The organism is Amycolatopsis sp. NPDC049691 (assembly GCF_040675005.1).
In the GTDB taxonomy this organism is placed as follows: domain Bacteria; phylum Actinomycetota; class Actinomycetes; order Mycobacteriales; family Pseudonocardiaceae; genus Amycolatopsis.
This window is the reverse complement of the sequence record NZ_JBFANX010000012.1, coordinates 168,152-223,486: the sequence shown is the minus strand read 5'-3', so window position 1 is coordinate 223,486 and position 55,335 is coordinate 168,152. Positions and strand designations below refer to the sequence as shown.

58 protein-coding genes (2 of these 58 only partly in view) are annotated in these 55,335 nt (G+C 71.8%); 27 read left to right on the top strand and 31 right to left on the bottom strand.

Annotated features, from left to right (window positions below; translation table 11 throughout):
• On the top strand, positions 1-134 hold the 3' end of the coding sequence (locus AB0J40_RS27055; RefSeq protein WP_364457703.1) for a TetR/AcrR family transcriptional regulator. It extends 439 nt beyond the left edge of the window; 134 of the gene's 573 nt are visible here — the last part of the coding sequence; the start codon falls outside the window, past its left edge; the stop codon is at positions 132-134.
• A gap of 75 nt (positions 135-209) precedes the next feature.
• Here the strand turns inward: AB0J40_RS27055 and mce are convergent, their stop codons facing one another.
• A complete protein-coding gene (mce, locus tag AB0J40_RS27050) occupies positions 210-665 on the bottom strand; it encodes a methylmalonyl-CoA epimerase (RefSeq protein ID WP_364457701.1) in 456 nt (151 codons plus the stop codon).
• 137 nt (positions 666-802) lie between these two features.
• Between mce and AB0J40_RS27045 the strand changes: the two genes are divergently transcribed.
• The 3 genes from AB0J40_RS27045 to AB0J40_RS27035 all read left to right on the top strand — a co-directional run bounded on the left by AB0J40_RS27045 (position 803) and on the right by AB0J40_RS27035 (position 4,035).
• A complete protein-coding gene (locus AB0J40_RS27045; protein WP_364457699.1) occupies positions 803-1,990 on the top strand; it encodes an acetyl-CoA C-acetyltransferase in 1,188 nt (395 codons plus the stop codon).
• Entirely contained in the window at positions 1,991-2,956 is a 966-nt protein-coding gene (gene meaB / locus AB0J40_RS27040; RefSeq protein WP_364457697.1) for a methylmalonyl Co-A mutase-associated GTPase MeaB, read from the top strand.
• Between the two features lie 353 nt (positions 2,957-3,309).
• A complete protein-coding gene (locus AB0J40_RS27035) occupies positions 3,310-4,035 on the top strand; it encodes a peptidylprolyl isomerase (RefSeq protein ID WP_364457695.1) in 726 nt (241 codons plus the stop codon).
• Positions 4,036-4,331: 296 nt separating this feature from the next.
• Here AB0J40_RS27035 and AB0J40_RS27030 read toward each other — a convergent pair whose 3' ends face one another.
• Positions 4,332-5,702: a PLP-dependent aminotransferase family protein gene (locus AB0J40_RS27030; protein ID WP_364457693.1), complete on the bottom strand. Its 1,371-nt coding sequence runs from the start codon at positions 5,700-5,702 to the stop codon at positions 4,332-4,334.
• Positions 5,703-5,748: 46 nt separating this feature from the next.
• On the opposite strand from AB0J40_RS27030, the gene AB0J40_RS27025 reads away from it, so the two are divergent.
• Both AB0J40_RS27025 and AB0J40_RS27020 read left to right on the top strand, forming a co-directional pair.
• Complete coding sequence (locus AB0J40_RS27025) at positions 5,749-6,210, top strand: carboxymuconolactone decarboxylase family protein (protein ID WP_364457691.1); 462 nt, start codon at positions 5,749-5,751, stop codon at positions 6,208-6,210.
• Positions 6,207-6,944, top strand: coding sequence for an isocitrate lyase/phosphoenolpyruvate mutase family protein (locus tag AB0J40_RS27020; protein ID WP_364457689.1), 738 nt, complete (start codon positions 6,207-6,209; stop codon positions 6,942-6,944). Before AB0J40_RS27025 ends, AB0J40_RS27020 begins: the two co-directional genes overlap by 4 nt.
• Before the next feature lie 125 nt (positions 6,945-7,069).
• Here AB0J40_RS27020 and AB0J40_RS27015 read toward each other — a convergent pair whose 3' ends face one another.
• The 12 genes from AB0J40_RS27015 to AB0J40_RS26960 form a co-directional block, all read right to left on the bottom strand.
• A complete protein-coding gene (locus tag AB0J40_RS27015) occupies positions 7,070-8,680 on the bottom strand; it encodes a cation acetate symporter (protein ID WP_364457687.1) in 1,611 nt (536 codons plus the stop codon).
• Positions 8,677-9,033, bottom strand: coding sequence for a DUF485 domain-containing protein (locus AB0J40_RS27010; protein WP_364457685.1), 357 nt, complete (start codon positions 9,031-9,033; stop codon positions 8,677-8,679). The genes AB0J40_RS27015 and AB0J40_RS27010 overlap by 4 nt, the downstream gene beginning before the upstream one ends.
• Before the next feature lie 72 nt (positions 9,034-9,105).
• Positions 9,106-10,830 carry a cation acetate symporter gene (locus AB0J40_RS27005; protein ID WP_364457683.1) on the bottom strand — a complete coding sequence of 575 codons (1,725 nt, stop codon included), beginning with the start codon at positions 10,828-10,830 and terminating at the stop codon, positions 9,106-9,108.
• Entirely contained in the window at positions 10,830-11,177 is a 348-nt protein-coding gene (locus AB0J40_RS27000) for a hypothetical protein (RefSeq protein WP_364457681.1), read from the bottom strand. The genes AB0J40_RS27005 and AB0J40_RS27000 overlap by 1 nt, the downstream gene beginning before the upstream one ends.
• Before the next feature lie 55 nt (positions 11,178-11,232).
• The gene (locus AB0J40_RS26995) at positions 11,233-11,985 is read right to left on the bottom strand and encodes a LytTR family DNA-binding domain-containing protein (RefSeq protein WP_364457679.1); all 753 of its coding nucleotides are present in this window, start codon (positions 11,983-11,985) and stop codon (positions 11,233-11,235) included.
• Positions 11,982-13,028 carry a histidine kinase gene (locus tag AB0J40_RS26990; RefSeq protein WP_364457819.1) on the bottom strand — a complete coding sequence of 349 codons (1,047 nt, stop codon included), beginning with the start codon at positions 13,026-13,028 and terminating at the stop codon, positions 11,982-11,984. Before AB0J40_RS26990 ends, AB0J40_RS26995 begins: the two co-directional genes overlap by 4 nt.
• Before the next feature lie 51 nt (positions 13,029-13,079).
• Positions 13,080-13,775, bottom strand: a complete 696-nt coding sequence (locus AB0J40_RS26985; RefSeq protein WP_364457677.1) for a hypothetical protein — start codon at positions 13,773-13,775, stop codon at positions 13,080-13,082.
• Positions 13,776-13,974: 199 nt separating this feature from the next.
• Positions 13,975-14,970 (bottom strand): ABC transporter substrate-binding protein, encoded by a 996-nt coding sequence (locus AB0J40_RS26980; protein WP_364457675.1) that lies wholly within the window; start codon positions 14,968-14,970, stop codon positions 13,975-13,977.
• A gap of 40 nt (positions 14,971-15,010) precedes the next feature.
• The gene (locus AB0J40_RS26975) at positions 15,011-16,063 is read right to left on the bottom strand and encodes an ABC transporter permease (RefSeq protein ID WP_364457673.1); all 1,053 of its coding nucleotides are present in this window, start codon (positions 16,061-16,063) and stop codon (positions 15,011-15,013) included.
• Entirely contained in the window at positions 16,060-16,824 is a 765-nt protein-coding gene (locus tag AB0J40_RS26970) for an ATP-binding cassette domain-containing protein (protein WP_364457671.1), read from the bottom strand. The genes AB0J40_RS26975 and AB0J40_RS26970 overlap by 4 nt, the downstream gene beginning before the upstream one ends.
• Positions 16,821-17,858, bottom strand: a complete 1,038-nt coding sequence (locus AB0J40_RS26965) for a mannose-6-phosphate isomerase (RefSeq protein WP_364457669.1) — start codon at positions 17,856-17,858, stop codon at positions 16,821-16,823. Before AB0J40_RS26965 ends, AB0J40_RS26970 begins: the two co-directional genes overlap by 4 nt.
• Positions 17,855-18,838 carry a LacI family DNA-binding transcriptional regulator gene (locus tag AB0J40_RS26960; RefSeq protein WP_086673103.1) on the bottom strand — a complete coding sequence of 328 codons (984 nt, stop codon included), beginning with the start codon at positions 18,836-18,838 and terminating at the stop codon, positions 17,855-17,857. Before AB0J40_RS26960 ends, AB0J40_RS26965 begins: the two co-directional genes overlap by 4 nt.
• A 314-nt stretch (positions 18,839-19,152) precedes the next feature.
• Between AB0J40_RS26960 and AB0J40_RS26955 the strand changes: the two genes are divergently transcribed.
• The 3 genes from AB0J40_RS26955 (at position 19,153) to AB0J40_RS26945 (ending at position 25,349) form a co-directional block, all read left to right on the top strand.
• Positions 19,153-22,377, top strand: coding sequence for a GH92 family glycosyl hydrolase (locus tag AB0J40_RS26955; RefSeq protein WP_364457817.1), 3,225 nt, complete (start codon positions 19,153-19,155; stop codon positions 22,375-22,377).
• A complete protein-coding gene (locus AB0J40_RS26950; RefSeq protein WP_364457667.1) occupies positions 22,374-24,755 on the top strand; it encodes a GH92 family glycosyl hydrolase in 2,382 nt (793 codons plus the stop codon). Before AB0J40_RS26955 ends, AB0J40_RS26950 begins: the two co-directional genes overlap by 4 nt.
• 228 nt (positions 24,756-24,983) lie before the next feature.
• A complete protein-coding gene (locus AB0J40_RS26945) occupies positions 24,984-25,349 on the top strand; it encodes a DUF3817 domain-containing protein (RefSeq protein ID WP_103350428.1) in 366 nt (121 codons plus the stop codon).
• Positions 25,350-25,398: 49 nt separating this feature from the next.
• Here AB0J40_RS26945 and AB0J40_RS26940 read toward each other — a convergent pair whose 3' ends face one another.
• Positions 25,399-25,899: a MarR family transcriptional regulator gene (locus tag AB0J40_RS26940; protein ID WP_364457665.1), complete on the bottom strand. Its 501-nt coding sequence runs from the start codon at positions 25,897-25,899 to the stop codon at positions 25,399-25,401.
• 78 nt (positions 25,900-25,977) lie between these two features.
• On the opposite strand from AB0J40_RS26940, the gene AB0J40_RS26935 reads away from it, so the two are divergent.
• Positions 25,978-26,280 carry a thiamine-binding protein gene (locus AB0J40_RS26935; protein ID WP_364457663.1) on the top strand — a complete coding sequence of 101 codons (303 nt, stop codon included), beginning with the start codon at positions 25,978-25,980 and terminating at the stop codon, positions 26,278-26,280.
• Here AB0J40_RS26935 and AB0J40_RS26930 read toward each other — a convergent pair whose 3' ends face one another.
• Complete coding sequence (locus AB0J40_RS26930) at positions 26,281-26,688, bottom strand: hypothetical protein (protein ID WP_364457816.1); 408 nt, start codon at positions 26,686-26,688, stop codon at positions 26,281-26,283.
• Between the two features lie 94 nt (positions 26,689-26,782).
• Here AB0J40_RS26930 and AB0J40_RS26925 point away from each other — a divergent pair, with 94 nt between their 5' ends.
• Positions 26,783-27,754 (top strand): tetratricopeptide repeat protein, encoded by a 972-nt coding sequence (locus AB0J40_RS26925; RefSeq protein ID WP_364457661.1) that lies wholly within the window; start codon positions 26,783-26,785, stop codon positions 27,752-27,754.
• A 50-nt stretch (positions 27,755-27,804) separates the two neighbouring features.
• Here the strand turns inward: AB0J40_RS26925 and AB0J40_RS26920 are convergent, their stop codons facing one another.
• A complete protein-coding gene (locus tag AB0J40_RS26920; RefSeq protein ID WP_364457659.1) occupies positions 27,805-29,238 on the bottom strand; it encodes a neutral zinc metallopeptidase in 1,434 nt (477 codons plus the stop codon).
• Between the two features lie 128 nt (positions 29,239-29,366).
• Here AB0J40_RS26920 and glgP point away from each other — a divergent pair, with 128 nt between their 5' ends.
• Positions 29,367-31,895, top strand: a complete 2,529-nt coding sequence (glgP, locus tag AB0J40_RS26915) for an alpha-glucan family phosphorylase (protein ID WP_364457657.1) — start codon at positions 29,367-29,369, stop codon at positions 31,893-31,895.
• Between the two features lie 62 nt (positions 31,896-31,957).
• Positions 31,958-32,944 (top strand): LLM class F420-dependent oxidoreductase, encoded by a 987-nt coding sequence (locus AB0J40_RS26910; RefSeq protein WP_364457655.1) that lies wholly within the window; start codon positions 31,958-31,960, stop codon positions 32,942-32,944.
• On the opposite strand, the gene AB0J40_RS26905 is transcribed toward AB0J40_RS26910, so the two are convergent.
• Complete coding sequence (locus tag AB0J40_RS26905) at positions 32,941-33,336, bottom strand: rhodanese-like domain-containing protein (RefSeq protein ID WP_364457653.1); 396 nt, start codon at positions 33,334-33,336, stop codon at positions 32,941-32,943. The two genes, AB0J40_RS26910 and AB0J40_RS26905, sit on opposite strands and share 4 nt — an antisense overlap.
• Positions 33,333-33,878 (bottom strand): cysteine dioxygenase family protein, encoded by a 546-nt coding sequence (locus AB0J40_RS26900; RefSeq protein ID WP_364457651.1) that lies wholly within the window; start codon positions 33,876-33,878, stop codon positions 33,333-33,335. Before AB0J40_RS26900 ends, AB0J40_RS26905 begins: the two co-directional genes overlap by 4 nt.
• A gap of 310 nt (positions 33,879-34,188) precedes the next feature.
• Between AB0J40_RS26900 and AB0J40_RS26895 the strand changes: the two genes are divergently transcribed.
• The 7 genes from AB0J40_RS26895 to AB0J40_RS26865 all read left to right on the top strand — a co-directional run bounded on the left by AB0J40_RS26895 (position 34,189) and on the right by AB0J40_RS26865 (position 40,113).
• Positions 34,189-35,010: an ABC transporter ATP-binding protein gene (locus AB0J40_RS26895; RefSeq protein ID WP_364457649.1), complete on the top strand. Its 822-nt coding sequence runs from the start codon at positions 34,189-34,191 to the stop codon at positions 35,008-35,010.
• 55 nt (positions 35,011-35,065) lie between these two features.
• Positions 35,066-35,845 (top strand): enoyl-CoA hydratase-related protein, encoded by a 780-nt coding sequence (locus tag AB0J40_RS26890; RefSeq protein ID WP_364457647.1) that lies wholly within the window; start codon positions 35,066-35,068, stop codon positions 35,843-35,845.
• 4 nt (positions 35,846-35,849) lie between these two features.
• Positions 35,850-36,815, top strand: a complete 966-nt coding sequence (locus AB0J40_RS26885; RefSeq protein ID WP_364457645.1) for a class I SAM-dependent methyltransferase — start codon at positions 35,850-35,852, stop codon at positions 36,813-36,815.
• A gap of 1 nt (position 36,816) precedes the next feature.
• Positions 36,817-37,977 (top strand): class I SAM-dependent methyltransferase, encoded by a 1,161-nt coding sequence (locus tag AB0J40_RS26880; protein WP_364457644.1) that lies wholly within the window; start codon positions 36,817-36,819, stop codon positions 37,975-37,977.
• 81 nt (positions 37,978-38,058) lie between these two features.
• Positions 38,059-38,823, top strand: coding sequence for an HAD family acid phosphatase (locus AB0J40_RS26875; protein WP_364457642.1), 765 nt, complete (start codon positions 38,059-38,061; stop codon positions 38,821-38,823).
• Positions 38,824-38,885: 62 nt separating this feature from the next.
• On the top strand, positions 38,886-39,266 hold the full coding sequence (locus tag AB0J40_RS26870) for a DUF427 domain-containing protein (protein ID WP_364457640.1): 381 nt from the start codon (positions 38,886-38,888) through the stop codon (positions 39,264-39,266).
• A 1-nt stretch (position 39,267) separates the two neighbouring features.
• Entirely contained in the window at positions 39,268-40,113 is an 846-nt protein-coding gene (locus AB0J40_RS26865; RefSeq protein ID WP_364457814.1) for a LysR family transcriptional regulator, read from the top strand.
• Position 40,114: 1 nt separating this feature from the next.
• Here AB0J40_RS26865 and AB0J40_RS26860 read toward each other — a convergent pair whose 3' ends face one another.
• Positions 40,115-41,080: a chitinase gene (locus tag AB0J40_RS26860; protein ID WP_364457638.1), complete on the bottom strand. Its 966-nt coding sequence runs from the start codon at positions 41,078-41,080 to the stop codon at positions 40,115-40,117.
• Positions 41,081-41,250: 170 nt separating this feature from the next.
• Here AB0J40_RS26860 and AB0J40_RS26855 point away from each other — a divergent pair, with 170 nt between their 5' ends.
• A complete protein-coding gene (locus tag AB0J40_RS26855) occupies positions 41,251-42,192 on the top strand; it encodes an SDR family NAD(P)-dependent oxidoreductase (RefSeq protein ID WP_364457636.1) in 942 nt (313 codons plus the stop codon).
• Positions 42,193-42,202: 10 nt separating this feature from the next.
• On the top strand, positions 42,203-42,742 hold the full coding sequence (locus AB0J40_RS26850) for a GNAT family N-acetyltransferase (RefSeq protein WP_364457634.1): 540 nt from the start codon (positions 42,203-42,205) through the stop codon (positions 42,740-42,742).
• On the opposite strand, the gene AB0J40_RS26845 is transcribed toward AB0J40_RS26850, so the two are convergent.
• From AB0J40_RS26845 to AB0J40_RS26820, 6 genes are read right to left on the bottom strand one after another with little or no spacing between them, the layout of a single operon-like run.
• Positions 42,731-43,225, bottom strand: a complete 495-nt coding sequence (locus tag AB0J40_RS26845; RefSeq protein ID WP_364457632.1) for a hypothetical protein — start codon at positions 43,223-43,225, stop codon at positions 42,731-42,733. The genes AB0J40_RS26850 and AB0J40_RS26845 overlap by 12 nt on opposite strands.
• A 31-nt stretch (positions 43,226-43,256) precedes the next feature.
• Positions 43,257-44,696, bottom strand: a complete 1,440-nt coding sequence (locus AB0J40_RS26840) for an FAD-dependent monooxygenase (RefSeq protein ID WP_364457630.1) — start codon at positions 44,694-44,696, stop codon at positions 43,257-43,259.
• A gap of 11 nt (positions 44,697-44,707) precedes the next feature.
• Positions 44,708-45,283 carry a PadR family transcriptional regulator gene (locus tag AB0J40_RS26835; RefSeq protein ID WP_364457628.1) on the bottom strand — a complete coding sequence of 192 codons (576 nt, stop codon included), beginning with the start codon at positions 45,281-45,283 and terminating at the stop codon, positions 44,708-44,710.
• A gap of 41 nt (positions 45,284-45,324) precedes the next feature.
• On the bottom strand, positions 45,325-45,753 hold the full coding sequence (locus AB0J40_RS26830) for a MarR family transcriptional regulator (RefSeq protein ID WP_364457626.1): 429 nt from the start codon (positions 45,751-45,753) through the stop codon (positions 45,325-45,327).
• Between the two features lie 28 nt (positions 45,754-45,781).
• On the bottom strand, positions 45,782-46,990 hold the full coding sequence (locus AB0J40_RS26825; RefSeq protein ID WP_364457624.1) for a sigma-70 family RNA polymerase sigma factor: 1,209 nt from the start codon (positions 46,988-46,990) through the stop codon (positions 45,782-45,784).
• Positions 46,990-47,385: a YciI family protein gene (locus AB0J40_RS26820; protein WP_364457623.1), complete on the bottom strand. Its 396-nt coding sequence runs from the start codon at positions 47,383-47,385 to the stop codon at positions 46,990-46,992. The genes AB0J40_RS26825 and AB0J40_RS26820 overlap by 1 nt, the downstream gene beginning before the upstream one ends.
• A 111-nt stretch (positions 47,386-47,496) precedes the next feature.
• Between AB0J40_RS26820 and AB0J40_RS26815 the strand changes: the two genes are divergently transcribed.
• Positions 47,497-48,648, top strand: a complete 1,152-nt coding sequence (locus tag AB0J40_RS26815) for an MFS transporter (RefSeq protein WP_364457621.1) — start codon at positions 47,497-47,499, stop codon at positions 48,646-48,648.
• Here AB0J40_RS26815 and AB0J40_RS26810 read toward each other — a convergent pair.
• On the bottom strand, positions 48,638-49,432 hold the full coding sequence (locus AB0J40_RS26810) for a helix-turn-helix transcriptional regulator (RefSeq protein WP_364457619.1): 795 nt from the start codon (positions 49,430-49,432) through the stop codon (positions 48,638-48,640). The two genes, AB0J40_RS26815 and AB0J40_RS26810, sit on opposite strands and share 11 nt — an antisense overlap.
• A 78-nt stretch (positions 49,433-49,510) precedes the next feature.
• Between AB0J40_RS26810 and AB0J40_RS26805 the strand changes: the two genes are divergently transcribed.
• Entirely contained in the window at positions 49,511-50,362 is an 852-nt protein-coding gene (locus tag AB0J40_RS26805) for an NAD(P)H-binding protein (RefSeq protein WP_364457617.1), read from the top strand.
• Here AB0J40_RS26805 and AB0J40_RS26800 read toward each other — a convergent pair.
• Positions 50,352-50,984 carry a winged helix-turn-helix transcriptional regulator gene (locus tag AB0J40_RS26800; protein WP_364457615.1) on the bottom strand — a complete coding sequence of 211 codons (633 nt, stop codon included), beginning with the start codon at positions 50,982-50,984 and terminating at the stop codon, positions 50,352-50,354. The genes AB0J40_RS26805 and AB0J40_RS26800 overlap by 11 nt on opposite strands.
• Before the next feature lie 60 nt (positions 50,985-51,044).
• Here AB0J40_RS26800 and AB0J40_RS26795 point away from each other — a divergent pair, with 60 nt between their 5' ends.
• Positions 51,045-51,413 (top strand): VOC family protein, encoded by a 369-nt coding sequence (locus AB0J40_RS26795; RefSeq protein WP_364457613.1) that lies wholly within the window; start codon positions 51,045-51,047, stop codon positions 51,411-51,413.
• 4 nt (positions 51,414-51,417) lie between these two features.
• On the opposite strand, the gene AB0J40_RS26790 is transcribed toward AB0J40_RS26795, so the two are convergent.
• Positions 51,418-51,789, bottom strand: a complete 372-nt coding sequence (locus AB0J40_RS26790) for a helix-turn-helix domain-containing protein (RefSeq protein ID WP_364457611.1) — start codon at positions 51,787-51,789, stop codon at positions 51,418-51,420.
• Between the two features lie 98 nt (positions 51,790-51,887).
• On the opposite strand from AB0J40_RS26790, the gene AB0J40_RS26785 reads away from it, so the two are divergent.
• Together AB0J40_RS26785 and AB0J40_RS26780 are read left to right on the top strand one after the other, a co-directional pair.
• The gene (locus AB0J40_RS26785) at positions 51,888-52,733 is read left to right on the top strand and encodes an alpha/beta fold hydrolase (protein WP_364457609.1); all 846 of its coding nucleotides are present in this window, start codon (positions 51,888-51,890) and stop codon (positions 52,731-52,733) included.
• Positions 52,730-53,551 carry a hydrolase gene (locus tag AB0J40_RS26780; protein ID WP_364457607.1) on the top strand — a complete coding sequence of 274 codons (822 nt, stop codon included), beginning with the start codon at positions 52,730-52,732 and terminating at the stop codon, positions 53,549-53,551. Before AB0J40_RS26785 ends, AB0J40_RS26780 begins: the two co-directional genes overlap by 4 nt.
• 118 nt (positions 53,552-53,669) lie before the next feature.
• On the opposite strand, the gene AB0J40_RS26775 is transcribed toward AB0J40_RS26780, so the two are convergent.
• Both AB0J40_RS26775 and AB0J40_RS26770 read right to left on the bottom strand, forming a co-directional pair.
• A complete protein-coding gene (locus AB0J40_RS26775; RefSeq protein ID WP_364457605.1) occupies positions 53,670-54,815 on the bottom strand; it encodes a DUF6596 domain-containing protein in 1,146 nt (381 codons plus the stop codon).
• An 85-nt stretch (positions 54,816-54,900) separates the two neighbouring features.
• Positions 54,901-55,335: the 3' portion of a pyridoxamine 5'-phosphate oxidase family protein gene (locus AB0J40_RS26770; protein WP_364457603.1), read on the bottom strand. 63 nt of this gene lie beyond the right edge of the window; 435 of the gene's 498 nt are visible here — the last part of the coding sequence; its start codon lies beyond the right edge, outside the window — the gene reads right to left on this strand; it ends in the stop codon at positions 54,901-54,903.

Sequence of the window (55,335 nt, the reverse complement as noted above, 5' to 3'; positions counted from 1 at the left end):
CGGGTTTGCTGGCCCGCGCGGTCAGCCACCGGCACGCTACGGCCCGCCATTCGGAGGACGACCTGCCTGCTGAGTTCGACGGGGAGTTGACCTTCATCGCCGACGCCCTCGTTGCGAAGACCGCACCGGCTTAGGCGGCCCGGCGCGCTTCTGTCACCCACGTGCGCCTCGCTTGCGCCGGAGTTGTTGCGCCCGAACGGGTTTGGCGCTCAGTGCGCGGTGCCGTCCTTGGCCGGCTCCACCAGCTCGACCAGTACGCCGCCCGCGTCCTTCGGGTGGACGAAGTTCACCCGGCTGTTGGATGTTCCGCGCTTCGCCGCCTCGTACAGCAGGCGCAGGCCCTGCTCGCGCAGGGCGGCCGCCGCCGCGTCCACATCGGACACGCGGTATGCCAGCTGCTGCAGGCCCGGGCCGCTCTTGGCCAGGAACTTGCCGATCGCCGAGTCGTCGCGCAGCGGGGCCAGCAGCTGGATCTGCGTCTCCGTGCCCGCCGTGCCGGGCGCGCGCAGCATCGCCTCGCGCACTCCCTGCTCTTCGTTCACCTCCTCGTGCGCCACTTCCAGGCCGAAGTGCGTGCGGTGGAACTCGATGGCCGCGTCCAGGTCCGGGACCGCGATGCCGACGTGGTCGATGGCCGTCACGAACGGCCGCAGGGCGTCATTCATGGAGGCAGGATAGGGGGCTCCCCACTGGCGTCGACCCCGATTGTTCGCGTGCCCCGCCTCACACTGGCTCCATCAAGAAGCCCACCCTCCGGGTATGGTCGGAAAAACTGCCCATGCGCCGAAGCTTGGAGGACGCCGTGTCCGGTTCCGTGATCCTGGGTGCCGCCCGTACGCCGATCGGGCGCCTGCTCGGATCCCTGAAGGACTTCACGGGGGCACAGCTGGGCGGGGTCGCCATCAAGGCGGCCCTCGAACGCGCCGGGGTCGCCCCGGACGCGGTGCAGTACACGATCATGGGCCAGGTGCTCACCGCCGGCGCCGGCCAGATCCCGGCCCGCCAGGCCGCGGTCGCCGCGGGCATCCCGATGAGCGTGCCCGCCTTGACGATCAACAAGGTCTGCCTCTCCGGCCTCGACGCCATCGCGCTCGCCGACCAGCTCATCCGGGCCGGCGAGTTCGACCTCGTCGTCGCCGGCGGCCAGGAGTCGATGACCCAGGCGCCGCACCTGCTGCCGAAGTCCCGCTCCGGCTTCAAGTACGGCGACACCACCCTCGTCGACCACATGGCCTACGACGGCCTCTTCTGCGCCTTCGACCAGGTCGCCATGGGCGCCTCGACGGAGAAGTACAACTCCCGCTACGGCATCACCCGCGAGCAGCAGGACGCGTTCTCCGCCCGCTCCCACCAGCGCGCCGCCGAGGCGATCAAGAACGGCTACTTCGCCGACGAGATCGCGCCGGTCGCCATCCCGCAGCGCAAGGGCGACCCGGTCGTCTTCGACACCGACGAGGGCGTCCGCGCCGACACCACCGCCGAAGGCCTCGCGAAGCTGCGCCCCGCCTTCGCCTCCGACGGCACCATCACCGCGGGCTCGGCGTCGCAGATCTCCGACGGCGCCGCCGCGGTCGTCGTGGCCAGCAAGGCGAAGGCGGAGGAGCTCGGCCTGACGCCGCTCGCCGAGATCGGCGCGCACGGCGTCGTTTCCGGGCCGGACGCGAGCCTGCACGAGCAGCCGTCGAACGCCATCCTCGCCGCGCTGGCCAAGGCGAACCTCACCGCCGACGCGCTCGACCTCGTCGAGATCAACGAGGCCTTCGCCGCCGTCGGGCTGGTTTCGACCGAGAAGCTCGGCCTCGACCCGGAGAAGGTCAACGTCAACGGCGGTGCCATCGCGCTCGGGCACCCGATCGGCGCCTCCGGTGCCCGGCTCGCCGTGCACCTCATCCACGAGCTGCGCCGCCGCGGTGGCGGGCTCGGCGCGGCCGCCCTGTGCGGTGGCGGCGGCCAGGGCGACGCCCTCCTGCTGCGGGTGCCGTCGGCGTAAGTGGCCGGTGCACTCGACCTCGACGACCTGGTCGGCCGCGCGCGGGACGGGCAGCCCCGTGCCGTCGCGCGGCTGCTGTCGCTCGTCGAGGACGCCCACCCCCGCGTCGCCGAGATCGCGCGGGCGCTGACCCCGCACACCGGGCGGGCCCGGGTCGTCGGGCTCACCGGTCCGCCCGGCGTCGGGAAGTCGACCTCGACCTCGGCGCTGCTCACCGCGTTGCGCGCGGAGGGCAAGCGGGTCGGGGTGCTCGCGATCGACCCGTCTTCGCCGTTTTCGGGCGGTGCCCTCCTCGGGGACCGGATCCGGATGACCGAGCACGCCACCGACCCCGGTGTGTTCATCCGCTCGATGGCCACGCGCGGGCACCTCGGCGGGCTGTCGTGGGCGACGCCGCAGGCGGTGCGCGTGCTCGACGCCGCCGGCTTCGACGTGGTGCTCATCGAGACCGTCGGCGTCGGACAGTCCGAAGTGGACGTCGTGAAGCTCGCCGACACCACGGTGGTGCTGCTCGCGCCGGGGATGGGCGACGGGATCCAGGCCGCGAAGGCCGGGGTGCTGGAGATCGCCGACGTCTTCGTCGTGAACAAGGCCGACCGCGAGGGCGCCGACGCGACGGTGCACGACCTCAAGCAGATGATTTCGCTGGCGCGCCGCGAGATCCGGGGCGCGAGCTGGCGCCAGCCGATCGTGCGGACCGTCGCGGCGAAGGGCGAGGGCGTCGACGAGGTGGTGGCCGCGCTGGCCGCGCACCACGACTGGCTGGTCGCCCACGACGAGCTGGCCCGGCGCCGGATCGCGCGGGCGCGCGACGAGGTCGAGGCCATCGCCGTGCGGCGGCTGCGGGCCGAGCTGGCCGACCTGCGAGGTGGCGGACGGCTGGCCGGGGTGGCCGAGCGGGTGGTGGCGCGGGAGCTCGATCCGTTCGCTGCCGCCGACGAGCTGATCGCCGACCTGCGGAGCTGAGGTTCCGCGGCGCCGGAGCCGGCCGGCGGGCTGTCGCGGATTCGCGGCGCCGATGCGTCGTCGCGGGGCTGCCGGTCGCCGCTTCCGGAGTGCCAGTGCGATCCCCAGCAGCGTCGAAAACGCAGCCACCACAACGGTTCTTCGACGGTGTGCCATGACTTTCCCCCTCTCGGTGCGGCGGGTTCGCCGCGTGCTGCCCATCGTGCGCGGGGGGTCCGACAATTTCCGGGGTGCCGGTCTTCGATTCACTCGATGGGCTGACATGGGCGACTTTCGCCGGTTATTCCTGTCGGTGCCGCGCCCTAGACTGCGGGACGCTCCGGAACCGGGCGATCACTGGGAGGGCGTGCAGGATGAAGAAGACACTCGTCACCGCGCTGGCGGCCGGCGCGTTGTTCGTGGCGGGCAACGGCGTCGCCGCCGCGGCCGACGCGCCGCCGCCGAAGACGACGCACGGGCCGTGCCAGTACACCGAAACGCCGGACGAGCCGGCCGCGCGGCCGGTGCCGCTGCCGCCCGACCCGCGGCACACGCCGAGCCGAGGGAAGGTGGACGTCGCGGTCCCGACCAGCCAGGGCGCGCTGCCGCTGACGCTCGACCGCGCGAAGGCGCCGTGCACCGTGCAGAGCTTCCTGCACCTGGCGCGGCACCGGTTCTACGACCACACGGTGTGCCACCGGCTGACGGCGTACCCGACGTTGAAGGTGCTGCAGTGCGGCGACCCGACCGCGACCGGCGAGGGCGGGCCGGGGTACAAGTACAAGGACGAGCTGCCGGTGGACCTGCCGCCGGCGCCGACCGACCCGACCGGCGCGCGGCGGGTGTACGCGCGTGGGTTGCTGGCGATGGCCAACGCGGGCCCGGACACGAACGGTTCGCAGTTCTTCGTCGTGTACGGCGATTCCGCGCTGCGGCCGAACTACACGGTGTTCGGGACGGTCGGGGCCGAGGGGCTGAAGACGCTCGACAAGGTGGCCGCGGGCGGGATCCAGCCGACGGCCGAGGATCCCGCGCCGGTCGATGGGACGCCGGTGCTGCGGACGGAGCTGATCCGGGTCCGGCCTGGCTGCTGGTTCTGATGGTGACCCCGCGGGCCGCTCCGGGTGGGGGTGGCCCGCCGGCGGCTGGGCGGGAACGACTTGGTGGGGTGGTGGTTGGCAGCGGGGGCCGGGGAGTGGAAGTGGCAGGCGCGGCCGGGGGCGGCGGCCTGCGGCCACCCGATGTGATTGAGCGGCGGCTCGGGGCAGGGGCGGTGAGGGAGAGGGCTTCGCGCGACCGGCGCGGGCAGAGCGGCCGGGATGGTGGATGGCGGAAGCCGCACGTCGGTCGGCGCAGTGGCTTGCGTGACCCGCGCCAGGAAGTGGGTGGCGCCTGGTCAAGCAGTGATCTCCCACAACGCTTCCACCAACGTCCGCGTCGCCCCCGCGAACGCGTGCTTCGGCGTTGCCGCGTAGCCGACTATCAAGCCTCCCGGGCGGTCCTCGCCCATCCAATACCCGTCCAGGCCCTCGATGCCGATCGCGCGGCGGCGGCAGGCCGCCAAGGCCGTTGCCTCCGACGGGCCTTCCGGCGGGAGCATCAACAGCAGGTGCAACCCCGCCGCGATGCCCTGGGGGCGGACCGAGGCCGGCAACGCCGCCAGCAGCCGCGTGCGGCGGGAGCGGTACTCCGCCCGGCTGCGGCGGACGTGCTGGTCGTACGCACCCGAGTCGATCAGCTCCGCCAGCGCCAGCTGGTTCAGCAGCGCCGGGCGGGAACCGCTGTCGGCCATCGCCGCGCGGACCGGCTCCACCAGCTTCCGCGGCAGCACCAGCCATGCCAGCCGCAGGGCCGGTGCCAGCGTCTTGCTCGCCGTGCCCGCGTACACCACCCGCTCCGGGGCCAGCGCCTGCAGTGCCCCCACCTGCTGGCGGTCGAAGCGGAACTCGCCGTCGTAGTCGTCCTCCAGCACTATTGCGCCGGAGCGGGTCAGGGCCGCTCGGCGGTGCGGGGCCAGCGTCACTCCCGTCGGGTACTGGTGCGCCGCCGTCACGACCACCGCCGGACTGTCCAACGCGGACACGTCCAGGCCGTGCTCGTCCACCGGTACCCCGACCACCCGCGGGCCCTGCGCCGCCGCGATCGAGCGGTACATGCCCAGCGACGGGTTCTCGAACGCCATTTCGCCCACGCCCAGTGAGAACAGGGCCCGGGACAGCACCGCGATCGCGTGCGAATACCCGTGGCACACCACGATCCGCGCCGGGTCGGCGACCACCCCGCGGGCCCGGGCCAGGTACCCCGCGAGCGTGTCGCGCAGCTCGGGCGCGCCCAGCTCCGACTCGTAGCCGAGCGCCGACGCCGGCGTCCGCAGCAGGGCCCGGCGGGTCGCGGTGATCCACGCCTGACGGGGGAACGCCGTCAGGTCCGGCCGGCCCGGTCGCAGGTCCCAGCGCGGCGCCGGGTCGCGGGGCGCCTGCCGGGGTGCGGACTGGGGCAGCGAGCCCGCCGTCGCCACGCGGGTCGGCGCGCCCTGGGCCGTGCGCAGGTACCCCTCCGCGGCCAGGTCGGCGTACACCCGCGTGACCGTGCCGCGCGCGATGCCCAGGTCGGACGCCAGCGCGCGGGTCGACGGCACCGCCGCGCCCGGCTGCCAGCGGCCCTCCCGGATCGCCGTCCGGATCGCGTCGGCGAGGCCGCTCCGGCCGGTCGAAGGCACCCAGCCGAGGTGGAAGTCGAGGCCGGAACTGGACCACGAATCTGCCATGTCACTGGACCATACCGGTGGACCAGTTCGGGATAGCGTGGACACCATGACGAAGCGAATCGGACTCGGGCAGGCGCCCGAGCTCTACCAGGCGATGGCGAACCTGCAGGCCGAGGTCAACAAGGCCGGGGCGAACGCCGGTCTCGACCCGAAGCTCCTCGAACTGGTGAAGACCCGCGCGTCCCAGATCAACGGCTGCGCGTACTGCCTCGACATGCACTCCCGCGACGCCCTGGAGCTGGGCGAGTCGCCGCGGCGGCTGTTCGTGCTCGACGGCTGGCGCGAGACGGACCTCTTCACCGAGCAGGAGCAGGCCGCCCTCGCCCTCACCGAGGCGATGACCAAGCTGTCCGCGACCCAGACCATCCCCGACGACGTCTACGAAGAAGCGGCGCGGGTGTTCACCGAGGAGCAGTACCAGGCGGTCGCGTGGGAGATCATCGCCATCAACAGCTGGAACCGGATGACGATCACCAGCCACACGCCGCTCCCGAAGCGCGACTCGTGACGGCCGCCGCGCTCAAGGCGCTGCACGTCCCCGGCAAGCCGCTCGTGCTGCCGAACGCGTGGGACGCCGACACGGCCAAGCTCGTCGAGGCCGCCGGGTTCCCGGTCGTGGCGACCAGCTCGGTCGCCGTGGCGGCAGCGCTCGGCTTCCCCGACGGCGAGCAGGCGCCGGCCGACGAGATGTTCGCGGCGGCGAGACGCATCGCGAAAGCCGTGAGCATCCCGGTAACCGTCGACGCCGAGTCGGGGTACGGCCTGTCCGGCGCCGAGCTGGCCGGACGGCTGTCCGACGCCGGCGCGGTCGGCTGCAACTTCGAGGACACCGACCACGCCACCGGCGGGGTCCGGCCGGTCGCCGAGCAGGCGGAGCGCATCGCCGCCCTGCGCGATGCGGCGGGCGACGGCCTGGTGATCAACGCCCGGGTCGACTCCTTCCGCGGCGTCGACCCGAAGGAGCACCTCGCCGACGGCATCGCCAGGGCGGAGGCCTACCTCGACGCGGGCGCGGACTGCGTCTACCCGATCCACCTGCGCACCCCCGAGCTGATCGCGGAGTTCGTGCAGGGTGTCGGCGGCGCCGTCAACGCGCCGGCGTGGCCGGGCAGCCCGGGTATCGACGGTCTCGCCGAACTGGGGGTGGCGAGGATTTCGCTGGGCGGCGGGTTGTGGCAGTACGTCCGGAAGCAGCTCGAAGCGACGCTCGCGGGCGTCGCCGAAGGAAAACTGCCGTACTGATGGCCGAAGGCCGCCGCGAGGGGATCGGGAACACCCTCGCGGCGGCCTTCGGGGTCGGTGCAACTGTGTCGATTCGGGGCTTCGCCCCGGCCGGGGGCTCCGCCACCCGGACCCCCGAAAGACCGTTAGTGGACGACGGCCTTCTCGGCGCCCGCGCCGGTGAGGGAGCGGACCTCCATCTCGGCGTACTTCTTCTCGTCGTGCTCCTTGGACAGGACCGTGCCCAGCCAGCCCAGGATGAACGCGGCCGGGATCGAGACGATGCCCGGGTTGCTCAGCGGGAACCAGGCGAAGTCCGCGGTCTTGATCATCGACGTGCTCTTGCCGGACACCGCCGGCGAGAACACGATCAGCACGATCGTGATGGCCAGGCCACCGTAGATCGACCACAGCGCGCCCTGGGTGTTGAACCGCTTCCAGAACAGCGAGTAGAGGATCGTCGGCAGGTTGGCCGACGCCGCGACCGCGAACGCCAGCGCCACCAGGAAGGCGACGTTCTGCCCGTTGGCCAGGATGCCGCCGCCGATGGCGAGGGCGCCGATGACCACCGCGGTGATCCGGGCGACCTTGACCTCGGAGTCCGGCGACGTCTTGCCGCGCTTGACGACGTTCGCGTAGACGTCGTGCGCGAACGACGCCGACGCCGTGATCGTCAGGCCGGCGACCACCGCGAGGATCGTCGCGAAGGCGACCGCGGAGATCAGGCCCAGCAGCACCGGTCCGCCCAGCTCCAACGCCAGCAGCGGAGCCGCGGAGTTGACCCCGCCCGGCGCCTTCTTGATCGTGTCCGGCCCGACCAGCGCACCGGCGCCGTAGCCCAGCACCAGCGTGAACAGGTAGAACACGCCGATCAGCACGATCGCCCAGACCACCGAGCGACGCGCGTCGCGGGCGGTCGGCACGGTGTAGAAGCGCATCAGGACGTGCGGGAGCCCGGCGGTGCCCAGCACCAGCGCGATGCCGAGGGAGAAGAAGTCCAGTTTGGACGTTCCGGTGGCGCCGTACTGCTTGCCCGGGCCGAGCAGCGACTCGCCGGCCTTGCCCGCCTTGTCCACGGCGGCCTGCAGCAGGCTGGAGAAGTTGAAGTTGTACTTGCCCAGCACCCACAGGGTGATCACGAGCGCGCCGACGATCAGCAGCGCGGCCTTGATGATCTGCACCCAGGTGGTGCCCTTCATGCCGCCGATCAGGACGTAGGCGATCATGATCACGCCGACGACCGCGATGACGAGCGCCTGCGCGCCGCCGCCTTCGACGCCGAGCAGCAGCGCGACGAGACCGCCGGCCCCGGCCATCTGGGCGAGCAGGTAGAAGAAGGACACGGCCAGCGTCGACGTCGCGGCCGCGGCCCGCACCGGGCGCTGCTTCATGCGGAACGCCAGGACGTCGCCCATCGTGAACTTGCCGGTGTTGCGCAGCAGTTCCGCGACCAGCAGCAGCGCGACCAGCCACGCCACGAGGAAGCCGATGGAGTAGAGGAAGCCGTCGTAGCCGTTGATCGCGATGGCGCCCGCGATACCGAGGAACGACGCGGCCGACAGGTAGTCACCCGAGATCGCGATGCCGTTCTGCGGCCCGGTGAACGCGCGGCCGGCGGCGTAGTAGTCCGACGCCGTCTTCGTGTTGCGGCTGGCCCGGAACACGATCACCAGCGTGATGACCACGAACAGGGCGAAGATGCCGATGTTGAGGAGCGGGTTGCTGCCCTCAACGCCCGCGGCGAGGGTCGCGTTCATTCGTGCTCCTTCGCAGTGCCTTCGATGTCCTCGCGGATCTTCTCGGCGACCGGGTCCAGCTTCCGGTTGGCGTACCGCACGTAGAGGCCGGTGATGACGAACGTCGAGACGAACTGCAGCAGGCCGAAGATCAGGCCGACGTTGATGTTGCCGAACACCTTCGTGCTCATGAAGCCGTGCGCGTAGTCCGCGAGCAGCACGTACAGCAGGTACCAGAGGAGGAAGATCGCCGTCATCGGGAAGACGAACCGGCGCAGGCGGCTGCGCAGCTCACGGAACTCGGTGCTTTCGTGCGCGTGTTCCCAGACGGTCTCGGACGTCTCCGGAGGCCCGCCGGTGTCCGTAGTGCTCATCGCTGCTCTCCTCGCGACGCTGCGGAAAGTGACGTGCGACACCGTAGGGACGTGTGAGTCTCGCGTGAAGATTCAGCGGTTCAACAGCTTCGCCAGACGACGAACGGTTGACGAACGGTCGCGCGGTCCCGACGAACGGGGTTCGTCCAGGTGCAGGCGGAGCATCGCCGCCGTCGACCACGCGGGTGGCCTGCCGCGCAGCGAGACCAACGCCATTACGCCGAATGCCAGCGGCACCGACCAGGGTGCCGGTTGCTGCACCAAGATCGCCACCCAGCCGTGCAGGTCCGGGCCGGCGAGGGCGAACAGGATCGAGCCGGAAGAGGCGACGAGCCCGGTCAGCACCCCGGCGATCCCGCCGGCCGCCGTCAGCCGCGGCCACCAGATGCCGAGCACGAGCAGCGGGCAGAACGTCGACGCGGCGACGGTGAAGCCCCACGTGACGAGCACCCCGGCGTCGAGCTCGGCCGAGCGCAGCGCGAGCAGCACCATGACCGCGGCGACGCCGAACACCGCGATCCGCAGCCGGGGCAGCCCGCCGGGGACGAGGTCGTGCGCGATCGCACCGGACATCACCAGCAGCAGCCCGAGCGACGTCGCCAGGAACGCGGCGAACGCGCCCGCCGTCAGCAGCGCCGTGAACAGGCCGCCGGCCCAGCCACTGTCCACTTGGTACGGCAGCGCGACGACGACGGTGTCCGTCGCGCCGGACAGGTAGAGCCCGGGCACGAGGACGCGGCCGAGGACCCCGTAGACGCCGGGGAAGAGGTAGAAGACGCCGAGCAGCGCGACGGTGATCGCGGCGGTGCGGCGCGCGGCGCGGCCGTCCGGGCTGGTGTGGAAGCGCATGAGCACGTGCGGCAGGCCCATCGTGCCGAGCATGGTCGCGATGAGCACGGCCCACGTGCCGAGCAGCGGGTAGCCCTCGTCGCCGAGGTCGAGCAGCGGCCGCTGCCAGTCGGCGCCGCCGAGCGGGGCACCGCCCCGGACGGCCGGAACCGCCGCACCCGGCCCGAACACGACGTCGTCCTGGCTGTGCGCGGTGAACTCGCCCGGCGGCAGGGTCCGCGGCACGCCGTTGACGCGCACGGTGGTCGGTTCGCGGATCTCCATGGTGACGTCGACTTCGAACCGCACCGGCGTCTCGCGGGCGAAGTGCGTGAACTCGACGGGGTGCAGGGCGTCGGCCCGGTTGACCGCGCCGGCCTGCAGCACCAGCCAGATCGCGGGGATGAGGAACAGCAGCAGCTTCAGCACGAACTGGAACGCCTGCACGTACGTCGCCGCGCGCATCCCGCCGAGCGCGAGGGTGACGCTGACCGCGGCACCGGCCAGCACCACGCCGACCCAGTACGGCGTGCCGCCGACCGCGGTGAGCACCAGGCCCGCGGTGCGGAACTGCGGGACGACGTAGATCGTGCCGATCACCAGGACGACCACCGCGGCCAGCCGGCGCAGGGCGGGGGAGTTGAGGCGGGCTTCGGCGAAGTCGGGGACGGTCAGCGCGCCCGACCGGCGCATGGGCGCGGCGACCAGGACCAGCATCGCGATGTAGCCGGCGGTGAAGCCGACCGGGTACCAGAGGGCACCGATGCCGTCCTTGACGACCAGCCCCGCGACGCCGAGGAAAGAAGCCGCGGAGAGGTATTCACCGGAAACCGCGGCGGAGTTGACCAGCGGCGAGATCCGCCGGGACGCGACGAGGAAGTCCGAGGTTGTGCGCATCGCGGCGACCCCGCGGACGCCGATGAGCAGCGTCACGAGCACGACGGGCGCGACGGCGAGCGCGACACCCACTAGTCGTCCTCGAGGCGTTCGGCGCGCCGCAGCTGCCAGCGGGCCAGGACGGCCATCGCCGGGTAGGGGAGGACCGCGATCATCAGCCAGGACACCGGGATTCCGAGCAGCCGCACGGTGTCCAGGCCCGGGAAGATGGCGAAGACGCCGGGCAGGCCGAGGAGGAGGGCGAACATCAGGACCAGGGCGGGGATGCCGCGACGGCGTTGCGCGCGGTACAGAGCGGTGGCGCGCTGGGTGTCGCTCGCCGGGAGCCGGGGCTGGCGCCAGCGGTGGCGCGACCGGCGGCGGGCGTGGGCGAGGCGGGTCTGCGGGCTGGTGACGGCGACCCGCCGGATCCTGCTCATCGCGGGCCTCGCCGGAGCGGGGTGGCGGGCGGCATCGGCGCCGCGGTCCGGTGGCTCATCGCGCGCCCGGCCCGAGCTGGCCGCGCTGGGCCGCCTCCAGCAGCCGGTCGCGCAGGTCCCGCGCGTGCCGGCGGCTGACCGGGACGTCACCCGCCTCGGTGTGCGCCAGCAGCCCGCCCGCGCTGTCGCTGCGCAGCTCCAGCACCGCGCCCACCGACAGCAGGAACCCGCGGTGGACCCGGCTGAACCCCGTGCCCTCCCAGTACTCCTCCAGCCGCGAGATCGGCATCCGCACCAGGTGGACGCCGCCCCGCGTGTGCAGCCGGACGTAGTCGCCGTGGGCCTCGACGAACAGCACGTCGTCGCGGCGGACGTACCGCGTGCGCCCGCCCGACTCCACCGGCAGCGCCGCCATCGCGTCCGGGGTCGGCCGCGACGCCGGGGTCGCCATCCGCAGCACCTTCGCCAGCGCCGCCGACAGCCGTTCCGCGCGGACCGGCTTGAGCAGGTAGTCGACCGCGCCGATGCCGTACGCCGTCACGGCGTGGCCGTCGTGGGCGGTCACGAACACGATCACCGGCGGCTCGCTCAGTTTCGCCAGCAGCGACGCCAGTTCGAGCCCGTCGAGGCCGGGCATCGAGATGTCCAGGAACACCGCGTCGAAATGGTCCGCCTGAAGCAGCTTCAACGCCTTCAGCGCGTCACCCGCGCCGACGACTTCGCCGACTTCGGGTGCTTCGCGCAACAGCCGGCACAGTTCGTCCAGCGCGGGCGGGAGGTCGTCGACGGCGAGGACGCGCAGAGTCACGGCAGCACCCCCGGCTGGAACCGCGGCACCCGCACGATCACCCGGGTCCCCGCCCCGACCTCGGTCTCGACGGTCAGGCCGTACCAGGCGCCGTAGACGTCCCGCAGCCGTCTGTCCACATTGGCCAGTCCGAGCCCGGCCGGGTCGTCCTCGCCGGTGCGCCCGGCCAGGATGTCGGCCGCGCGCTTCGGGTCCATGCCGACCCCGTCGTCTTCGACGAAGATCACGCAGTCGTTCCCTTCCGCCTGGCCGTGCACCTGGACCAGGCCCGTGCCCGAGCGCGGCTCGATGCCGTGCCGGATCGCGTTCTCCACCAACGGCTCCAGCACCAGGTACGGCACCGCGACGGCGAGGATCTCCGGCGCGACCCGCACCTGGACGCGCAGCCGTTCGCCGAGCACCGCCCGCTGCAGCGCCAGGTACGTCTCGATCGCGCGGAACTCCTCGGCGACGACGGTGTACTCGCCGTGGCGAGCGAGGCTGTAACGCGTGTAGTCGGCGAAGTCGAGCATCAGGTCGCGGGCGCGGTCGGGGTCCGAGCGCACCAGCGACGCGATGACGGTCAGCGCGTTGTAGACGAAGTGCGGGGACATCTCGGCCCGCAGTGCCCGCAGCTCGGCCTGCGCCGCCTGCTCCGCGGACGCCTCGAGCCGCCCGCGCTCGAGGGCCTGCACGACGAGGTCCGCGGCCTGGGCCGCGGCGGCCTCCCGGACGTCGCCGACGACGAGCAGCGCACCCGCCAGCTCGTCGCGGACGTGCAGCGGCAGCGCCAGGACGTCCGGCGCGGAACCGGGTTCCTCGGTGTGGAGCACCCCGTCGAGCACCGTCGCGACGACCGCGTCCGGCCCGGGCCGCCCTGACCACAGCAGCGAGCCGGACAGGTCGGTGAGCCCGAGCCCGGGAAAGCCGAACAGGCGTCGCAGGCCGTGCGCGGCGCGGCGCGCGCGGGTGCCCGAGAGGCCGTCGCGCAGGTCGTCGGTGATCCGGCGGGCGGCGGCGAGCACCGGCAGCGGGTCGGCGCGGGAAGCCGCGCGCAGGTGCACGGTCAACGGGCCTCCCCTCGGCGACGGTGTCCAGGGCAGTAGATCCTACGGCTACGCGGGGCCGTCCCGGTCGGCCAGCACCTGGGCGTGGCGGCGGACGCGGCGCCAGGTCCGGTAGTCGTCGAGCGCCGTGACGTCGGCGAGCAGGCTCGTGTTCGCCGGGTACGGCCGGTCGGGCAGCGCGATCCAGCCGGTCGTCCTGGTCTCCTTGACCGCGACCGGCACCGGCCGGAACGTCGTCGGGTCGACCCCGTCGCTGTGCCGGACGACCTCCTCGAAGAACCACGCCGACGTGATCAGCCCCAGCACACCGGGCGAGGTCTTGAGCGCCTTCTTCAGCGGCGCCGCGTCCAGCAGCCGGAACGCGTGATTGATCGCCGGTGCGGTGACGCCGTGGTCGTCGTAGGCGACTTCGCCCGCGTGCAGCGCCATCCGCAGCCGGATCCGGGCGCCGGCGTGGTGGGTCAGGTTGTGCCGGTGCAGCGCCACGGCGAGCGCGTTGGGCAGGAACTCGACGAAGAGCCCCTTCGGGATCTGCGGTGGGGCGAGGACGAAGACGCCGTCGCCGCAGTCGTCGCTCCGGCAGGCCGCCCAGGGGACGCCCGCGTCGTCGAACGCGCGGCCGAGCGCGCGGTAGAGCCCTCCGCGCATCGCCAGGCGGTCCGGTGTGGTCCTGCGCTGATCGCCGTAGCCCTCGACGTCCACGGCGAAGATCGTCCGGTGCATGGCCGGCCGCTCGTAGTTCATCGCACCCTCCCTGCGATCATGCATGTGCCAATGCATGTGCAGATGAGTGTGACGGGGGCCACCTGTCCGGGGGAACGGGTCGTGCGGTGAGCGGTTCCCCCGCCGCGGTGACCGGCGGTGACCGATCACCGGCGGTGAAACACCTGGTCAGAACCCCGCGGGCGGCGCGCACACCGCCCGCAGGGCTCTGACGGACGGGTCAGCAGGACTGCTTGTAGAAGTACTGCGAGTTGGCGTCCATGTCCGCCTTGGTGATCGAGTGCAGCTGCGCGGTGAGGTTCCGCGTCACCGGCTTGCCCTCGATGGCCGCGACGGCCTGCTGGACGCCCTGGGTGCCGATCGAGGCCGGGTCCTGGGCGATGAGCGCCTGGTACTGGCCGTTCTTCAGGCCCTCGACCTCCGACGGGCTGGCGTCGAAGCCGATCAGGTTGACCGCGCCGACCTTGCCCGCGTTGCGCAGGCCGGTCGCCGCGCCCTCGCCGGTGTTGAGGTTGGTGGCGAAGACGCCGATGAGGTCGGGCGTGGACGACAGGGCCGCCGTCACCTTGGCCGCGGCCTGCTCCGGCTCGTTCTGGGTGAACTGGATGCCGATCGACTTCAGGTTCGGCGTGTTCTTCAGCTCGTCCTCGAAGCCCTTGGCGCGCGCGGCGGTCGTGGACGTGCCCGCGATCGTGTCGAGCACCAGCACCGAGCCGCTCTTGCCGGCGGCCAGCTTGGCCATCGTCTGGGCGGCGAGCTTGCCGCCCGCGGTGTTGTCGGACGAGATCGACGACTCGGCGACGCTGGTGTCCTTGAGCGCGGTGTCGACCTCGACGATCTTCGTGCCGCGCGCCTTCACCTGCTGGATCGGCGCGAGCATCGCCGTGTCGTCGGTCGGGGCGATGAGCAGCGCCGCCGGCGGGTTCGCGCCGAGGGCGTTGACCAGCTGGGTCTGCAGGGGAGCGTCGAACTTCTGCGGCGCCTGCGTGGTCAGCTCGTAGCCGAGCTTCTTCGCCTCGGCCTCCGCGCCGCACTGCAGCGAGATGTAGAACGGCTCGGCCTGCACGCCGGGGATCAGCGCCAGCTTCTTGCCGCCGGTCGGCTTGGCGGAGTCGCCGGACCCGGTCTGCCCGACCGTGCCGGAGCCGCACGCGGTCAGCAGCGCGGCGGCGGAGACCACGGCACCCATGGCGGTGAGAGTCTTGGTCAGTTTCATAAGCACCTCGTTGTACTTGGGGGACTGTACTCGGGGAAACTCAGCGGGAGTTGCGGCGACGGCGGCGGCGCTGGTCGAACCAGACCGCGGCGACCAGGACCCAGCTGACGATGAACATCTGCCAGAAGTCCTGGACGTGGATGATGTTGAAGCCCTTGCGCAGGACCGCGGGGATGAAGACCCCGATCACCGTGCCCAGGATCGTGCCGACACCGCCGAAGAGGCTCGTCCCGCCCATCACGACCGCGGCGATGGCGTTGAGGTTGTCGGTGGTGTGCCCGGAGATGGTGGTCGAGTTGTAGTAGGCCAGCGAAAGGAACCCGGCGATGCCGGCCAGGAAGCCGGTCAGCGTGTACACCTTCATCAGGTGCGCGGTGACGCCGATGCCGGCGCGGCGGGCGCCCTCGGCGTTGGACCCGACGGCGAAGGTGTACCGGCCGAACTTCGTGGTCCGCAGCAGCCACGCGCCGATCACGGTGATCACGATGGCCACGATCACCAGGTTGGGCACGATGCCGAAGGACGTGCCGTAGCCGAGGGTCTTGGTCAGCTCCGCCGGCACGGTGCGCAGATCGGAGCCGCCGTTGAGCAGGTAGGCCGTGGCCAGCGCGGCACCCATCGTGCCGAGCGTGACGATCAGCGCCGGGATCTTCGCCACGGCGACGAGCACGCCGTTGATCAGGCCCCAGACGGTCCCCGTGACGACGGCGACGACGAGCCCGACGAGAATGATCCCCCAGCCGGCCCTGGACGCGTCGCCGCCCGACATCGCCTCCATCACCTTGCCCGCCACCATGCCCGCGAGGATCAGCACCGAGCCGACCGACAGGTCGATGCCCGAGGTGATGATCACGAACGTCATGCCCACCGACAGGATCAGCAGGACCGCCGACTCGATGAACAGGGTCTGGAAGGTGAACAGCGTCGGGAAGCTGTCCGGCGCGATGACGCTGAACAGCACGACCAGTGCGATCAGGACCAGCCCGATCCAGAAGGTGTTGGCCTCGACCAGGCGCTTGCCGAGGGGCCGCTTGCCGAACCCGGCGTCGGGCGACTCCTGGATGTCCTTCTTCGGGGGTGTCGACACGCTCATGCCGCCTCCTCCTGCACGAGGGCGCCGGTCATCGCGGCGACGAGGTCTTCGAGCCTCGTGTCCGGTCCGCTGAACCGGGCGACGCGCTTGCCGAGCCGCAGCACCTCGACGCGGTCGGCGACCGACAGCACCTCGGGCATGTTGTGGCTGATCAGCACGACGGCGATGCCCTTGTCGCGCACCTTCTTGATGACGTCGAGGACGCGTTCCCGCTGCACGACACCCAACGCGGCCGTCGGCTCGTCCATGAACACGACCTTCGACGCCCACACGACCGAACGCGCGACCGCGACGCTCTGCCGCTGCCCGCCGGACAGCGAGCCGATGGGGACGTCCGTGCTCTGCAGCGTCACGCCGAGGCGCTGGAACTCCTCGATGGCCTGGCGCCGCATCTCGGCCTTGTCGAGCATGCCGAGCTTGCCGAGGATGCCCTTGCGGTGGATCTCGCGGCCGAGGAAGAGGTTGGCCGCCGGGTCCAGCTCGGGCGCCACGGCCAGGTCCTGGTAGACGGTCTCGATGCCCATCCGCCGCGCGGTGGTGGGGGAGTCGAAGTGCACTTCGGACCCGTCGAGGAGGATCTTCCCCGACGTCGGCTGCTCGGCGCCGGAGAGGCACTTGACCAGGGTGGACTTGCCGGCGCCGTTGTCGCCGATCAGCGCCGTCACCTCGCCCGCGCGCGCCTGGAACGACGCGCCGCGCAGGGCTTCGACGGATCCGTAGTGCTTGGTCAGGTCGACCGCGTCCAGGAGGATTTCGCTCATCCGTTCCTCTCTTCCGGCGCCGGCGGCCGGCAGCGGATCACCGTCGCCGTGCCGGACAGCTCGGTCTGGCCGGCGTCGAACGGGACGACGTAGGTGTCGCCCTTCGCCAGCGCGTGCTCGCCGCCGTGCTCGGTCCGCAGGGTGCCTTCGCCGTCCAGAACGACCAGGACCGCGAAGGACGGATCGAGTGACAACGTTGTCACCTTGTCGGTGCGCAGCTGCTCGGCTCGGAAGAACCGCTCCGATCCGCCGGCCAGCAGGTCCACAGTGGACGCGCTGTCCCCGGCGGTGCGCTTGATGATGGTCTCGAGCCGCTCGGCGTCCCAGCCGGACGTGTCCAGCGCTTCGATCGCGGTGTCGAAGCCGATGCCGAGGTGGCCCTTCTCCGGGGACGCGAGGAAGTCCCGCCACTCGATCGTCAGCGAGAAGTCGGTCGGCTGCTGCAGTTCGACGACGAAGACGCCTTCGCCGATCGCGTGCGGCAGGCCGGCCGGGATGTAGACGGTGTCGCCCGCGGTCACCGGGACGCTGTTCAGCGCGCCCAGCATCGACGGCACGTCCTGCTCCCGCGTCCACTCGGAAACGGTGTCCTTCGACAGCGTTTCCGTGAAGCCCGGGTAGACGCGCGGGTCGTCGCCGTACGTGCCGACCACGATCCACGCCTCGGTCTTGCCGAAGTGCGAGTCGAAGTGCCGCTTCGCGAAGGCGTCGTCCGGGTGAAAGTGCACGGGCAGCCGCTGGCCCGCGTCGAGCAGCTTGACCAGCAGCCCGGTCGACGTCCCGAGCGCCTCGACGTGCTTCGCGCCGAGCCAGCCGTTCGGGTTCGCCACGACGGCGTCGCGCAGCCAGGCGCCGTCGGGGAGCCGGGTCAGGCCGTTGGTGTCCTGGCCGAACATGGTGGTCGCCGAGGCGACCCAGTCCTCGGGGCCGAACTTCTTGTCCGACGACGCCCCGCGCAGATTGGCGATGGCGTCGCCCCCGCGGTAGAACTGCGGCGGCTGGTTGGCCGGGAGCCGGATGGGTTCGAGGGTCACGGGGCGACCTCACCGGAACCGCGGGCGACGAGATGCACGGGCAGGACTACCTTTCTGGGCGGGGACTGATCTCCTTGGACGCGCGCGAAAAGCAGTTCCGCCGCGGCGTGGCCGAGCGCGCTCACGTCGTGCGCGACGACGGTGACCGGCGGGTCGAGCAGGTCCGCCAGCTCGAAGTCGTCGAACCCGACCATCGCCGGGCGGTACTCGGCGTGGGCCAGCGCGCGCAGCAGGTGCACGGCGACCCGGTTGTTGCCCGCGATCACGGCGGTCGCCGCGTCCGGGCCGTGCAGCAGCCGCTTCACCGCGTCGCCGATGCCCTCCTGCGTCGGCGTCCGCATGGAGACCAGCGACTCGTCGTAGGAGATGCCGTTGCGGACGCAGCCCTCGCGGAACCCGCGCAGGCGCTCGGCCGCGGTGAAGATGTCGGGGCTGTCGCCGAGGAACGCGATCCGCCGGTGGCCGTGCTTCGCCAGGTGGGTGACCGCCTCGATGGTGCCGCCGAGGTTGTCGACCAGCACGGTGTCGGCCACGATGTCGCCGGCCGGCCGGTCGATGAACACCACCGGCGTGCCCGCGCGCATCTCCGGCACCAGGTAGCCGTGCTGCAGGCCGGCCGGGACGACGAGGATGCCGTCCACCCGCCGCGCGCAGAACTCCAGCACGAGCTCGCGCTCGCGGTCGGAGTTCTCCTCGGACGAACCGGTGAGCACCTGGCGGCCGAACGACGTCGCGATGCGTTCGACCGCGCGGTTCAGCTCGGAGTAGAAGGGGTTGCCGACGTCCTCGACGATCAGCCCGATGGTGCCGGTCGTCGACCCGCGGCGCAGGTTGCGCGCGCCCAGGTTGCGCCGGAACCCCAGCTGCTCGATGGCCGCCATGACCCGCTCGGCGGTGTCCGGGTGCACCGCCGGTTCGTCGTTGACCACGCGCGAGACGGTCTTGATGCTCACGCCCGCCAGCCGCGCCACGTCGCTCATGGTGGCGCGTCTGCTGGCGGTGCGCGGGGCACCGTCCCGGTCCCGGCCGGGAGGAGACAACGTTGTCATAGTGACCGGGATTGAACGCCAAGTCCCGGTGGCTTGTCAACGCTTCGCGTGCGAATTGTGCCGATTCGGCTACCGACGTCGTAGGGCAGACGGCTGATGGTGCTGTCCCGAAGTGGACAGGACTTGACGGATCGCTTGACTGTCCGGTGAGCCGCTGCCCAAGGTGGCCCGGTTCGACCGACTGCGCGACAAGGTTGTCATGACACCGTTTCCGGTCGCGCTGACGAGGTGGAGAGGCGATGGCCATGGCGCGTGTGCGCTTCAGAGCCGGTTTAGCTTTCCTGACCATGGCGGTGACGGCAGCGGTGGCTCCCGCTGTCCCCGCCGCGGCGGCCACGACGACGGATTTCGCGAAGTGGGTCAACCCCTTCGTCGGTACCCGTCCGGGTGGCGCCGACCACGGCACCGGGGGCGGTGCCGGCAACACGTTCCCGGGCGCGGTGGCGCCGTTCGGCATGGTCCAGTGGAGCCCGGACACGGTGAAGTCCCAGCCGGGCGGGTACTTCTACGACGACAACGCCCTCACCGGGTTCAGCCTGACGCACCTTTCGGGCGCGGGCTGCTCGACCTATGAGGACATCCCGTTCATCCCCTATGTCGGTGAAGTGACGACTTCCCCGGCCACCGACCCCGCGCACTACACGTCGAAGTTCTCGCACGCCAACGAACACGCGACCGCGGGCGCCTACGACGTCACCCTCGACAGTGGAGCGAAGGTCGAGCTGAGCGCGACCCAGCGCACCGGCTCCGCGCGGCTGACCTACCCGGCCGGTGCGTCCTCGACGCTGCTGGTGAACACGTCCGGCTCGGTCAACGGCACCGACGACGCGTCGATCACCATCGGCAAGGACACCATCAGCGGCTGGGCCACGAGCGGCCGCTTCTGCGGTGCGCAGAACAGCTACCGCGTCTACTTCTCGGCCAAGTTCGACACGCCGTTCGCGTCGATCGGCACCTGGAAGAACGGCGCCGTGACGCCGAACAAGGCCGCGGAAACCGGTGGCGCCAGGGCGAAGGTCGCGCAGCCCAACGGCGTGAACGCGTCGATCGCGCGCACGACGACGGCCAAGCAGCAGGACACCACCGTGTCCGGCCCGGGCAGCGGCGGGTACGTCACCTTCGCCAACCTCAACGGGGCACAGGTGAACGTCCAGGTCGGACTGTCCTTTGTGTCCGTCGACGGCGCGAAGGCCAACCTGAAGGCGGAGAACACCGGCAAGTCCTTCGACACGATCGCGGCGGGCGCGCGCAAGGCGTGGAACGCGCAGCTGGGCAAGATCGCCGTCACCGGCGGCTCCGACGCCGACCTGACGACGTTCTACACCTCGCTGTACCACTCGCTGATCCAGCCGAACGTCTTCTCCGACGTCAACGGGCAGTACATCGGCTTCGACGGCCGGATCCACACGGCCGACAAGGGCCACGCGATGTACACCAACTTCTCCGGCTGGGACATCTACCGCTCGGAGATCCCGCTGCTGGCGACGATCGCGCCGCACGAAACGTCCGACATCGTCCGGTCGATGATGGCCTACGCCGAGCAGGGCGGTTCGTGGGACCGCTGGACGGTGGCCAACGACTACACCGGTGTCATGAACGGCGACCCGTACCACATCATCGTCTCCAGCGCGTACGCGTTCGGGGCGCGGGACTTCGACGCCCAGAAGGCGTTGCTGCTCATGATCAAGGGCGCCACCCAGCCGACGCAGGGCTACACCGAGCGGCCGGGCCTGGAGGACTACCAGAAGCTCGGGTACGTGCCGGGCGCCGGCGCGGACACCCTCGAGTACACCAGCGCCGACTTCTCCATCGCCCAGTTCGCCAAGCGGCTCGGCGACAGCGCGACCTACACGACGTTCATGAAGCGCGCGCAGAACTGGCAGAACCTCTACAACCCGGGGACCGGGCACCTGCAGCCGCGCAACGCGGACGGCTCGTTCTCCGGCACCTACGACCCCGCCAGCTCGCAGGGCTGGGTCGAGGGCAACGGCGCGCAGTACGAGTGGATGGTGCCCTACGACCTCGGCGGCGTCGTGACGGCGTTCGGCGGGAACACCGCGACGCAGTCCCGGTTGGACACCTTCTTCACGCAGCTGAACGCGGGCACGCAGGAGCCGTACGCCTTCATGGGCAACGAACCGAACTCCAACGCGCCGTACGTCTACTCGTACGCGGGTGCGCCGGCCAAGACGCAAGCGATCGTGCACCGCTCGATGGACGAGCTGTACAACCCGCGTCCCGAAGGCCTGATCGGCAACGACGACCTCGGCCAGATGTCGGCCTGGTACGTCTGGTCGGCGCTCGGCATCTACCCGGAGATCCCGGGCCGCGCCGAGACGCTGCTCGTCACCCCGCGCTTCGAGCACGCCGTGCTCACCACCGGCGCGGGCAAGAAGATCACGATCAACGCGCCGGGCACCGGCGACTACGTGGGCAGCCTGAAGGTCAACGGCGGGGCGGCGGCGAAGGCGTGGCTGCCGGAGGCGCTGATCTCCAGTGGTGGGACGCTCGACTACACGCGGTCCGCCACGGCGACCTCGTGGGGCAGCGCGACGGCCGACGCGCCGCCGTCGTTCCGCGAGCAGGAGAAGCCCAGCCTGTCCTTTGTGGACCCGGCCCGCGCGGTGACGCCCGCGGGGTCGACGTCCCAGGCGTCGGTCGGGGTCCAGGACCTCTCCGGTGTCGCCCGGACCTGGACCTACAGCGCCGGCAGCGTCGACGGGATCACGCTGACCCCGGCGACCGGCAGCATCGCGGTGCCCGCCGCCGGCAAGGCCCAGGCCGAGCTGACGGTCAGCGTCCCGGCGGGCCTGGCCGACGGCGCGCGGCGCATCCCGGTGACGTTCTCGGCGCCGGGCGTGGCTTCGTCGCAGGCGGTCCTGACCGTGTTGGTGGCGCAGCCGAACAGCTGGCTGGCCACGGTGAACAACGCGGGCATCTCCCCGGACTCGAACTCGGGTGCGGCGAACTTCGACGGCGGTGGCTGGAGCTACTCGGCCGACGCGCTGGCCGCGGCCGGCGCCACCCCGGGTGCGACGATCACCAGCGACGGGCTGAAGTTCACCTGGCCGTCGTTCCCGGCGGGCGACCCGGACAACGTGATCGCGTCCGGCCAGACGGTGAACGTCACCGGGTCCGGGCGGCTCGCGCTGCTCGGCTCGGCGTCGAACGGCAACGCGTCCGGCACGCTGACGGTGACCTACACCGACGGCACGACGTCCACCGCGACCATCGGGTTCTCCGACTGGACCCTCGGTGGCGGCGGCGCGCAGCCGGCGTTCGGCAACCGGATCGTGCTGTCCACGCCGTACCGCAACGCTTCGGGCGGCGACCCGCAGCAGATCCGCACGATGGTGTTCGGGACCAACCCGATCACCCTCGCCGCGGGCAAGACGGTGGCGAGCGTGACGCTGCCGGGCAACGTCAGCGGCGGCGCGCTCCACGTGTTCGCGATCGGCATCGGCTCGTGAAGCGCACCATCCTCGCGGGCTTCTTGACGCTCGCCGCGGCCGCGACGGGGCTCAGCCCCGCCGCGGCCGCGGCCGGCGGGGACGCCCTAGACGCCGTCAACACGTTCATCGGCACGCAGGACGAGGGCAACACGTTCCCGGGCGCTTCGGCGCCGTTCGGGATGACGCAGGTCAGCCCGATCACCTCGCACTACGCCGGCTACCGCTACACCGACACCGCCATCCGCGGCTTCGGGCACTTCTTCCTGTCCGGCGCGGGCTGCTGGGAGCAGGGCGGCCTCGTCTCGACCCTGCCGACGACCGGGGAAGTGGGTCCCGGCAAGGCGTTCGACACGACGAAAGCGTCCACTTTCGACCAGAAGTCGTACGCGGCGCCGTTCACCCACGACGGCGAAGCCGGCAAGCCCGGCTACTACAAGGTCCACCTGACCGGCTACGGCGGCGTCGACGTCGAGACGACCGCGGCGACCCGCGCCGGGGTCGAGCGGTACACGTTCGCCAAGCCCGGTGACGCCAACGTCTTCGTCAACGTCGGGCAGGCCAACGACAAGGAACCGGTCACCGGCAGCAGCATCCGGATCGTCGACGACCGGACCGTCGAAGGAACCGTGGAGTCGCAGGCGTTCTGCGGCGGCAAGGCCTACACGACGTACTTCACGACGAAGTTCGACAAGCCGTTCAAGGCGTTCGGCACCTGGTCGCCGACCGGCGGCACCCCCGGCTCGCGCTCTTCCGAAGGCGGTGCCGGTCTGCGCGGCGGTTGGCTGACCTTCGCGGGTGGCGGCCAGGTCACCGCGACCACCGCGATCTCCCAGGTGGACGCGCAGGGCGCGCGGGTCAACCTGGCGTCGGAGAAGATCCGGTCGTTCGACGCGGCCAAGGACGCGGTCCAGCGCGCCTGGCGCCACGAATTGTCCACTGTGGACATCAAGGGCGGCACGACCGACGACCGGACGGTCTTCTACACCTCGCTTTACCACGCGTTGCTGCAGCCGCTGACGGCCAACGACGCCGACGGCCGCTACTACGGCTTCGACAAGAAGATCCACCGCGCGGTCGGCTGGACGTACTACGACTTCTTCTCGCTGTGGGACACCTACCGCTCCCAGAACCAGCTCCTGGCGCTGCTGCGGCCCAGCCGCGCCAAGGACATCGCCAAGAGCATCCTCGCCATCCACGACCAGGGCGGCTGGCTGCCGCGGTGGGCGTACGCGAGCCAGGAGACGAACACGATGACCGGTGACCCGGTCACGCCGTTCCTGGTGGACCTCTGGCGGTTCGGCGCGCTGTCGGGCGAGGAGCTGCACGCCTACCAGGCGCTGCTGCAGAACTCGACGCAGATCCCGCCGGCGTCCTCGCCGTTCCAGGGCCGCTCGGGCAACGCCAGCTACCAGGCGGACGGGTTCGTGCAGTACGACCCGAACTTCCCGAAGAAGGGGCAGGACACCGACCCGAACCACGGCGCGTCGGCCACCCTGGAGTACGCGCTCGGTGACTGTTCGCTGTCGGTCATGGCCGCCGCGCTCGGGAAGAAGGACGACGCCGCCGCGCTCAAGGAGAAGGGCCGGACCTACCGGACGCTCTGGGACGAGACGCAGACCGACCGCGGCTTCACGGGCTTTTTCCGGCCGAAGGTCCTCGGCGGCGACTGGTTCTCGCCCGCCGACAAGCCGTACAGCCCGCAGAGCCAGGACGGCTTCCACGAGGGCACGGCGTGGCAGTACCAGTGGCTCGTCCAGCAGGACGTGCCCGGGCTGGTGCAGCGCATGGGCGGCCCGGCGGCCACCGGCAAGCGCCTCGACGACTTCTTCGCCTACGACGAACTGGTGCAGAACCCGGCGACGGCGGTCCGCGAGAACTGGGTCGTCGGCCCGTACGACTACTACGACCAGTTCCGCTACAACCCGAACAACGAGCCGGACCTGCACTCGCCGTGGATGTACGCGCTCACCGGGCAGCCGGCGAAGACGTCGACGGTCGTGCGGGCGGCGCACACGCTGTTCACCAACGCGCCCAACGGCGTCACCGGGAACGACGACCTCGGCACCATGTCGGCCTGGTACGTCTTCAGCGCGCTCGGGCTCTACCCGGCCGTCCCGGGGACTGGGAACTTCGTGCTGAACGCGCCGCGGTTCGAAAAGTCCGTGCTGCACCTGGAGAACGGGCGCGACATCACGATCAAGGCGCCCGGCGCGGACGGCTCGAAGCTGCAGTACGTCTCGGGCCTCAAGGTGGACTCGCGCGCCAGCGACCGCGTGTACGTCAACGTGGACCAGCTGAAGCGCGGCACGACGCTCGACTTCCGCCTGACCGCCGACGCGGCGGCGACGTGGGGGACGTCACCCGCGTCCGCCCCGGCTTCGCCCTGCGCGGAGTAGCCGGCGGAGTAGCCGAAGGACGCTCACGGCCGTGGTCCAGACCACAGTGGACCACGGCCGTGAGCATCGTCACGGGCCCCGGTGTTCCCGTGAGGGCCGTCACGCCTCACACTGGTATCAGCACGTCCGACAGCGCCGTTGACGTTCGAGGCAAGTCCGCCTTGGACGGTGTCGTCGGGCGTTTTCTGTGTCTAGAACCAACGTGGTGAGACCCCACAGGAGGAAGCAGTGTCCAGCAAGGCCGCTCTCGTGTTCCGCGTGGCCGCAGTAGCCGAAGCCCTCTCCTGGGCCGCGCTGCTGGTCGGGATGTTCCTCAAGTACGTCGTCCACTCCTCCGGCGAGGGCGGCGTGCCCGTCATCGGCATGGTGCACGGCGTGATCTTCGTCCTCTACGTGGTCGTCTCCCTGTCCGTGGCGAAGCCGCTCGGCTGGCGCCCGAAGACGCTGGTCCTCGCCCTGCTCGCGAGCATCCCGCCGCTGTTCACGTGGCTGTTCGAGAAGTGGGCGCTGCGCAACGGCAAGCTCGACGGCCCGCAGCGGCTGTCCCACGGTGGTGTCGGCCTGTTCCAGGTGAAGGAACCCGTCGCCGCCTGATCCCGGTGCATGAGAAAGGCCCGCGCTCGCCGAGCGCGGGCCTTTCCGCTTATTCGGTGAAGTCGCCGGCCGCGCGGCGGACCTTCGTCAGCAGTTCGGTGAGCTGCTCGGTCTGCCGGTCGGTCAGCCCGTTGAGGCCGAAGTCGATCTCCGTCACCGCCGCCGTCGCGGACTCGCGGCGCTTGCGGCCTTCGTCGGTGATCTCGACGAGCGTCGTGCGCCGGTCCGTCGGGTGCGGCACGCGCTTGACGAGCCCGTCGCGCTCCAGCCGGTCCACTATGTTGGTGACACTGGTGGGGTGCAGCTGGAGCCGTTCGCCCATCACCCGCATCGGCAGGCTGGCGCTGCGGGCGAAGGTGAGCAGCACCAGTGCTTCGTACCGGGCGAAGGTCAGGCCGTGCGGCTTGAGCGCGCCGTCCACCGCGGACTGGATGATCTGCTGGACGCGCATCACGCCGGTGACCGCGGCCATGGTGCCGGAGGGCCCGATCCGGGCTTCCCAGAGCTGTGCCGCGCGGGCGATCGGGTCGAACGGCAGCGGACGGTTCATGACACGCGAAGTTACCAGCGGGTACCGGCGGGTGTCGCACGACCGGCGGAAAGAACACCGAAGAAGGGACTTCCGAGCATGATCGTCGCGTTCAGCGTGAGCCCGTCCGGCGGAGAGCCCGACGGCGGAGTCAGCGAAGCCGTCGCGAAGGCGGTCAAGGTGGTCCGGGAATCGGGCCTGCCCAACTCGACCAACGCGATGTTCACGAACATCGAAGGCGAGTGGGACGAGGTGATGGACGTCGTGAAGCGCGCGGTCGAGGCCGCGGGCGAGGGCTCGGCGCGCGTCGGCCTGGTCCTGAAAGCGGACATCCGGCCCGGTTTCACCGGCCAGCTCGAGGCCAAGGTGGACCGCGTGGAAGCGCACCTGCGCGAAGGGTGACTACGGCAGTGGCGGGGTGAAGGCGACCGTCCAGCGACCGTCTTCGCTCGTCACGGTCAGCGGGTAGCTGAACGGCCTGCCGTCGCCGAGTGCGCCGGTGACCGTCGCGCGGGCCGGGGCCGCCGCGTCCGGGCCCAGCTCCACGTGGACGTCGTGGACGCCGTGGTCGGCCAGCACCGCGACGTAGTCCTTCGCGAAGTCGTCGCCGCCCGAGCCCGGGTAGTCGAGCAGGTCGCCGAGCGCGTCCGGGTCGTGCCGCCCGAGCGCGGTGGCGAGCCGGTCGCGCAGCTCGGCGGGCGAGGCCGCGCCCGGGTCCGGTTCGTGGACGATGAGCAGCGTCACGGCGCCGACCCAGACGACGGCGGCCGCGATCGAGAGGCCCACCTTCACGTCACGCCGGATGTGCACCCGGCCGAGCCTGCCCCAGCGGCGCCGTCCTGCCAAGCGGACCGGCCGGGGCACCCGGTGAAACTCCTCCGGTGCGCGTGCCAGGATGGAGGGCGTGACACAGCCACGCGGATCTGCAGCGAAGTCAGCGGCCCTGTCCGCCGCCCTCTCCGGCGCGGTCGACCTGTCCGCGCTCAAGGCCCGTGCCGAATCGGCGCAGAGGCAGCCGGCCCCGGCCGCCGGCCCGCCCGGTGCGGACGGCCCGCCGAAGCCCGCCTCGGGCAACGCCGTGATCGATGTCACCGAAGCCACGTTCCAGGCCGAGGTCGTCGAGCGGTCCCTGCGCCAGCTGGTGATCGTCGACCTGTGGGCCGAGTGGTGCGGCCCGTGCAAGCAGCTGTCCCCGGTGCTCGAGCGGATGGCGGGCGAGTCCGGCGGCGCGTGGGTCGTCGCGAAGGTCGACGTCGACGCGAACCCGCGCATCGCGCAGCTGTTCGGCGCGCAGTCCATCCCGACGATCGTCGCCATCGCCGGCGGCCAGCCCGTCGACGCCTTCTCCGGCGCCCTGCCCGAGCCCGAGATCCGCAAGTGGATCAACGCCCTGCTCGACGCGCTGCGTGACAAGCTGCCGGCGATCGCCGAGGCCGAGGCCGGTGGCGCGCCGGTCGAGGAGCCCGAAGACCCGCGCTTCACCGAGGCGGAAGAGGCCTTCGAACGCGGCGACTTCGCCGCGGCGCAGGCCGCGTACGAGCGCATCCTCGACGTCGAGCCGGCCAACGAGCTGGCGAAGAACGCGCTGGCCCAGGTCAAGTTCACCGCCCGCGCGGAGAAGGCGGACCCCGACGCCCGCGCGAAGGCCGACGCCGACCCGTCCGACCTGGCGGCCCAGCTCGACGCGGCCGACCTGGAGATCGCCTCGAACGACGTCGAGGCGGGCTTCAAGCGCCTGATCGACACGGTCCGCCGCACGGCGGGGGAGGACCGCAACAAGGTCCGCGAGCACCTGGTGGCGCTGTTCGACCTGTTCGACCCGGCCGACGACCGCGTCATGAAGGCCCGCCGCGACCTGGCGAGCGCCCTCTTCTAGACCGCACGAAATGGCCCCCCACCCGCGGGTGGGGGGCCATTTTCATGCGGTCAGGCGTACTGCTTCGAGCAGATCGACGAGCCTTCGAGGTAGCCCCGGCGCAGGGACTCGACCCGGTCGAAACCGCTGTCCGGGCGCTTCCCGTTGACGTCCGCCGAGATCAGGCTCTCCGGCTGCAGCAGGTCCGCGATGGCTTCGTCGAGGTCGCCCGCCGAGAGCCGCAGGTCGCCGGGCCGGTTCGTGAACGCCGCCCAGGCACCGACCAGGCAGGCCGTCCGCAGGCCCGCGTTCGCGTTGTCGATCGACGCGCCGACGCCCTTCTGGATGCCCAGCGCGTACCGCGACGCGACCTCCGAGAAGGCCGCGAAGTCACCCATGCCGCCCGGGTCCTCGCCCTTCATCTCGGCCTCGCGGTCGATCGGCTGGGCCAGCTGCGACAGCTTCGCCAGGTCGATCGCCACCGTGTTGTCGTTCGGGCAGTACGACGCCGGCGGCGTGGTCTGGCAGCTGCCGCCGTCGCTGATCTCCGGCGCGGCCACCCCGGCGCCCTTGAAGGCCTCGTCGAGGCTCTTCTTCAGCAGCTCGACGGCCTGGTCGTTGAACTTCGCGTCGCCCTTGCCGGTGTCGCCCTTGTCGAACGGGCGCTCGGTGAGCCGGGCCTTGACGTTCTCGGCGTTCATCGCCGCGCACTCCTTCGGGCCCTTCTCGAACCCGGTCTGGAACGCGAAGGTGCGGTCGAACGCCGTGCCGTGCGCGCCGCGGTCGGCGCCGCTGGTGCCCGCCTGGTCGCGGATCAGGAACATCGCCGCCATCACCTGGTTCAGGCCCTCGGACGTCGACACCCGGTAGTACTTGCTCTTGTCCTCGGCGACCCACCGGAAGTACCCGCCGGCGAAGCAGTCGGCCTGCTGCTCCTTCACCACCGTCGGGGTGCTCTTGGTCATGTTGGCCTTGTCGCCGAGCCGGTACTGGACGGCGTGGCCGAACTCGTGCGCCAGCACGACGACCACGGACATCGGCCCGAACCGCTGGCGCAGCATCGGCAGCAGCACCCCGCGGTCCCACGCCACCGAGTCGTCGACCGAGCAGTAGAACGCGTTCACGAGCTTCTTCACGCTGCCGCAGCCGGTCTTCTCGGTGTCGGTCTGCGAGTCGTAGGACAGCAGCGACTTCACCGGCTCGAACTGCTGGCCGAAGTCGGCGGGCAGGCGCTCGTTCCAGTACGTCTGGACGTCGTCGATCGCCGCGGTCGCGAGCTTGTCGTCTTCCCCGCCGTCGGCGTTCTTCACGTCGATGCTCGGCGTGGGCGCGTCCGGCTTGAGGCCGCTCTCGAAGTGCGTCACCGGCAGCCCGGCGACGGATCCCGCACCGGTGTCCTTGCTCGGGTCGCCGCTCGCGCCGCCCTTGTCGTTGCACCCGCTCACGGCCACCGCCGCGACGGCCAGCAACGCCACCAGCGCGCGCCGTCCTCCCCCTGGGATCATTCGTTCACTCGCTCTCGTGCCCCGGTACCCGACGGGCAGGACCATACCCAGGGCATACGCGGGGCGTGCACGTTATCCCCGAACTCCTCCTGCGCACTACGGCCCGCAGCCCGATATCGTCGCTTCCCATGCGTGCAGTCCGCCGGTTCACCGTTCGCGCCAGCCTGCCCGAGTCGCTGTCCGGCCTGGGCGCGCTCGCCACCAACCTGCGCTGGACGTGGCACCCGCCGACGCGCGACCTGTTCGCCTCGATGGACGCCGAGCTGTTCAACGCCGTGCGCGACCCGCTGCGGATGCTCACCGCGCTGCCGCCCGCCCGGCTCGACGAGCTCGCCGTCGACGACGACTTCCTCGAACGCGCGAGAGCCGCGGCCGAGGACCTCGACAAGTACCTCTCGGAGCCGCGCTGGTACCAGCAGCGCGACGACGCCGACCTGCCGCCCGCGGTCGCCTACTTCTCCATGGAGTTCGGCGTCACCGAAGCCCTGCCGAACTACTCCGGCGGCCTCGGCGTGCTGGCCGGCGACCACCTCAAGGCCGCGTCCGACCTGGGCGTGCCGATGGTCGGCGTCGGCCTGCTCTACCGCAACGGCTACTTCCGGCAGTCGCTGTCGCTGGACGGCTGGCAGGTCGAGCACTACCCGGTGATCGACCCGAACGCCTTCCCCCTGGAGCTGCTGACCGCCGGTGGGCGGCCGGTGCTGATCGGCGTCGCGATGCCGGGCGGGCGCGAGCTGTGCGCCCAGATCTGGCAGGCCCGCGTCGGGCGGGTGCCGCTGCTGCTGCTCGACACCGACACCGAGGCCAACGACGAAGACCTGCGCGGTGTCACCGACCGGCTCTACGGCGGCGACGCCGACCACCGGCTGCGGCAGGAGATCCTGGCCGGCATCGGCGGCTTCCGGGCGGTCCGCAAGTACTGCGAGCTGACCGGCCACCCGCAGCCCATGGTGTTTCACACGAACGAGGGACACGCGGGCTTCCTGGGGCTGGAGCGCGCCCGCGAGATCGTGCAGGCCGACGGGCTCGCGTTCGACGAAGCCATGCCCGCGGTCCGCGCCGGGACGCTGTTCACCACGCACACCCCGGTCAGCGCCGGCATCGACCGGTTCCCGGTGGACCTCGTGCAGCGCTACTTCGCCGACGGCAGGCTCGTCCCGGACATCGACCCGCGCCGGGTGCTCGCGCTCGGCGCCGAGGACAACCCCGGGCTGTTCAACATGGCGCACATGGGCCTGCGGCTCGCGCAGCGCGCGAACGGCGTCTCGCAGCTGCACGGGCGCGTCACGCGCAAGATGTTCTCGCGGCTGTGGCCCGGGTTCGACCACGACGAGGTGCCGATCTCGTCGGTGACCAACGGTGTCCACGGCCCGACGTGGGTGGCGCGCGAGCTGAGCACGCTGCTCGGCCGCGAGTGGGGGCTCGACGTCGGCGAGGGGCCGCTGCGCGAGGGCGTCTCCGACGCCCAGCTGTGGGGGCTGCGGCGTGACCTGCGCGAGAAGCTGGTGCACGAGGTCCGGCGCCGGGTGCGGGCGGCGTGGCTGCAGCGCGGCGCGTCCCCGTTGGAGCTGGGCTGGGTGGACTCGGTGTTCGACCCGGACGTGCTGACGGTCGGGTTCGCCCGCCGCGTCCCGACGTACAAGCGGCTGACGTTGATGCTGCGCGACCCCGAGCGGCTGCGCACCCTGCTGCTGCACGAGGACCGGCCGATCCAGGTGGTCGTCGCGGGCAAGTCGCACCCGGCCGACGAGAACGGCAAGCAGCTGATCCAGCAGATCGTCCGGTTCGTCGACGGCGCGGACGTCCGGCACCGGATCGTCTTCCTGCCGGACTACGACATGTCGATGGCCCGGTACCTGTACCGCGGCTGCGACGTCTGGCTGAACAACCCGGTGCGGCCGCTGGAGGCGTGCGGGACGTCGGGGATGAAGTCGGCGCTGAACGGCGGCCTCAACCTGTCGATCCGCGACGGCTGGTGGGACGAGTGCTACGACGGCAGCAACGGCTGGGCGATCCCGACCGCGGACGGCGTCACCGACCCGCTGCGCCGCGACGACCTGGAGGCGGCGGCGCTGTACGAGCTGCTCGGCCAGCAGATCGCGCCGCTGTTCTACGACCGCTCGGCCGACGGCGTGCCCACGGGGTGGTTGTCGATGGTGTGGCACACGCTGGAGACGCTCGGGCCGCGCGTCCAGGCGTCCCGGATGGTCCGCGAGTACGTGGACAACGGCTACCTGCCGGCGGCCCGCATGGTCGCGGCGGCGACGGGCGACGGCTACCGCGGCGCGCTGTCGCTGGCGGACTACCGCACCAAGCTGGAGGTGTCCTGGCCGCGGCTGCGCATCTTCGACTCGGAGCTGCTGATCGAGGCGGCCGAGCCCCTGGTGGTGGGCACGGAGGTGACGATCCGGGCGCGCATCGACCTGGCCGGCCTCGATCCGTCCGAAGTGGACATCCAGGCGGTGGTCGGCCGGGTGGGCGACGACGACGAGCTGCGCGACACGGTGACGGTCCCGATGACGGCCGACGGCATCGGCGCCTTCGCGGCCCGGCTGAAGCTGCCGAGGCCGGGCTCGATCGGGTACACGGTCCGGGTGCTGCCGAAGCACGGCCTGCTGGCCGCGCCGGCCGAACTGGCCCGCGTCGTACTGGCCTGACCTGGAGTTACTCCAGCCGGAAATACGCGGCGGCGCCTCCTGAGCGGGGCTAGGTTGTCGGTATGCGCTTCGGAATCTTCGTCCCGCAGGGCTGGCGGCTCGACCTCGCCGGCATCGACCCCGCGGACCACTGGAAGACCATGCTCGGCCTCGCGAAGCACGCGGAGGCCGGGCCCTTCGAATCGATCTGGGTCTACGACCACTTCCACACCGTGCCCGTGCCGACCGAGGAGGCCACGCACGAGGCCTGGTCGCTGATGTCGGCGTTCGCCGCCGCGACGGAGACCGTGCGGCTCGGGCAGATGTGCACCTGCATGGGGTACCGCAACCCGGCCTACCTCGCGAAGGTCGCCGCCACCGCCGATACGATCTCCGGCGGGCGCGTCGAGATGGGCATCGGCGCCGGCTGGTACGAGCACGAGTGGCGGGCCTACGGCTACGGCTTCCCGGGTGCCGGTGAGCGGCTCGGGCAGCTCGACGAGGGCGTGCAGATCATGCGCGACCTCTGGACGACCGGGAAGTCCACACTGGACGGCAAGCACTACCAGACCGACGGCGCCATCCTGCGTCCGCTGCCGCCGCAGGAAGGCGGCATCCCGCTGTGGATCGCCGGTGGCGGCGAGAAGAAGACGCTCAAGATCGCCGCGAAGTACGCGAAGTACACGAACTTCGCCGGCGACCCCGAGACGTTCACCCGCAAGTCGGAGATCCTCGCGCAGCACTGCAAGGACGTCGGTACCGACTTCGACGCGATCGTCCGCTCGGTCAACCACAACGTGGTCATCGGGGAGACGGAGAAGGACGTCCAGGACAAGCTGGCCTGGCTGAAGTCCCACCTCGACAAGTATGCGCCGGCGGACGCCGCCGAGCGGTGGCACGGCGTCTTCGTGAACAGCCCCACCACCGGCACGCCCGAGCAGGTCACCGAAAAGCTCGCCGCGCTGGGTGAGCTGGGCATGTCCTACGCGATCTTCAACTTCCCGGAAGCCGCGTACGACCGCTCCGGCATCGACCTGTTCGCCGCGCAGGTCGCGCCCGCGCTGGCCTAAGGCACCGCCGGGCTGCCGCCGGTCTGCACGGGCAGGCCGGCGGCGGCCCACGCGCGGAAGCCGCCTTCGAGGTCGGTCGCGTGCGGCAGCCCCAGCCGTTGCAGGTCGGCGGCCGCCAGGCTCGACGAGTAACCCTCGTTGCACAGCACGACGACCGTCGAGTCCTCGGTCACCCCCGGCAGGCGCCACTCGCTGTCCGGCGCCAGCCGCCACTCCAGGTGGATCCGCTCGACGACCACCGCGCCCGGGATCTCGCCCTCGGCTTCCCGGTTCGCCAGCGGCCGGATGTCGACGAGCAGCGCGCCCGCCTCCTGCAGCTCGCGGGCGCGCTCCGGAGCGACGCGGTCCAACCCGGACCGCGCGGTGGCCAGCAGCGTGTCGATGGCGCTCATCCGCCGACGATAACCGGCAGCGGCGGGATTTCGGCGGGGACGTCGGCGAGCGTCGCGTATTCGCGCGTCGGGACCAGCGGCGGCGAGTACGCGTGGACGCTCGCCGCGGGCGCGTCGCCGATGCCGGTCACCTGGTGGGCGCGGCCGGCGCCGAAGCCGATGCCTTCGCCGGCGACGTGCGTGCGCCGCCGGATCGGGCCGCCGGGGTAGCGGTACTCCTCGCCGAGCTCGCCCTGCAGGACGGTGAACGAGCCGGACGCGCCGCCGTGGTCGTGCGGCTTGGTGTGCTGGCCGGGCAGCCACGACAGCAGCCACAGCTCGACGCCGTCGGTCAGGGCCAGCCGGGCCCACCAGCGGCGGTCCTCGTCGAAGCGCAGGATGTCCTTGATGCTCGAAGTCAGCTCGGTGGTGACGGTGGACGTCAGGTCCGCCAGCTCGCGCGGCGTCCAGAGCAGCCGCGACGGGTGCAGCAGCTGGGGCAGCAGCGGGTCGGTCAGCTGCGGGTGGATCTCGACGGCGGGACGGACGATGGAGGTGGTCAACGCGGGTGCTCCTCGGACGCGAAGGTGATCAGGACGCGAGGCAGCGCGGCACCGCGGGGAAGATCAGCGAAGCCGCGCCCGCGTACACCCGGCCGAAGCGACGAGGAGCAGGTCGATCGCGCGACGGCGCCAGAACGAGCCCCGGGTCACCGGGGTCACGGGCGCGTCGGCGGACATGCGGCGATCCTGCCACAACCGCGCGGCACCCGGCACTCATCGGGTGCGGCGTTCCACTTCGTGGACACGCTCCGACCTGCCGGTTCGCCCTCTCACCCGGGCGGGTGCGCACGCGCGCGCGACGGCAGACAGAATGGGCCTCGTGAGCGAGCCGATCCAGCCCAGCGAACTTGACGACCTCGTGGTCCGGATGGCCGGTGTCGGCGTCCGCCGCGGGACCAACGACCTCCTCGCCGGCCTCGACTGGACCGTCGAGCTGGACGAGCGCTGGGTGGTGCTCGGCCCGAACGGCGCGGGCAAGACCACCCTGCTGCGCCTCGCCGCGGCCGAGCTGCACCCGACCACCGGCGAGGTCGACCTGCTCGGCGAGCGGATCGGCCGGGTCAACATCTTCGACCTGCGTCCCCGCATCGGCTTCACCTCGGCGGCGATCGCCCAGCGCGTCCCGGGCGACGAGCTCGTCAAGGACGTCGTGGTCAGCGCCGGCTACGCGGTGCTCGGCCGCTGGCGTGAGGAATACGACACCCTCGACACCGCGCGCGCGACCGAGCTGCTCGAAGCGATGGGCATCGGGCACCTGGCCGAGCGCACCTTCGGCACCCTGTCCGAGGGCGAGCGCAAGCGCGCCCTGATCGCCCGGTCGCTGATGACCGACCCCGAGATGCTGCTGCTCGACGAGCCCGCCGCGGGTCTGGACCTCGGCGGCCGCGAGGACCTGGTCGCGCGGCTGTCCGACCTGGCGATGGACCCGGACGCGCCGGCCCTGGTCCTGGTCACCCACCACGTCGAGGAGATCCCGCCGGGGTTCACCCACGCGCTGCTCCTGCGGGACGGCCACGCGGTCGTGTCCGGGCTCGTCGACGACGTCATCACCAGCGAAAACCTCTCGAAGACATTCGACCAGGACCTCGTGCTGGAGCGCTCCGGGGATCGCTTCTTCGCCCGCCGTCGCTAAGGTGTGGCTTACCGGCGGGTAGCCTGCTGGCACCTGTTCAACGAGGAGGAGTGACGTGGGAGAGTTCGTAGCCCTCGAGGTCAAGGACGGCGTCGGCACGATCCGGCTCGACCGGCCGCCGGTCAACGCCCTGAACGCCCAGGTCACCGCCGAACTGGCCGAGCTGGCGAAGGAAGCCACCGAGCGCGACGACGTCCGCGCCGTGATCCTCTACGGCGGCGAGAAGACCTTCGCGGGCGGCGCGGACATCAAGGAGATGGCCACCCGCACGTACCCGGAGATCGCCAAGTTCGGCGCGAACCTCACCGGCACCCTCGCGGCCATCGCGAACATCCCGAAGCCGGTCGTCGCGGCCATCACCGGGTACGCCCTCGGCGGCGGCCTCGAGCTGGCGCTGACCGCGGACTGGCGGGTCGCCGGCGACAACGTCAAGGTTGGCCAGCCCGAGATCCAGCTCGGCGTCATCCCCGGCGCGGGCGGCACCCAGCGGCTGGCCCGGCTGATCGGGCCGAGCAAGACCAAGGACATCGTCTACACCGGACGGTTCGTCAAGGCCGAAGAGGCGCTGCAGCTGGGGATCGTCGACCAGGTCGTCGCCCCGGACGACGTCTACGCGGCGGCCCACAAGTGGGCCTCGCAGTTCGCGAACGGCCCCGCCGTGGCGCTGCGCGCGGCGAAGGCGGCCATCGACGGCGGCCTCGACATGGACCTCCCGAACGCGCTCAGGCTCGAGTCGCACCTGTTCGCCGCCCTCTGGGCGACCCAAGACCAGCAGAACGGCATGAAGTCGTTCATCGAAAACGGGCCCGGCAAGGCCACTTTCGAAGGGAAATGACGCCTTGACCGACGTGAACGACCCGGCCCCGAACCCGCACGCCACCGCCGAAGAGGTCCAGGCGGCCTACGCCGACCCCAAGCTGGCGAACGTGCTGTACCACGACTGGGAAGCCGGCACCTACGACGAGAAGTGGTCGATCTCGTACGACGAGCGCTGCATCTCCTACGCCACCGACGTGTTCAACGCCGTCGCGGGCGAGGACGGCCAGCCCTACCAGCACGCGATGGAACTGGGCAGCGGCACCGGCTTCTTCCTGCTGAACCTGATGCAGGGCGGCGTCGCCAAGAAGGGGTCGGTCACCGACCTCTCGCCCGGCATGGTCCAGGTCGCGCTGCGCAACGCCGAGAAGCTCGGCCTCGACGTCGACGGCCGGGTCGCCGACGCGGAGCGCATCCCGTACGACGACAACACGTTCGACCTGGTCGTCGGGCACGCGGTGCTGCACCACATCCCGGACGTCCAGGCGGCGTTCCGCGAGGTCCTGCGCGTGCTCAAGCCGGGCGGCCGGTTCGTCTTCGCGGGCGAGCCGACCAAGGTCGGCGACTTCTACGCGCGCAAGCTCGGCCAGCTCACCTGGTTCCTGACGACCCGCGTGACGAAGCTGCCCGCGCTGAGCGGCTGGCGCCGTCCGCAGTCCGAACTGGACGAGTCGTCGCGCGCGGCCGCTTTGGAGGCCGTGGTCGACATCCACACCTTCGACCCCTCGGAGCTGGAGTCGTGGGCCCGCGGCGCGGGTGCGCAGGACGTCCGCGCGGTCACCGAGGAGTTCGCCGCGGCCCTGGCCGGCTGGCCGATCCGGACGTTCGAGGCGGCCGTGCCGCAGGAGAAGCTGACCGTGCGCTGGCGCATGTTCGCCTACCGCCTGTGGCTGCGGCTGTCCGCGGTGGACAAGAAGGTGCTGTCCAAGATCCTGCCGCGCGAGCTGTTCTACAACGTGATGATCACCGGGACCAAGCGGCCGTCCTGAGTTGGGTTATTCGTTCAGCCTCGGCGACGTCGCCTACCTGCGGTCTGACGCGGGTGCGGCGGCGGTCGCCGAGGTTTCGGCCCTGCCGCTGACCGACCACATCGCTTCGGTCGCCGCTGTTCGCCGTCTCGTCGGCGAGGAGCATGCGGCCGCGGTGCTGGAAACCGTGCTGCTGCGCCGGAAAGCCGGGTCCAAAGTGGATTCGGCTGGCTGGCTGTTCACTTCGGACGCGCTGCAGCAGGCCAGCGCCACGCCGGTCGCGCGGCATCGCGCCGCGCGCTTGGCCGGTCTCGACGTCCACGACGTCACGTGCTCGGTCGGTGCCGACCTGGTCGAGATCGCCAGGCTGGCGCGACACGCGCTCGGGTCCGATCTGGACCCGGTGCGGCTGGAAATGGCGCGGCACAACGGAACCGCCGCGGGTGTCGCGTTCGGGCTCGTCCGAGCCGACGCGCTGCGCCCGGTGAGCCGCTCGGGCGTCGTCGTCGCGGATCCGGCGCGGCGTGACTCCGCCGGTCGCCGGGCGTGGAAGCCCGCCGACTTCGCCCCGCCCCTGGACGCCTTGGTCGAGGCCTACCCAGGCCGCGCGCTGTCCGTGAAGTGCGCGCCGGGCCTGGACTTCGCGCTGACGCCGTGGGCGGACGAGGTCGAGCTGGTGTCCCTGGACGGCCAGGTGCGTGAATCCTGCCTCTGGCGCGGCTTCGGTGAAGGCGTCACCCGCCGGGCGACCGTGCTGCGTTCGGACGGGACACAGTGGACGGTCACCGACGCCGAACCGGACGAACTGCCCGCCCGCGAGCCGGGGGAGTGGATCGTCGATCCCGACGGCGCCGTCGTCCGGGCCGGACTGGTCCGCCACTACGCGGCTCGGCACGGGCTGTGGCAGCTGGACGAACGCATCGCGTACCTGACCGGTGACACTCCGCCGCCGGGCGTGCGCGCCTTCCGCGTCCTGGAACACGGGCCGTACACCGAGAAGGCGCTGAAGGCCGTCCTCAAGCGACACGACGTCGGGCGGCTGGAAATCCTGGTGCGGGGCCTGGACGTCGACCCGGACGCGCTGCGGCGGCGGCTGAAACCCCGTGGTGGCGCGGAAGCCTCAGTGGTGCTGACGCGGATCGGCCGCTCGCCCGTGGCGTTCCTCTGCCGCGCCGAAAGGTGAACGGAAACTTTCGAGGGGTGGAACTACGGGTGAACGTGACGTAGGTTCCCCGGATCGTCAAGTTCCACTGGAGGGTTCGCCGTGTCCGGAAAATGGTCAAGTCTCGTCAAGCTCGCCGCCGCCGCGGCCATCGGCGCCACCGTCGCCTCGGGGGCGACCGCGCTCGCCGGCTCGGACGACGCGACCGCCGCCCGCTCGAAGGAGCCGGCCAACATCGGCCAGGTCAAGAACGACGTCAAGGCCTACTACGGCGACTACCTCGACGCCGCGGGCAAGCACCACTACTCCGAGACCAGCCAGTTCGCGAAGGACAGCAACCGCGTCGTCTCCGACGCCAAGCGCTACCTGCAGCAGCAGCTGGGCAAGGTCGAGAACCCGGCGATCGTGCTGGACGTCGACGACACCTCCGAGATCACCTTCGGCTGGGAGGCCGACAACGACTTCGGCTTCGACCCGGTCAAGCAGCAGCAGGCGATCGACAACGGCACGTTCGTCGCCAACAAGCCGGTGCTGGAACTGGCCAACTGGGCCGTCCAGCACGGCGTCAAGCTGTACTTCCTCACCGGCCGCAACGAGTTCCAGGGGCCGCAGTCGCTCAAGAACCTGGCCAACGAGGGCTACCCGGCGCCGGCGGGCGCGTTCTTCAAGCCGAAGACCACCGCGCCCGACTACCTGCCGTGCGGGTTGACCTGCAACACCGTCCAGTACAAGTCGGGCACGCGGGCGCACATCGAAGCGACCGGCGCGAAGATCGTGCTGAACGTCGGCGACCAGTTCAGCGACCTCGAGGGCGGCTACGCGCTGCGCCCGATCAAGCTGCCGAACCCGATGTACTACCTGCCCTGAGCCGGAATAACGACCGGGCCCGGGGTGCTGCTCCTGGTACACGATTCTCTCGAGGAGCCGACATGCCGGAGAAGAAGGTGCTGGTCCCGGGCCCGGACCACCCGATCACCGTCGAGCCGACCAAGGCACGCGTGGTGGTCAAGGCGGGCGGGCGCGTCATCGCGGACAGCCGCAACGCGTTCACCCTGCAGGAGTCCACGTACCCGGCGGTCCAGTACATCCCGCTGGCCGACGTCGACGCGGCGGTGCTGGAGCGGACCGACCACGAGACGTACTGCCCGTACAAGGGCGAGGCCAGCTACTACTCGCTCAACGCGGGTGAGGTGAAGGGCGAGAACGCGGTCTGGACGTACGAGAAGCCGTACGACCCGGTCGCGCCCATCAAGGACCACGTCGCGTTCTACCCGAACGTCGTGGATTCGATCGAGCTGATCGAGGACTGAGCTGGACCTCGATCTGCTGCGCACGTTCCTGGCCGTCCACCGGGCAGGATCGCTGACCGGCGCGGCACCGTCGCTGGGCCTGTCCCAGCCGACGGTGACCGCGCAGGTCAGAGCCCTGGAAGAAGAGCTGGGGCAGCAGCTGTTCGTCCGCCGCGCGCGGGGCGTGACCCCGACGTCGGCGGCCGACGAGCTGGCGGCCCGCATCGCCCCGCACGTGGACGCGCTGACGTCGTTGACCGTCGGCGAGGCCGACCCGTTCGCGACGCCGGTGCACCTGGCCGGGCCCACCGAGCTGACCACTTTGCGAGTGCTGCCGGCGCTGTCGGGCCTGGTTTCGGCGGGCCTGCGGTTGCGGGTGACGTTCGGCTTGGCCGAGGACCTGCTGGCGGGCCTCGCGCAGCGCCGGTTCGACCTGGTCGTCTCGACGATCCGCCCCCGCGGCCGCGGTCTGACGGCGACCCCGCTGACGGACGAGGAGTTCGTCCTGGTCGGCCCCCGCGGCTTCACGGGCGACCCCCGGACGGCGCCGCTGGTGGCGTACGCGGAGGACCTGCCGATCATCCGCCGCTACTGGCGGTCGGTGCTGGGGGTGCGGCCACCGTCCGGCCCCGCGGTCGTCGTCCCGGACCTGCGAGGTGTGCTGGCGAGCGTGCTGGCCGGGTTCGGCGTGAGCGTGCTGCCGAGGTACCTGTGCGCGGCCGAGCTGGAATCGGGGTCGCTGGTCGCGTTGCTCGAACCGGAGGAGCCACCGATCAACACGCTGTTCGTGGTGACCCGCGCGGAGCCCTGCCGGGCGGGGCCCGCGGCAGTACGGGACGCACTGCTCGCGGACGCCGCCCACTGGTGACTCAGCCGGTGTACCCGGCGAAGATCTTCGCGAACTCGTACGGCGACTGCGGCACGTTGGTGCACTTGTACAGCGCGCCGGTGCACGCGTTCGCGTCGCGGCCCGCCTCCCAGAACGACAGCATGCCCAGGTGGACCGTCTTCGCGAACGCCACCAGCGCCTTCGCGTCCTTCTGGTAGAAGATCTCGTTCTGCGAGTCGTTGACGCCGATCATCGGGGTCACGCCGACCTTCTTCCACGCCGCCGCGTCGCTCAGCCCGTACAGCGACTTCAGCTGCGCCTGCGTCGCCTTGGCCGCGGAAATCGCCTTCGCGCCCTGGTCACCCGCGCCCTGGTAGTAGTCCATCGCCATGATGTTCACCAGGTCCAGGTTCACCCCGGCGTCCTTGGCCGACTTGACGACGTTGAGCCCGTCCGCGGTCAGGCCGCTCGGCAGCACCGGCAGCGTCAGCGAGATCTTCAGGCCCGGGTTGTTGTTCTGCAGCGTCTTGAGCGCCTGCGACCGGCGGGCGATCGTCGTCGGGTCGGCGATCGCCGCGCCCTCGATGTCGAAGTCGGCGTACTTCAGGCCGTACGCCTTGACGACGGCGTCGTACTCGGCCGCGACCTGCGCCGACGTGCTGCACGCCTGGGCCAGCTCGATGCCGGACGCGCCGCCGAAGGAGATCTTGACGTCGCCGCCGCCGTTGCGGATCTTGGTGATTTCGTCCTTTTGCCAGGCCGTGCGCGGGTCGTACGCGCCGAACCAGCTGGCCTTGCAGCCGTAGGAGTTGACGAACGCGAGAGTGAAGCCCTTGACGCCGCTCGCGGCGGACATCCCGGACAGGCTGGGCGTGGGCCACGCGCCCATGTCGACGTAGGGCCCGACGGGGATCGGCGACCCGGCGGCGGCCTCGGCGGGGGCGCCGAGCCCGGTGCTCACGAGCGCGAGGCCGGCCAGCCCGGCCAGCAGGGAACGGAGACGCATGGTGGAACCTCCACGACGACGAGCGCGGCGGCGGGATTTCCTGACCTGATTGGTATAGACCATTAACCTTGGTGTGGACCAGCGGCCGAACGGGCTACCCCGGTGACCGGCGGTGAACACCAGTCGGTTCGACAGATGGCCGCGCGGCCGCACGCCGCCACGCTGAGGGCATGAGCGAGAACGACGAAGAACCCCGCAGCTACAGCCGCCGTCGCCTGCTGGCCACCGGCGGGATCGCCGCCGGGGTGGGCGCGGTCGCCGGCGTCGCCGGTGGGGTCGCGTTCGTGCAGGGCGGCGCGCCGACACCGCAGCTCGGGCCGTCGGCGGCGCGGCGGTTCGCCGGGAAGACCGTGCTGGTCACCGGCGCGACGTCGGGGATCGGCCGAGCGGCCGCGGTGCGGTTCGCGGCCGAAGGCGGAAAGGTCGGCTTCTGCGGCCGTCGCGAGAACCTCGGCGCCGAGGTCGAGCGCCAGATCCGGGACGCGGGCGGCGAAGCGACGTACGTGCGCGCCGACGTCCGGTCGGAGGACGACGTGAAGCGCTTTGTCGACACGGTCGCTTCCCGGTACGGCGGGCTCCACGTGTGCTTCAACAACGCGGGCGTCACGGTCCAGAAGCCGCTGCACGAGTACACCGCGGCGGAGTGGGACGACGTCGTCGGCACGAACCTGCGCGGGAACTTCCTCGCGCTGAAGTACGAGGTCCCGCACCTGCTGGCGGCGGGCGGCGGCACGGTGGTGGTCACGGCGTCGTCCAACGCGCTGGCCACCGACGCCGGCCGCGGCGCGTACACGGCGTCCAAGCGCGGCCTGGTCGGGCTGGTCCAGACCGCGGCGCTCGACTACGCGGAGCACGGCATCCGCGTCAACGCGCTGGTCCCGGGCACGACGAACACGGAGCTGGTGCGCCGCGCGGGCGGCGCGATGAACCTGCCGGACGCGGTGTGGGACGCGATGGCGGCGAACTGGGCGAAGACGAACGTGCCGGGGCTGAAGCGGATGGCCACGGCGGACGAGATCGCGGTGTTCGCACTGGCGCTGGCCTCGGCCGACTTCCCGTACATGACCGGGGCGCAGCTGGTGATCGACGGCGGGAAGACCGCGCACGCCTAGACTGTCGCCGGTGCTGATCACGACGGAACGGCTCACGCTGCACGAGTGGGCCGAGGAGTACTTCGACGGCTTGTACGCGCTGGCCCAGCTCCCGGAGACGGTCCGGTACGTGGGCACAGGGCAGCCGTGGACCCACGAGTACACGCTCGCCAAGCACCGGGCGACACTGGCGCACTGGGCGACGCACGGCTTCGGCTGGTTCGCGGTATCGGCGTCGCCGGGTTCGTTCGACGGGGTGGTGTCGCTGGTGAGCCGCAGCGCCACGGAGTCGGGCCTGGGAGCGCCGGCGGTGGAGATGGGCTGGTGGATCGCACCGTCGGGCTGGGGCCGGGGATACGCGACGGAAGCGACGGCGGCGGTGCGCGACCACGTGTTCTCGTCGGGTTTCGCGGACCGGCTGCTGGCGGTGTACGAACCGGCGAACAAGGCTTCGGCGCGGGTGGTGGAGAAGCTGGGATTCGTGCCGCACAGCAAGTTCACCCTGGACGGGCGGGTCGAGCAGCGCGCGGTCCTGGACCGCCCGCTGCCCGACCCGGCCTCAGCCCATTGATTCGAGCATCGTGATTTCGACGTAGACGTGCCCCTCGGGGACGACCACCGGGTAGGACACCTTCGGCTCGACCGAGATCCCGAGCAGCACTTTGCCGTTCGCGGTGATGTAGTAACCGTGGTGGGCCCGCGCGTACCCGGCCGCGGTCGCCTTTCCCACGAGCGCCCGGCGGACTTCGGCTTCGGTACCCGGGCGGATCGTCTGGAAGTTCATCGCGGCCTGGTGGCCGATGACCGCCCAGCGCCGCCGGCTTTCCCGCACCAGTTCGCCGTCACGGGCGCCGATCCGGTCGGCCAGCTGCCGCATTTCGCGCCACCGCCGGCGGACCGTGAATTCGCTGCTGTAGCCCGACAGCATCAGCACTGTCGTGAGGAAGAGGGCGATCGGGAACGCCCAGAGCAGCCACGGCCGGTAGCCGGTGGCGAGCCACAGCCCGCCCGCCACCAGGACGTACACCACCAGCAGCCAATAGCGTCCCCGCATCCGCCACCCCCAGCCGCAAGGGTATGCCGGATCAGGCCGGCGCCGGAACCGGGACGTCCCCGATCCAGCGGTGCACCGCCTCGGCCAACCCCTCCTCGTCCGAACCGGAAGTCACCCAAGCCACATGACCGTCCGGCCGCAGCAGCACCGCCCCGATGTCCGAAATGGACGGCGCTGCCGCGGCAACCACCTCCACCGCGGCCGACCAGGCCCCGAAAGTCCCGATCAAGTCCACCAGCACGAACCGTCCCGGATGCAGCAGCGCGGCCAAATGCGTCTCGCGGCCGTCGACCACCAGTGGCACGTCCGGCGCCAACCGCCCCAGCCACGGGTGCCCGCCCGGCTCGTAGCACGCGTCCAGCCCGGTGATGATCTCCGCCAGTGCCCGGTTCCCCGCCGGGTGCGTGGCGACCCGCCGCAGCAAGTCGGCCCACGGTTCCGACGCGCACTCCTCCAGCGCCACCTGGGCCCGCGTGTTCGCCAGGATCCGCGACCCCGCGGCGTGCCGCTCGTCGTGGTAGGTGTCCAGCAGTTCCGGAGGCGCTGTCCCCAGCACCGTCGCCGCCAGCTTCCAGCCGAGGTTGAACGCGTCGTCGATGGCCACGTTCACCCCGATCGCCCCGGCCGGCGGGTGGATGTGCGCCGCGTCGCCCGCCAGCAGCACCCGGCCTTCGCGGTACCTCGACGCCAAGCGCGCCGCGTCGCCGAAACGGGTCAGCCAGCGCGGCGACCGCAGCTCGACGTGCCGGCCCAGCACCGCGTCCACCTGCGCCTGCAGCCGTTCGAGCGTTACGGGGGAGTACTTGTCGGCCGGCGGGTCGTCCTCGCGGACCACGATCCGCACGTACCCCGGCCGCGGGATGACGAACAGCGTGCGGCCGTCCGGGCCGGCCGAAACCCCGTACGGCAGCTCGCATTCCACGTCGCCGAGCAGCGCGTACCAGCGCGCGTCGACGCCGGGGAAGTCGATCCCGGCCTGCTTGCGGACCGTGCTGCGCCCGCCGTCGCACCCCACCAGGTAGCGGGCGGTGATCGTCCGGCCGAAGCGTCCATTGTGGACGACGCTGGAAACGCTTTCCGGCGACTGCGTGAACGACCGCAGCTCGTGCCCCCGCAGGATTTCGACGCCGAGGTCGGCGGCCCACCCCTCCAGCACCTCCTCGACGCGGGTCTGTGGGATCCCCAGCGAGAACGGGTGGTCGGTGGCCGCGCCCGCGAGCAGCAGCGGCCCGGGCAGGCCGGTGACCGGCGCGTGCGGTACCCGGTGTCCTTCGGCGACCAGGCCCTCGGCCAGCCCACGGCGCGCCAGCAGGTCCAGCGACCGCGAGTTGAGGTTGAAGCCACGGCAGTACGGCGGCCGCGCAGGAAGGCGTTCGACGATGGTGGTGCGGACGCCCGCCAGCGCGAGCTCCGCGGCGAGCAGCAGGCCGGCGGGCCCGGCCCCGGCGACGAGGACGTCGGTCTCGAGCATTCGGTTTCCCCTCAGAAGTGGTCGGGCCACGGCAGCGAGCCGGAGCGGATTTCCGCGGCGGTGGCGCGGGCCCAGTCGAGCTCCGCCTGCCACGCGTGCCGGACGAACTCGACCTCGATCATGAACAGCCGCGGCGCGCCCTTGCCGACGGTTTCGTCGAGGGCCGTGTTCGCGCCGTCGATGCGCTCGGCGAGGTGGCGGGCGCGTTCTTCGAGCGCGTCGGCCGCGCGCTCCGGGCCGAGGGCGCCGAGGTAACTCACCGCCGCGACGAACTTCGGGTACTCGGCGACCGGTTCGCGGACCAGTTCGTCCAGCCAGGCGATGAACTCCTGGCGGCCGAGCTCGGTGTGGGCGTAGACGGTCCGTTCCGGCCGGTTGCCCTCCCGCACCGTCTCGACGGGCTCGATCCAGCGGTGCTTCGCCAGCGACTCCACGGTGTCGTAGAGCGAACCCGGGTTGATCTTGAAGCTGCTGTCCTTGTAGCGCTCACGCAGCGTCGACGCCATCTCGTACGGGTGCATCGGGCGTTCCAGCAGCAGGCCCAGCAGGGCCAGCGCGAGGGTGTTGCGGATCTTGCGTGGTGGCACTAGTCGCTCCCTATTACTCGGAACCGACTATACGGCGCTCGTCAAGTCAGGTTGGCGACGCAGGTGTGCAGCAGGTCCGCCAAGTGGCGCCGCTGGTCACCCGGCAGATCGCCGAGCATGTCCTCCTCGACCCGCGAGACCAGCTCGTCGGCGGCGTGCAGCTTGGTGCGGCCGGACGCGGTCAGTGCCACCGGCTTCGCCCTCCCGGTGCTCGCCTGCTTCGCGACGGTCACCAGTCCCGCCGACCGCAGTCCGCTCAGGACGTCCCGCAGCGACTGCCGCGTGACGAACGTGATCCGCGCGAGCTCGGCCGACGACGCGCCGGGGTGTTCGATGAGTGCGCGCAGCACCGCGTACTGCGACATCGACAGTTCCAGGGGGCGCAGGCGGTCGGTGCACGCTTGGTTGAACGCCTGCTGGGCACGCTTGATCAGGTAGCCGGGCCGGTCGCCGGTCGAGGGCTGACTCATGACAGGAACCTTACGTGTACGCGAGACGTCAGGACCGCGACTTCTCCCGCAGCCGCGCGGCCCGCGTCAGCAGGTACCGCTGTTCCGGCGTGTTGGTCGTCCGCGCCGCCGCGGCGTCGTAGTGCCGGACGGCGGCGCCGACGTCGCCGGCCAGCTCCAGCAGGTGCGCGCGGACCGCGTCGAGCCGGTGCCCGGTCAGCTCCAGCGTCTCCAGCAGCTCGAGCCCGGCCGCGGGGCCGTGCACCATCGCCGTCGCGATCGCGCGGTTGAGCTTGACCACCGGGTTGTCCGTCAGCCGCTCCAGCAGCCGGTAGGTCCGCAGGATCCGGTCCCAGTCGGTGTCCTCGACGCGCGGCGCGATGTCGTGCGCGGCGGCGATCGCGGCCTGCAGCCGGTACTCGCCCGCGTCGCCGAGCGCCAGCGCCTCGGTGACCAGCGCGACGCCTTCCCGGATCTGCCCGCGGTCCCACTTCGTCCGGTCCTGCTCGGCCAGCGGCACCAGCTCGCCGGACGGCCCGGTCCGCGCCGGGCGCCGCGCGTCCGTGAGCAGCATCAGGGCCAGCAGCCCGGTGACCTCGCCGTCGTCCGGCAGCACCGCGTGCAGCAGCCGCGTCAGCCGGATCGCCTCGCCGGACAGCTCGGTCCGGTGCAGCCGGCCGCCCGCGCTGCTCGTGTAGCCCTCGTTGAACACCAGGTAGAGCACGTGCAGCACGGACCGCAGCCGCGCGTCGCGTTCGTCGGCGGCGGGCAGCCGGAACGGGACGGCCGACGCCTTGATCCGCGCCTTCGCCCGGCTGATCCGCTGGGCCATCGTCGCTTCCGGGACCAGGAACGCCCCGGCGATCTCGGCCGTGGTCAGGCCGCCGACCGCGCGCAGCGTCAGGGCGATCGCCGACGCCGGCGTCAGCGCCGGGTGGCAGCACAGGAACAGCAGGACGAGGGTGTCGTCGCGATCCGGGACCTCGGCCGGCGGGGGTTCCAGCGCGGCCGCGTCCTCCCGGCGGCGCCGGGCCTGGTCGCTGCGGAGCTGGTCGGTCAGCCGGTTCACGGCCGCCTGGATCAGCCACCCGCGCGGGTTGTCCGGCAACCCGTCGGACGGCCAGTGCCGCGCCGCCGCGAGCAGCGCCTCCTGCACGGCGTCTTCCGCCGCGTCGAAGTCGCGGAAGCGCCGCGCGACGACGCCGAGGACCTGCGGCGCGAGCGTCCGCAGCAGGTCCTCGACCACGTCGGCGGCCATCAGGCGGGCGCGCTCATCACCTGGCGGACCTCGATCGGCTGCTGGATCGGCACCCCGCCCGGCCCGGGCGCGGCCGACGCCTTCGCGGCGATCTCCAGCGCGCGTTCCTCGCTCTCGACGTCGACGATCCAGTAGCCGGCCAGCAGCTCCTTGCCTTCCGGGTAGGGCCCGTCGGTGACCACGGGACTGGTCCGGCCATCCGCGACGACCGTCTTCGCCAGGTCGGGCCCGGCCAGGCCCTGGGCGTCGACGAGCTCGCCCTTGTCGCGCAGCTCGGCGTCGAGCGCGTGCTGGAAGTCGATGTGCGCGCGGATGTCCTCCGGCGGCCACTCGCCCATCGGCAGGTCGCACCCGGCACCGGCGGTGTAGCTCATCAACAGCATGTACTTCGCCATGATCGGCTCCTTCCCGCGCCCCGGCGGCGCGTTCACGGGAAAGGACGGAGCCCGGCCCGCGGTCTCTACATGGTTCGCCGATTTTCGCGGAGATCAGGATAATCGCGGGACGTGACTGGGGAACTGCAACGCGCGCGCCTGGGAGTTTCGGTCGTCTTCGCCGTGTGCGGGGCGGCGTTCGCCACCTGGCTGGCGCGGGTGCCGGCGGTGCAGGAACAGCTGGGGTTGACCACGGGACAGCTGGCCACGGGCCTGTTCGGCCTCGCCTTCGGCTCGGTGGTCGCGCTGCTGGGCGCGGGTGCGCTGCTCACCCGGATCGGCAGCCGGGCGGCGGTCGTGCTCGGCGCGGCCGTGCTGTGCGGCGGGCTGCCGCTGGTGGCGTTCGCGGGGTCCGCGCCGGTGTTCGTGGCCGCGCTGGTCGTGCTCGGCGTCGGCAACAGCCTGCTCGACGTCGCGATGAACGCGCACGCGGCCCGCGTCGAGGAGAGCTACGGCCGGCCGATCTTCGCCGGCTTCCACGCGTTCTGGAACATCGGCGGCCTCGCCGGCTCCGGCGCCGACGCGCTGATGGAGGCCCTGCACGTCCCGGTCTCGGTGCACTTCCCGGTGGCCGGCGCGGCGCTGCTCGCCCTCGCGCTGTGGGGTCGCGCGCTCTTCCTGACCGGAGCCGACCGCGGCCAGGGCGACGCGGCGTTCGCGTGGCCGAGCCGGGCGCTGGTGCCGCTGGGCGTGATCGCGTTCTGCGGGTTCGTCGCCGAAGGCGCGGTCAACAGCTGGAGCGCGGTGTACCTGGCCGACGTCACCGGCGCGACGCCCGCGCTCGCCTCCCTGGGCTACTTCGCGTTCTCCGGGACGATGATCGCGGTCCGCCTGGTCGCCGACCGGATCGTGGGCCGCGTGGGCGCGGTGCGGTTCGTCCGCGTGGCGACCGCGGTCGCGGTGCTGGGGTTCGCCGTGGTCCTCGCGGCGCCGTGGCCGGTGGCGGGGATCGCCGGCTTCGCGGTGGTCGGGCTCGGCGTGGCCGGGATCGTGCCGATCGCGTGGAGCGTGGCGAGCCGCAAGCAGGCGGACGCGCCGGGCCGCGCGGTGGCTGCGGTCGCCGCGTGCGGATACCTGGGGTTCCTGGTGGAGCCGGTGCTGGTGGGCGCGCTGGCGACCCGGATCGGGCTGCACTGGGCGTTGTCGTCGGCGGTCGTCGTGACGTTCGGGATCCTGTTCCTGGCGCCGTCGCTGCGGGTGCGCGACGCGGCGCTCACGCGCTGAGCAGCCGTTTCAGCCCTTCGGCGGACGGCGTGCCGGGCGCCGCCGTGTAGACGAGGAGCCGGTGCTCGTGACCGGGGACGGCGAGGATCTCGCAGTCGAGCTCCAGCGGGCCGGCGACCGGGTGCACGGTCCGCTTGGTCAGCGTCCGCTGCACGACGACTTCCCGCTCCGACCACAGCGAGGAGAACTCCGGGCTCTCGGCGAGGAGGTCGTCGACGAGCGCGCGCACGGCGGGATCGGCCGGGTAGCGCCCGCTCGCCCGCAGGTCCGCGACGCACCGCCGGGCCAGTTCGAGGCGGTTGCCGGTGACCGCGTCGCCGGTGTCGAACAGCCGGCGCAGCCGGTTGCGCCGCCGCGGCGGCCACGTGGCCGGGTCGCCGATCAGCGCGACCAGCATCCGGTTCCACGCCACCATGTCGTAAGCCGCGTCGATCACCATCGCCGGCACGTCGCCGAGGCGGTCGAGCAGCCGCAGGACGTTCCCGGGCACCGGCCGCGGCGCGGCCGCGGGAGCCGGCCGCGCCAGCCGCAGCAGGTACGCGTGCTCGTCGCCGGTCAGCCGCAGCGCGCGCCCGAGCGCGGCGAGGACCTGCTCGGACGGCCGGGGGCCGCGGCCCTGTTCGAGCCGCACGTAGTAGTCGACGGAAATCCCGGCCAGCAGCGCGATCTCCGTGCGCCGCAACCCCGGCGTCTGCCGCCGCCCACCGGGCACCAGGCCGACGTCGGCCGGTTGCAGCCGGGCCCGGCGGCTGCGCAGGAACCCGCTCAGTTCCACCCTGTCCACGGTGCCATCATCACCCCGCGCCGGGGTGGTACCGCCAGTGCCTACCCCGATCCGGCCGCCCGGGACGAGCCTGGCGCCATGACGATTCTGGTGACCGGCGCCCGCGGGAACGTCGCCCGCGCGCTGGTGGGACAACTGCTCGACAGCGGACACGACGTTCGCGCCGCCGGCCGCGACCCGGGCCGGGCCCGGCTGCAAGCCGAGGTCGAGGTGGTCGCGGCCGACCTCGCCCGGCCGGCGGGGTGGGACGCGGCGCTGGCCGGCGTCACGAAGGCGTTCCTCTACGCGGGCACGGCCGGCCTGGACGGGTTCCTCTCCCGGGCGAGCGGCCTCGAGCAGGTCGTGCTGCTGTCCGCGCTGGGCGCGGATCCGACGTCGGCGGACGCCATCACCCGCGCCCACGGCGAAGCCGAGCAGGCCGTGCGGGATTCGGGGCTGCCGTGGACGTGCCTGCGGCCCGGCGGGTTCGCGGCCAACCGGCTGCTGTGGGCGGACTCCGTCCGCACCGGCGTCGTGCGCGACCCGTTCCCGGAGTCGCATTCGGCGTTGATCCACGAAGCCGACATCGCCGCGGTCGCCGTCTGTGCGCTGACGTCGTCGGGCCACCTCGGCGCGACGTACTCGGTGACCGGACCCGAGTCGCTCACCGTGCGGCAGCAGGTGGCGGTGCTCGGCCGGGTGACCGGACGGCCGGTCCGCGTCGAGGTCCAGGACCTCGACGACTACCGCCGGGAGCTGACCGCGGCGTTCGCGGCACGCGGGCTCGGCAGCGTCGGGTCGGCCGAGGTGGTCGAAGCCCGGATCCGGCGGCTGGCCGCGCTGGTGGGCCGGCCGCAGGCGACGACGGCGACGGTCCGGGACGTCACCGGCAGGCCGGCGCGGACCTTCGCCGAGTGGGCCGCCGATCACGCGGCCGCGTTCACGCGCTGAGCGTCTCGCGCAGGAGCCGCCGGACGGCTTTGCGGTCGCCGTCGATCGTCACCCGGCCGTCGGCGACCGCCGCGTCCAGGTCGGACGGGACTTCGAGCAGGGCGTTCAACGTCGGCGGGTCGGTCCGGATGGTCGCGTCCGGGGCGGCGGGCTCGCCCGGCTCGACCGTCAGCCTGCCCGGTTCGGTGCGGACCGTCCACACGCGACTGTCCAGCTCGATGCGGTGGCACGCGGTCGAGCGCGGGCGGGCGAAGCCGCGCAGGAACAGCAGCACGGACGTCGTGCCCAGGTGCGCCGACGGGGGCCGGGAGAGCCGGGAGCCCCACGCGCCCAGCGACAGCACGATCGGCTCCAGCTCACGGCCCCATCCGGTCAGCTCGTAGACCGTCGAGGCCGCCGGGGGCGGCAGCTTCCGGCGCGCGACGACGCCGTGGCCTTCCAGTTCGCGGAGCCGGTCGGTGACCAGGTTCGAGCTGGCGCCCGGCAGCGCGCGGCGGACGTCGGAAAAGCGTTGCGGTCCCAGCAACAGCTCGCGCACGACGAGCAGCGCCCAGCGTTCCCCGACGACGTCCAGCGCGCGGGCGATGGTGCAGGCGTCTCCGTAGCTGCGGCTCGTCGGCATGGTCCTAATCTACAACTTGAAGGTTGTTTTTAACAACTAAAGCGGCGTACGGTGGCGGCCATGGGAAATCCGGTCGTGCACTTCGAGATCATCGGCACCGACCCGGCCCGGCTGCGCGAGTACTACGGCGAGCTGTTCGGGTGGGAGTACGACACGTCGGGGCCGGTGTCGGCCCGGGTGTCGGAAGCGGGCAACTACGGCTTCGTGGAGACGGACGGCATCCCGGGCGGCGTCGGCGGCGGCGCCGGGTACGACAGCCACGTGGTGTTCTACGTGGGCGTCCCGGACGTCGCGGCCGCGCTGGCCGAAGCCGAACGCCTCGTCGGCACCCGCCGGATGGGCCCGGACCGCGCGCCGGGGCGCGACCTGGTCGTCGCCCACTTCACCGACCCGGAGGGCAATCTGATCGGCCTCGCCGGGCCGGCCTGAGGACTCAGTCCGCCGCGGCCGCGTTGGCCCGGTCGATCGCCGCCATGTTCTCCTCCGCCCAGTTCCGCAGCGCCGCCAGGGGAACCTCCAGCGACCGGCCCAGGTCCGTGAGCCGGTAGTGGACCTTCGGCGGCACCGTCGGCTCGACGCGGCGGGCGACCAGGCCGTCGCCGGTCAGCGAACGCAAGGTCACCGACAGCATCTTCTGCGAGACCCCCGGCATCCGCCGCTGCAGCTCGGCGAACCGCACCTCGCGCGGGTCCGCCTCGGCCAGCACCTTGACCGCCATCGACGTCCACTTCGTGCCGATCCGGTCGAGCAGCCGGCGCGTCGGGCAGGCCGGGTCGAACAGGTCGCCGCGCGGGGAGGGGGTCACCTGGAGCTCACCACCTGTCGGGGAAGTGCCGTCTTGGCCGACGCCATCGAGTTACCTACGGTTTGCTGGTAACCAATGGTAACTGCACGAGGAGAAGCATGCTGCGGGTCAACGGCATCGAAGTCGGCGTCACGGTCACCGGGGAAGGGCCGGCCGTCCTGCTGCTGCACGGCTTCCCGCACACCCGGCGGCTGTGGTCCGAAGTCGTCCCACGGCTGGCGCGGCGCCACCGCGTCATCACGCCGGACCTGCGCGGGCTCGGCGAGTCGGAGCGTCCGCCCGGCGGCTACGACGCGGGCACCCTGGCCGCCGACGCCGAAGCGCTCCTCGACGCGCTCGGCGAGCCCGCCGCGGCCGTCGTCGGCATCGACGCCGGGGCGCCGCCCGCGTTCCTGCTGGCCATGCGACGTCCCGCACGCGTCCGCCGGCTCGTCCTGATGGAGTCGCTGCTGGGCCGCCTGCCCGGCGCGGAGGCCTTCCTCGCGGGAGGGCCGCCGTGGTGGTTCGGGTTCCACGCCGTCCCGGGACTCGCCGAGACCGTCCTAAGCGGACACGAAGCCGAGTACGTCGACTGGTTCCTCAACGCGGGGACGCGGGGTCGGGGAGTGCCGCGCGAACTCCGTGACCACTTCGTCGCCGCGTACACCGGGCGCGACGCCCTGCGTGCCGCGTTCGCCCACTACCGCGCGATGCCGGTCAGCGCCGGGCAGATCGCGGACGCCGTCGCGGCGGGACGGCTCACGGTGCCCACGATGGCGATCGGCGCCCATCCGGTGGGCGACGCCCTCGCCCGCCAGCTGCGGCCCGTCGCCGACGACCTCGTGACCCACCTCGTCGAGGACTGCGGCCACATCATCCCGCTCGACCGGCCGGACGTCCTGCTGCCGCTGCTGGAGCCGTTCCTTGACCTCGACCTTCCTGGAGCTTCGACACTGGCGTCGTGACGATCTGGATCTGCGGAACCTGCGGGGTCGAGCACCCCGACACCGAACGACCCCCGGCCGGCGACTGCGCCATCTGCGCCGACGACCGGCAGTGGGTGCCTGCCTCGGGCCAGGTGTGGACGACCCTGGACGACCTCTCGGCCGGCGCTCACGAAGTCGTGCACGAGGAACTGGAACCGGGGCTGCACCGGTTCAACCGGGAGCCGTCGTTCGGCATCGGCCAGTGGACGCACCTGGTGCGGACGGCCGGCGGCAACCTGCTGTGGGACCCGCCGAACCACCTCGACGCGGCCCTCGCCACTTGGATCGAGGAGCTGGGCGGTGCCGCGGTGATCGTGGCGAGCCACCCGCACATGTACGGCTCCCAGGTCAGCTGGAGCCACCGGCTCGGCGGAGTGCCCGTGCTGGTGCACGCGGCGGACCGGCGGTGGGTGCGGCGCGAGGACCCGGTGCTCCGCGAGTGGTCCGGCACCGAGCGGGTCCTGCCGGGCGTGACGCTGGTCGAGGCGGGCGGGCACTTCCCCGGCGCCGCGGTGGCCCACATCGCCAACGAGACCGGCGGCACCCTGCTGGTGGGCGACACGATGGTCCCGGTGGCGGCGGCCGGCTGGGTGACGTTCATGCGCAGCTACCCCAACCGGATCCCGCTGTCGGCGACCCTGGTGCGCCGGATCGTGGACCGGCTGGAGCCGTACGAGTTCGACCGCCTCTACGGCCTGCTGGGCGGAAAGATCCTTGACGACGCCAAGGGCGCGGTCCGCCGCTCGGCCGAGCGGTACATCGCCTGGGTGAGCGGGGAAAACGACCACCTGGGTTGAGGGCGGATGTGGAGGAGTGTGGCTTGCCTGGTGTTCGGCCGGGCCGGAGCGGTGTGTCGGCCGCGGGGTGGGCGTGGAGGTGCGGCTTGCCGGGTGGTGTTCGGCCGGGCCGGAGCGGTCAGCCGCGCAGGCGGGTGTTGAGCCGCGCGGCCTGCCGGGTCAGGTGGTCCCGCTCGGCGAGGTTCGGCGCCTTCCCGGCCGCCTCGGAGTACAGCCGGGCCGCGGTCGCCAAATCGCCGTCGCGCTCGTGCAGATACGCCGCCACCGCCGTGTGCCGGGGCAGCGTGGCGTCCACCTCCGCGAGGGCCGCGAGCCCCGCTCGGGGTCCGTCCGCCTCGCCCACCGCCACCGCGCGGTTCAGCCGGACGACCGGGCTGTCGGTCAGCTTCGCGAGCTCGTCGTACCACTCGACGATCTGCACCCAGTCCGTCTCGCCGGCCGTGGGCGCGTCCGCGTGCAGGGCCGCGATGGCCGCCTGGGCCTGGAACTCGCCCAGCCGGTCCCGGGCGAGCGCCGCCTGGAGGATTTCGACGCCCTCCGCGATCGCCGCGGTGTCCCAGCGCCCGCGGTCCTGCTCGGCGAGCGGCACCAGGCTGCCGTCCGCCGCGATCCGGCTCGCCCGCCGCGCGTGGTGCAGCAGCATGAGGGCGAGCAGCCCGGCGACCTCGGGGTGGTCGATCGCCGCCGCGAGCTGCCGGGTCAGCCGGATGGCCTCGGCGGCCAGGTCGACGTCGCCGGAGTACCCCTCGTTGAACACCAGGTAGAGCACTCGCAGCACGGTCGCGACGTCGCCGGGCTGGTCGAACCGCACCTTCCCGACCGTCCGCTTCGCGCGGCTGATCCGCTGCGCCATGGTCGCTTCGGGGACCAGGTACGCCTGCGCGATCTGGCGGGTGGTCAGCCCGCCGACCGCGCGCAGCGTCAGCGCGACCGCCGAAGACGGCGTCAGCGACGGGTGCGCGCACAGGAAGTACAGCTGCAGCGTGTCGTCCACTGTGGACACCGGCCCCGGCGCCGGCTCGACGTCGGCGACGTCCTCGCGCCGCCGGCGGGCGCTGTCCGACCGGGCCGCGTCCAGGAACTTCCGCCACGCCACGGTGACCAGCCAGCCCTTCGGGTCGCGCGGCGGGTCGGCGGGCCAGACGCGCAGGGCCTCCACCAGCGCGTCCTGCACGGCGTCCTCGGCCGACGCGAAGTCGGCGCCGCGCCGGACGAGGATGCCGAGCACGTGCGGCGTCAGGGTGCGAAGCAGGACTTCGTCCACGTTCACCCGACCTTTTCGGCCAGCTGGCGCGCTACGACGACGCCGATGTGTTCGAGCCGCGGAAAGTTCCCCATGGTTCCCCCCTTCAGACGGACTGGCGCTCGTCGCGCCGGCGGATGAGCTCTTCGACGGCCGACGGCAGGGTCGTCTCGAAGTCGATCAACTTCGCCCAGGTCGGCGTGATCACGATGCGGACCATGCCGTCGTAGAGCGACCGCACGCCCGCCTCCCACTCGACGCGCTGCTCCGGCGTCATCTGGTAGGTGCCGTTGAACTGCAGGTACTCGTCCGGGATGCCGTCGACGACGTCCAGCTCGGCCGTGCCGCGGATCAACAGGATCTTCGGCGGGTGCACCTCGGTGTCGATCGTCAGGGCGACCGCCGGGTTGCGGCGCAGCGCCGGCAGCTTCGGCGCGTTCGTCGACGTGCACAGCACGATCCGCGAGCCGTTCCAGGTGAACCCGATCGGGATCGAACGCGGGGTGCCGTCGAGGGCGGTGTAGGCCAGCCGGGTCAGGTC

Coding starts and splice junctions, on each gene's coding strand:
- mce (WP_364457701.1), bottom strand. CDS start 665: ATGAATGACGCCCTGCGGCCGTTCGTGACGGCCATCGACCACGTCGGC.
- AB0J40_RS27035 (WP_364457695.1), top strand. CDS start 3,310: ATGAAGAAGACACTCGTCACCGCGCTGGCGGCCGGCGCGTTGTTCGTG.
- AB0J40_RS27030 (WP_364457693.1), bottom strand. CDS start 5,702: ATGGCAGATTCGTGGTCCAGTTCCGGCCTCGACTTCCACCTCGGCTGG.
- AB0J40_RS27025 (WP_364457691.1), top strand. CDS start 5,749: ATGACGAAGCGAATCGGACTCGGGCAGGCGCCCGAGCTCTACCAGGCG.
- AB0J40_RS27015 (WP_364457687.1), bottom strand. CDS start 8,680: ATGAACGCGACCCTCGCCGCGGGCGTTGAGGGCAGCAACCCGCTCCTC.
- AB0J40_RS27010 (WP_364457685.1), bottom strand. CDS start 9,033: ATGAGCACTACGGACACCGGCGGGCCTCCGGAGACGTCCGAGACCGTC.
- AB0J40_RS27000 (WP_364457681.1), bottom strand. CDS start 11,177: ATGAGCAGGATCCGGCGGGTCGCCGTCACCAGCCCGCAGACCCGCCTC.
- AB0J40_RS26985 (WP_364457677.1), bottom strand. CDS start 13,775: ATGAACTACGAGCGGCCGGCCATGCACCGGACGATCTTCGCCGTGGAC.
- AB0J40_RS26980 (WP_364457675.1), bottom strand. CDS start 14,970: ATGAAACTGACCAAGACTCTCACCGCCATGGGTGCCGTGGTCTCCGCC.
- AB0J40_RS26975 (WP_364457673.1), bottom strand. CDS start 16,063: ATGAGCGTGTCGACACCCCCGAAGAAGGACATCCAGGAGTCGCCCGAC.
- AB0J40_RS26970 (WP_364457671.1), bottom strand. CDS start 16,824: ATGAGCGAAATCCTCCTGGACGCGGTCGACCTGACCAAGCACTACGGA.
- AB0J40_RS26960 (WP_086673103.1), bottom strand. CDS start 18,838: ATGAGCGACGTGGCGCGGCTGGCGGGCGTGAGCATCAAGACCGTCTCG.
- AB0J40_RS26955 (WP_364457817.1), top strand. CDS start 19,153: ATGGCGCGTGTGCGCTTCAGAGCCGGTTTAGCTTTCCTGACCATGGCG.
- AB0J40_RS26940 (WP_364457665.1), bottom strand. CDS start 25,899: ATGAACCGTCCGCTGCCGTTCGACCCGATCGCCCGCGCGGCACAGCTC.
- AB0J40_RS26935 (WP_364457663.1), top strand. CDS start 25,978: ATGATCGTCGCGTTCAGCGTGAGCCCGTCCGGCGGAGAGCCCGACGGC.
- AB0J40_RS26920 (WP_364457659.1), bottom strand. CDS start 29,238: ATGATCCCAGGGGGAGGACGGCGCGCGCTGGTGGCGTTGCTGGCCGTC.
- glgP (WP_364457657.1), top strand. CDS start 29,367: ATGCGTGCAGTCCGCCGGTTCACCGTTCGCGCCAGCCTGCCCGAGTCG.
- AB0J40_RS26910 (WP_364457655.1), top strand. CDS start 31,958: ATGCGCTTCGGAATCTTCGTCCCGCAGGGCTGGCGGCTCGACCTCGCC.
- AB0J40_RS26905 (WP_364457653.1), bottom strand. CDS start 33,336: ATGAGCGCCATCGACACGCTGCTGGCCACCGCGCGGTCCGGGTTGGAC.
- AB0J40_RS26895 (WP_364457649.1), top strand. CDS start 34,189: ATGGGCCTCGTGAGCGAGCCGATCCAGCCCAGCGAACTTGACGACCTC.
- AB0J40_RS26870 (WP_364457640.1), top strand. CDS start 38,886: ATGCCGGAGAAGAAGGTGCTGGTCCCGGGCCCGGACCACCCGATCACC.
- AB0J40_RS26860 (WP_364457638.1), bottom strand. CDS start 41,080: ATGCGTCTCCGTTCCCTGCTGGCCGGGCTGGCCGGCCTCGCGCTCGTG.
- AB0J40_RS26855 (WP_364457636.1), top strand. CDS start 41,251: ATGAGCGAGAACGACGAAGAACCCCGCAGCTACAGCCGCCGTCGCCTG.
- AB0J40_RS26845 (WP_364457632.1), bottom strand. CDS start 43,225: ATGCGGGGACGCTATTGGCTGCTGGTGGTGTACGTCCTGGTGGCGGGC.
- AB0J40_RS26840 (WP_364457630.1), bottom strand. CDS start 44,696: ATGCTCGAGACCGACGTCCTCGTCGCCGGGGCCGGGCCCGCCGGCCTG.
- AB0J40_RS26830 (WP_364457626.1), bottom strand. CDS start 45,753: ATGAGTCAGCCCTCGACCGGCGACCGGCCCGGCTACCTGATCAAGCGT.
- AB0J40_RS26825 (WP_364457624.1), bottom strand. CDS start 46,990: ATGGCCGCCGACGTGGTCGAGGACCTGCTGCGGACGCTCGCGCCGCAG.
- AB0J40_RS26820 (WP_364457623.1), bottom strand. CDS start 47,385: ATGGCGAAGTACATGCTGTTGATGAGCTACACCGCCGGTGCCGGGTGC.
- AB0J40_RS26805 (WP_364457617.1), top strand. CDS start 49,511: ATGACGATTCTGGTGACCGGCGCCCGCGGGAACGTCGCCCGCGCGCTG.
- AB0J40_RS26800 (WP_364457615.1), bottom strand. CDS start 50,984: ATGCCGACGAGCCGCAGCTACGGAGACGCCTGCACCATCGCCCGCGCG.
- AB0J40_RS26795 (WP_364457613.1), top strand. CDS start 51,045: ATGGGAAATCCGGTCGTGCACTTCGAGATCATCGGCACCGACCCGGCC.
- AB0J40_RS26785 (WP_364457609.1), top strand. CDS start 51,888: ATGCTGCGGGTCAACGGCATCGAAGTCGGCGTCACGGTCACCGGGGAA.